The organism is Mesorhizobium sp. M1217 (assembly GCF_040318275.1).
GTDB lineage: Bacteria > Pseudomonadota > Alphaproteobacteria > Rhizobiales > Rhizobiaceae > Mesorhizobium.
The window spans coordinates 111,794-166,650 of the sequence record NZ_JAMYMA010000009.1 but is presented as its reverse complement, the minus strand read 5'-3'; the positions used below and the strand labels follow the sequence as shown (position 1 = coordinate 166,650).

Genomic DNA, 54,857 nt, shown 5'->3' with positions numbered 1-54,857 from the left:
CTCGAGGCCGGCGCGATCGGCGATGCAGGCGGAGTTGAGGTTGTCTTCCCAGCGGGCACGCCAGCGCTCGGGGACGGTGGTCATTGCCAGGCCGCCATCGGCGTTCATGGAAAAGACGCCGAGCTTGAACCTGTTCGGCCCTTTCAGCGGGTGCTGCTTCCTGATCATGATTTCCCCCGCCGTGACATGCTCTTGCCCTCGCCGTCGGAGTTTTGAAACGGTGGGCTCAGCTTCATGAAACGCTCCTCGGCGTTCTGAATGAAGTGGGTCATGCGGTCGTAAGCGGCGACGGCGTCGCGCTTGACGAATGCCTCGTAGATGGCGCGCATGCCGGCCACGATCACGGCCTGCGTCGGCTGGTGCGACAGCGTCCTTAAACGGACGACGAGTACATGGTCGGCGAAGCGGGCAATCGTTTGTGAAAGACGCTCGTTCGCGACCGCGCCAAGCCAACAATTCCTGAATGCCGAATTGGCCTGGAAAAAGCGGTCGGCATCGCCATCTGCGGCCGCAGCCTCTGCCTCCCGGAGCGCGGCTGCCAGGGTCTTGAGGCCAGCGGCGTCAAGTGTCCGTGCGGCGTGCGCGGCGGCCCGCGGCTCGAGCAACCGGCGGACCTCGAAGATGTCGGCGACATCCGTTGCGGTAAGCGTGGGCAGCGTGAAGCCGCGTGTGGTGCCGACGAGATAGCCCTCATGCACCAACTGCATCAAGGCGTCGCGGACAGGCATTCTGGAAATGCCGAGCCGGGCGGCAATATCGACATCGACCAGCTTCTGGCCAGGCGCCAATTCGCCATGCTGTATCGTCAGCCGGACTTGTTGATAGACCTGGGCACGCAGATTGCCATCGCCAACCCGTTTGAGCTCTATCGTTTCCGTCATCCACGCCTTCCCATGCGAAGATTTCGTATATCGTTTGAGGCTGTAATCTCGCAGTCGTGCCGTTGAAATGCAGCCATATATCGGCAGAAATCGACCTGTCAGCCCTGTTCCCGGCTCAAGTGGAGCACAGGCTGGATCACCTGGCAAGATATTTCAAGTCTATAATGTATACTGTTTGAGCTCGCTGTCCGGAGGGCAGAGGATCGCGCCGTCTGTGCTGCCGCGCCGCGCGACGGCGGGGACAGCTAACGATCCGCGCGGTTCGGTAAAAAACGTACAGACGTTTTTCCGTGACACATCGAAGTTGGCGGATTTAACTAAAATTACTTGCGATCTGCACGCGCCGGCACGCCCACCCCCGATCCCCTCGCCGGTGCGCATCACTGGATCGCCCGCCGTATCGAAAGGTGCGGCGGGCTTTTCGTTTCGTTTGGCGGGAAGGCGCTTATGCGAGACTTGCCCAGGAATATCGACGCCGACGTCGTGATCGAAATCAGCAAGTTGCTCGACGACCGGGCGAAGTCCGTGCCGGTGCCGGTGCACAAGCTGGCGGCGATGATCCGGCTGGGCGTCGAAACCCTTCTGACCGATCACTCCATCGAGGAGCTGATCGTGGAAATGGCCGCGACGCGGGGGCTTCCGATGCTGTTCGATTTGCCGGTGATCAATGTCGACAACGTCGTGCCGATTGCCTTGGCGCGCCGTCCCCGCTGACATTTCGCTCGAGCCCCATCGGTAGTCGCGTCGCCGCCCGACTTCACTTGTCCTGATGCGCCGGCCGAGTGTCGCCTTTCTTTTCGGGGTCATGGGTATGGTGGCTGTCGCGTTCGCCGCCGCCGCCGGAGACCTTGCTGTGGCTGCGCAGGTCTGAATCGGCCGGCGGCTTTTCGACGCTCAGCGGCTTCTTGGCGTTTTCGTGCGCGGCGCCGGGACCGCCCTGGCGGATGCTGGCAGGAGTTTTCTTCGACGTGGACATGCCCTAGCGATCCTGGACGTTGCCTTGATGAGTGGTGTTGACCTTCGTATTGCCTTGCTGACCCTGCTTGTCGGGATCGGGGACGGTGGATTGCGGTGCCTGGTCGGCTGCTACCGATTTTTTGTCACCGGCGCCCTTTGGGCTCAGATTCTTCGGCGGCACAGGGGGAGGTTTCGTGCTCATGGCGTTTCTCCTTCCGCCACCCAAACAAGCGGCTCGGGAGAAAGGTTCCCGAGGGTCCGATACGAACGGCGATTGCCGCAACGAGCCGGGTCCACAGGCCGTGGCTTGGGGCCGGCGGGGCGCCCGCACAATCCAGGATTATTTCTTGATGATGTTTCCGTTGTTCAGATCGAAGGCCTGGGCACCGAACGCCTGCCTGAAGAAGTCCTCCTGCAGATCGCCCCATTCGCCGAGATAGGCGCCGCAATTGCTGCAATAGATCGGCGTCGAATCCTTCGGGTTGTCGGGAATCTCCATCAGGATCGTCCCGCACGCCTTGCAATCGAGCTTGTCATCCAAACGGCGGCCCATTGACACATGATCGCGCGTTTTCAGCCGCGCGCCAATTGTTGTTTTCGTACGAAGCCCGAATGGCGCGTTTTCCAACCAGCAAGGGGATCGAAAGCTAGCGTTCCGCCGGATTTCCGAAGGCCGGATCTCGCCGCCTCGAATACATCCCCACCCGCGGCAGCTCGTCTGGAAAGTCGACCCAGGGTAACCTCATGTCCCAGTATGCGTGGGCCTGTGGCGGAAACCGTTCGGGGTGATCGAGAAAGCCGATCGCCAGATAGAGTTCGTCGGGCAGGCCCTGGTCGACATAGCCGATCGATGTTCCGCAATCCGCGCAGAAGGACCGGAGCACACCGGGGGTTTTCGAAAAGGTCTTCGGTATGCCGGTGAGCAAGGTGAATTCAGAAGGCCGATAACCGACCCACACCGTTAGCGGGCTTCCTATCGCCTTGCGACAGTCGTCGTCGTGATCGGAGCAAACCCAGAACGGCTCGCCGCGCATTTGCGCCGTTATGGCGCCGCAAAAACAGGAACCCGTTTCAGTTCGTGGCATTGGCTAACTTCATGGCTGGACTCGCCTTCACTGCTGGCCCGGCATTTCGGTATTTTCCTTGGGGTTCTTCTTGATGCCGGCGGCAGGCGAGGTATCGGCCGGAGCATTGCCACCCTGGTTCTGTTCAGCGGCTCTTTTGAGCGGCGAAGTCTGCCAGCCCATATCGCTGTACAAAAAGCCTATGAGGAAGCCGACGATGATGATGGCCGAAATCACCATCGCAATTAACGCGTTACGTCGCTCCATTTCGCACGGCTCCTTTCTTTGAGCCGAACAAACCATGGCGGAAATGGTTCCGGTTAGACGGACTGCGTGACGGGACGGAGCCGGCCGGGAACATTCAGCCTCACGGCGGGTTCGTATGAGTGCTCTTCTACAGGGAGTGGCTTGCATGAAACCCGCGGTAACCGATCGCATTGAAACCAAGAAATACGACCACCCGACAGGCGGCTGGGGATCGCTCAAATCCCTGGTCCGCAAGGCGCGTGGCGAAGGCCTGCTATTGTCCGGGATATGGAGCACGCTGCTCAAGCAGAACAAGGCCGACGGCTATATGTGCGTGTCTTGCTCATGGGCGAAGCCAGCCCAGCCGAGGCCTTTCGAATTCTGTGAAAACGGCGCCAAGGCGACGATGTGGGACCAGACCAAGCTGCGCTGCGAACCCGCTTTCTTCGCCGAGCATTCGGTGGCGGAATTGCTCGATTGGCCGGACGACGATCTGGAGAAACAGGGCAGGCTTACGGAGCCCATGCGCTACAATGCCGCCGTCGACCGTTACGAACCGGTTTCCTGGGACGATGCATTCCGCGACATAGCTGCCGAATTGCGACGGCTCGATCCCAAATCGGTGGTATTTTACACGTCCGGCCGCGCCTCGCTCGAGGCCTCGTTCATGTATCAGCTTTTTGCGCGGATCTACGGGTCTTCGAACCTGCCCGATTCGTCCAACATGTGTCATGAATCGACCTCGGTCGGCTTGCCGGAATCGATCGGCTCGCCGGTCGGGACCGTGCAGCTCGAAGACTTTGCGAAATGCGACATGATGTTCTTCTTCGGGCACAACACCGGGGTGACGGCGCCGCGCCTGTTGCATCCGCTGCAAGAGGCACGTCAACGCAACGTGCCCGTCTTCACTTTCAATCCCTTGCCCGAGCGGGGACTGAAGCGCTTCAAGAATCCGCAAAACCCCATCGACATGCTATCGCCCGGACCGGGCACCAAAATGTCCAGCGACTTCTTCCAGGTCCGTTCGGGCGGCGACATCGCCACGATAACGGGTATCGCCAAAGCGTTGCTGGCGCTCGACGATGCCGCCCGCGAAAGCGGCAGGACGCGTGCCCTCGATACGGCTTTCATCGCCGAGCACACGCATGGCTTCGCCGAGTTCGAAGCCTTCCTGCGCAACACCCAGTGGAGCGATATCGTCGCCCGATCGGGCATTGCGCAGGCCGATCTGGAGCATGTCGCCGAGGTCTACAGCCATGCCAACGCGGTGATCGGCAATTACGGCATGGGCCTGACCCAGCATCGGCACGGCACCGAGAACGTCCAGATGCTGTGCAACCTTTTGATGATGCGCGGCAATATCGGAAAACCCGGCGCCGGTATTTCGCCGCTGCGCGGCCATTCCAATGTCCAGGGACAGCGCACCGTCGGCATATCGGAAAAACCCGAGCTCGTCCCGCTCGACAAGTTCGCCGAATTCTACGCCTTTGAACCGAAGCGTGAGAAAGGTCTCGATACGGTCGAGACCTGCGAAGGCGTCATCGACGGATCGGTCAAGGGCTTCGTCGGGCTCGGCGGCAATTTCGTGCGGGCCGTGCCGGAAACCGGCCTGGTCGAGAAAGCCTGGCGTGGGCTCGACCTGCATGTCGAGATCGCGACCAAGCTCAACCGCAGCCACCTCATCGCCGGCCGGACAACCTATCTGCTGCCTTGCCTGTCACGGCTGGAAAGAGATCATCAGGCGAGTGGCGATCAAAGGGTGTCGATAGAGGATTCCACTGCCTGTATCCATGGTTCGTTCGGATCGCGACCTCCGGCTTCGCCGCATCTGCTTTCCGAGCCCAGGATCGTCGCCGAACTTGCCAAGGCGACGGTGCCGGGCAGGAGTTCGAGCCCTTGGGATGAATGGGTTGGCGACTATTCCCGCATCCGTGACGAGATCGAGCGCTGCTACCCCAGCATTTCCGCGACTTCAACAAGCGCTTCCTGACGCCCGGCGGCTTCCATCGCGACATCAAGGCGAGCAAGCGGGTGTGGGAGACGCCGAACAAGAAGGCCAATTTCAAGCTGCCAACTGGCCTTGAAACCGATCCTGACATCGATGTCGTCGGCCGCGATGTGCTGACACTGATCACGGTCCGCTCCAACGATCAGTTCAACACGACCGTCTACGGCTACAACGACCGGCTGCGCGGCATCAGCGGCACACGCATGGTGCTGTTGATGAACGAGAAGGATATCCAGCGCCTCGGCTTGAGCGCGGGACAGGAGGTCGATCTCGAAGCCAATGCGCAGGATGGCGTGGAGCGCCGCGTGCGCGGGCTGCGCATCACGCCTTTCTCAGTGCCGGAGGGAAATTGCGCCGGTTATTATCCCGAGCTCAACCCGCTGATTCCTCTCTGGCACAGAGCCGAGAAGGCTCATGTCCCGGCCGCCAAATCGGTACCGGTGCGGATTGTTGCCTAGGCGTTCGTTGTTCGCGGCAGGCACGCACTATGCGGATGTGGCTTGGTTCAAATCATGACCTCAGCCGGCTCGCGCGAGTTCGTCCACGGCATTCAGGATCGCACTCTGGCTCGCCGGCTTCTGCACGATCCTGCAAGCGCGGAACCCGGCCGGAATCTCGCGTTCGCCATACCCGGAGAGGAAAGCGAACGGCACGCCTCGCCCCCGCAATGCCTCCGCGACCGGATAACTGGTTTCATCGTTCAACTGGATATCCAATAGCGCCGCGTCGATCCCGCCTTCGCCAACGAGCCGGAGGGCCGCCGTCACCGACGAAACCGGCCCAACCACCTGATGGCCGGCCTTGCGCAGGTAAGCCGCCGCGTCGTCGGCGATCAGCCATTCATCCTCGACGATCAGCACACGCACCTTTCCGGTCACGACGAGCCCTCGCGGGTCAGAGGGAATGCAATTTCCACCTCCAAACCATTTGAGCGGAAACTTGTTTCAACTTTTCCGCCCAGCCTGTAACCGATTTCTCCACGCAGAAGGGTAAGGCCGAAGCCGCTGTCGGTTGGCTCCTTGATGCGGGGGCCGCCCTTCTCGCGCCAGACGAGCTTGAAGGTGCCATCCGCCACCGACCATTTGACAACTATCCGCCCGGCAGGTTTCGACAGTGCGCCATATTTGGCGGCATTCGTCGCCAGCTCATGAATTGCCATGCCGAAGGAGAGCCCTTGCACAGGCTTGAGGCTTACCCGCTTGCCATCGAGCTCGAACCGTTCGGCCCCAAAGGGATCGAGTTCATGGCGCAGCAGTTCCTCGACGGAGGCTTCCGTCCAGCTTTCTCGCGAGAGCAGACTGTAGGCTCGTGACATCGCCTGCAGCCGGCCGATCAAGGCTTCGGCGAACTCGTCTTTCGAGGCCGAGTTTTCACGCGTCCGGTTGGTGATGCTGGCGACGACCGCCAGCATGTTCTTGACACGATGGTTCAGCTCCGAGATGAGCACCTGCTGACGCTCTTCAGCCTGCGCCAGCGTCGTCACGTCGATCAGGGTCACGACCACGCCCTGGATGCTGCCGCCTTTGTCCCGGTAAGGGTTGATGCGAACCAAGTAGAACCGGCCCTTGTCGTCGCGCGCAAGGTGATGGTTCAGGGTCTCTCCCGTCTCGAACACCGCCTGGATGTGCCGCTTCAACTCGGGGTAGTCGAGCTGGCTCGAAAGATCGGTCAGCGGTCGGCCGACATCGGACGGACGCAAGTTGAAGAACGACGACGCGGCGGGAGTGAAGGTCCGCACCACAAGATTGCGGTCGAGGAAGATGGTGGCGATTTCCGTGCTTTCGAACAGGTTTCTGAGATCGCTGTTGGCGCGGTCGAGTTCCTCTATCTTGCCAGTCAGCTCTGCGTTGATGGTGTTGAGCTCTTCGTTGAGCGACTGCATCTCCTCCTTCGAGGCCTCAAGCTCCTCATTGGTCGACTGCGCCTCTTCATTGACGGAGACGAGTTCCTCGTTCGAAGACTTTACTTCCTCCAGCGCGGTCTCGTATTCCTCGATGGTCGACTGCAGCCGCTCGCGCGTGTCGCGCAACTCCCGTTCGAGATCGGTCGTATCTTCGGCGCCGCGGCTTTCGCGTGCCGGATCGGAGCGGATCTGGGCCTGTCCCACCGGATTGAACAGGACGAGGTAGAGGGGCTCGCCATTGCCGCGTTCCGTGTACGGCTCGACCATCAGTGTAATGAACTGAAGCTGTCCGTCGTCTTCTTCGACCGCTATGTTCTCCCGAACGACCGTGCGGCGCGTCGTGGCTGCCTCCCGCAACGCGGCGCGCAGCTCAAGTCTCAGCCCGCGGCGGGCCAGTGTCAGCAACTGCCGGCTCGGGGCGCCTTGCGGTGCTTCCAGATATTTGCCCGTCCTCGCCGAATAGTAGACGATGTCGCCATCGCCATTGACCAGAACGTGAGGCGGGGCGAACCGCTCCAGCACCTGAGCCTCGATCGCCTGGCGTAGTGAATGGCTGGCGGCATCCTTCGTCGAGCCGCCGCGTCCGACCGGAAGGGCACCCGTGGGGCCATTGCCGATCAGAACCAGCGGCCGCGGCGTGGAATGTTCCCGCGCCTGGAAAATCCGATGCTTCTTGTCGACCGTGGCAAAAAGGTCGCCGTGCTGACCGACGCTTTCCGAGGTGCCGAGGAACAGATAGCCGCCCGGCCTCAGCGCGTAATGGAAGATTGGAATCACCCGGTTCTGGATCTGCGGGCCGAAATAGATCAGCAGGTTGCGGCAGGAAATCATATCCATGCGCGAGAAGGGAGGATCGCGGATAATGCTGTGCGGCGAAAAGATGCACAGTTCGCGCACCTCGTTGCCAAGCACGTAGCTCGCGCCGTCGCTGTTGAAAAAGCGTTGCCTACGTTGTGGCGAAAGCCCGTGCAGCAGCGCTTCGGGATAACGCGCCGCACGCGCCACCGCGAGCGCCGGCTCGTCGATGTCGGTCGCGAATATCTGGACGCGCGGCGGCGCGGAAAGCTTCTCCATACGTTCGCGCATCAGCATGCCGATCGAGAACACTTCCTCGCCGGTGGCGCAGCCGGGTACCCAGACACGCACCGCATCGGAGGCGTTCTTGCCTTCGAAAATCTGCGGTAGGATCTTGTCCTCCAGCAATTTGAACGCTTCGGCGTCGCGGAAAAAGCTGGTGACGTTGATGAGCAGGTCGCGAAACAGCTTCGCCACCTCGTCGGGATCCCTCTTCAGCCGTTCTATGTAGGTGGTGATCGACTGCAGCTGCGTGATCTGCATGCGCCGCTTTACGCGACGCAGGAACGTCTTGGTCTTGTAGCCGGAAAAGTCGTGACCGGAATGGCTGCGCAAAATGGCGTAGATTTCATCGCGGGCCCGATCCATCCCGGCCTTGTGTTCGTCGTCCGCCTCGGTCAGTCCGTGCAGCACATCGAAGCCGCGGGCAAACGCCTGAAGCTTTGCACCGATCTGCTCGGCGGGCGCCGCTATGTCGATCAGGCCGCTCGAAATCGCGCTCTGCGGCATGTCCGGATTGCGTGGGGCGGAACCGTTGGACGCCTGGGCAATGGTCAGCCCGCCATGCTCCTTGATTGCCCTGGCGCCGAGCGTGCCGTCCGAATCACCACCCGACAAGATAATGCCGACGGCATACTCGCCCTGGTCCTCGGCCAATGCGCTGAAGAAGATGTCGATCGGCTTGCGCTCGCGGTTGAGCGTGTTCGGCCTGCGCAGCGAAAGCGCGCCCTTGCGGATGGTGAGGACGACGTTTTGCGGCATCACATAGACCTGGTCGGGTTGGACCGCTGCGCCCTCCTCGGCCACGACGACCGGCATTTCGGTATAACGTCGGATGACCTCGTGCAGCAGGCTTTCCCGCTCCGGGCTGAGATGGGTGACGACGACGAACGCCATGCCGGTGCCGCCGGTCAGTCCTTTGAACAGGCCCTCCATCGCGGGAATGCCGCCGGCCGATGCGCCGACACCGACAATGGGAAATCTTCCATTCTGGGATGCCACGCCACGCCCCTGACAACCGCCGCGAACACAAAGCCGCCAAATCGGGCCTTAGACTAAGACCGCGCCGAGCCTCCGGCCAGCGAATAGTCTACCAACGGAACAAAGCACCGTCGGTGGGCATTAACATTTGACTTTGGAGGCGGTTCCAATGGCAAAACGACCACCTGAAATAAAGCCGGCCAAGCGCATCCTGTTGCCCTCGCCGGACCTGACCAAGTTCCCGGTGTCTGAGAACATTCCGCCTCGCCTGCTCGCGCTCGCGGAACGGTTGCAAGAGGTTCTGGCCCGTCACTTTGAACAAGTCTGCGCCGACAGCCGTAAAACCCGCAGGAAGAAGGATCAATGAGGTGCGCGACCTGCAAGGCTTGCATATCCTGATCGTCGAGGACGAATGGATGCTGGCGGGCGATCTTGCACGTTATTTCAGCAAGATGGGCGCCGTCGTACTTGGCCCCGTGGCGACGGTCGAACAGGCGTCGAAACACACGGAGGAGGCGGAAGCTGCGATCCTGGACGTCAATCTCAACGGAAGACGGGTATTCCCGATAGCGGACGAACTGATGCGCCGTGGCGTGCCGTTCGTGTTTTTCAGCGGCGATGAAGACATCGTTATTCCTGAGCGCCTTCGATATGCCAGCAGTCTCAGAAAGTCCTCGGACGGCCAGGCTGTTTTCGACGCTCTTTTTCCGGCCGAGACGTCGGCATCGAAAGGAGGCCGAGCGTCCGAGCCCTCAGACGACGTATTTTCGCTTCTGCCTAAGCTCCGGCTCGCGGCACGTCTGCTGCTGGGAGACATGGATGCTTCCGACCGGCTGGTCGAGCGAACGCTCGAGCAGGCCATCGGCGAAATCGACAACAGACGATCTGGTTCCTCGACAGAGGATTGGCTCAACGGCATCATGCGAAACATCGTCAAGGCACGTGGAGCAAACCTGCTGCACTAACCACGGCCGCCGCCGGCAACTAGACGATGTTAGCTTTTCCGGCTGCGCTCGACGAATTTGTTGAAGCGGCTGGTCTTTCCGCCGCTGGTCTCATCCTGGTAGAGGAAGGCCAGTTCGTTCTCATCGAAGATCCTGAAGAACTCGTCCCATTCAACGGGCTCAAACGTCTCTTCAGGCTCGCCGAAGTCGATGCGCAATATGCCGCCCTCGCCCTTGGTGCGCACCACCGCCGGCCGCCCGTCGCGGTCCTCGGCCCAGCGGCGGATTTCGTCGTGATCGGTGGTCGTCTTCGATTCAGACATCGCAATCTCCCTTCGATTCCACCGCGAGATCCCCCGCGTTGCACAACCAGAAGATGCATCGCTGCCCGGCATGTGCGCGCGGTTGGTCGAACATGGCTCCTAACACCAAGCAGCCTTCGATGTTCCCACGCCTGGTTGAAACCTACCCCGGCGAGCCTCCTGAACTTTGTTGAAGCAAGGGAACAAACCTTTCGCCCGGAAGTTTGGGGCGGCAAAGCCATTCGTATGAGGAGCTGTCGTGAAACGTATACTGGTCACGGGAGGCTGCGGTTTCATCGGCCGCCACGTCGCCCAGGAACTCGTTGAACATGGCTATGGGGTTTCAATTCTCGATGCGCTGCTGGATCAGGTGCATGGCGGCGAGGCAATCAGCCTGCCGCCAGGTGCCAAGCTGATCAAAGGCGACGTTCGCGATCGCGACGCCATCGCCGAAGCCGTCGAAGATGTCGACTCGATCATTCACCTGGCGGCTGAAGTGGGCGTCGGCCAGTCCATGTACGAGATCGCCCGTTATGTCGGCGCCAACGACCTCGGCACTGCCACGTTGCTGGAGGCGCTGATCAAACGCCCGATCGAACGGATCGTCGTTGCGTCATCGATGAGTGTCTATGGCGAGGGTCTCTATGCCACGCCGGACGGCCGGCGCATCGACAATGCAAAACGGCAGCCGGACGACATCCGCAGCGGCCAATGGAATCCCCTGTCGCCGGAAGGTGAAGTCCTGTCGCCGTTGCCCACCGACGAGCAAAAACCGGTCGACCTCGCCTCGATCTACGCGCTGACAAAATATGCCCAGGAACGTGCCGTGCTGATCTTCGGCGAAGCCTATGGCGTCGACGCGGTGGCGCTGCGCCTGTTCAATGTCTTCGGCGCAGGACAAGCGCTCTCGAACCCATATACCGGCGTGTTGGCGAACTTCGCCTCCCGCATCGCCAATGGCCAGCGGCCGCTGATTTTCGAAGACGGCGAACAGCAGCGCGATTTCGTTCATGTACGCGATATTGCCCTCGCCTTCCGGCTGGCGCTGGAACAGCCCAAGGCGTGCGGCCACGTCATCAACATCGGCAGCGGGCGCGCCTACGCGGTCAGCGAGGTCGCCCGGCTGCTTGCCGAGGCGATGGGCGTGCCCGGCCGCCAGCCGGAAATCCTCGGCAAGGCACGCTCCGGTGATATCCGCAACTGCTTTGCCGATATCTCGAAGGCGCGCGAACTGCTCGGCTTCCAGCCGCAGTACCGGCTGGAGCATTCGCTCGGCGATTTCGTCGCATGGGTGCGTAACACGGTCGCCATCGATCGCAGCGCCGAGATGAAGCGGGAACTCGAAGTGCGAGGGCTGGTGTCATGAGACCGGATTCACGCAATTTTCGCGAAGCGCCCATCGCCATTATCGGCGGCAGCGGCTTTATCGGCTCGAACCTCGCCGACAGCCTGTTGTCGGACGGCGAGCCGGTGCTGGTCATCGACAATCTGAGCCGTCCCGGCGTCGAGCAGAACCTCGAATGGCTGACGCAAAAGCACGGCAACCGCCTCGCCGTCGAAATCGCCGATATCCGCGACGCAAAGGCGCTCACGCCGCTGGTCGCAGGTTCGAAGGCAGTTTTCCACCTTGCCGCGCAGACCGCCGTCACCACGAGCCTGGTTCGGCCGGACGAGGATTTCGACATCAACCTGCGCGGCACGTTCAACGTCCTGGAAGCCGCTCGCTGCAGCGGCAAGCGCATCCCCGTCGTTTTCGCCAGCACCAACAAGGTCTATGGCCGCCTCGCCGACCTCGCCATGCGCGAAGAGGACGGCAACTACGCGCCTTGCGATGCGGGCATCCGTGTGCACGGCGTCGACGAGACGCGCGGCCTCGATTTCTGCACGCCCTATGGCTGCTCCAAGGGCGCGGCGGACCAGTATGTCCTCGACTACGCCAAGTCATACGATCTGCCGACCGCGGTGCTGCGCATGAGCTGCATTTATGGACCGCGCCAATTCGGGACGGAGGATCAGGGCTGGGTCGCCCATTTCCTGCTTAGCGCGTTCTCCGACCGGCCGATCACCATCTATGGCGATGGCAAGCAGGTGCGCGACATCCTGCATGTTGCCGACGCGGTCGCGGCTTATCGCGCTGTGCTGGACCGGATCGAGGCGGTCAAGGGCCAGGCATTCAATCTCGGCGGCGGACCGGAAAACGCTGTCAGCCTGCGCATGCTGCTGAAGGAGATCCGCGACATAACGAAACGGGACGTTCCGATTCGTTATGACCGCGAACGCACCGGTGACCAACCGTTCTTCGTCGCCGACACGCGCGCGATCGAGGCGGCGCTGGGGTGGAAAGCGCATGTCTCGTGGCAAAACGGCATCCGCGACCTCGCCGACTGGCTGCAGCGTCATCGCCTCGACCCGCATCCCGAACCGGCGAGGTACGTGGCATGAAGGTCGCCCTGGTCAATCCGTCCTGGACCTACCAGGACAGCATCTATTTCGGCTGCCGCCAGCCGCATCTGCCGCTCGAACTCGGCTATTCGAAAGCGCTGCTCGAAGCTGCCGGCCACGAGGTGCTGATGCTGGACGGGCAGATCCAGAAGCTCGACAACGCCGCGCTCGCCGATCGCGCCGCCGCATTCGAGCCTGACATAACCGTCGTCAGCACCGCGCCGACCTACCTGTTCTGGCGCTGCGCACCGCCCGAGTTGCGCGTGCCGGCCGATTTCCTCAATCATCTTGCCGGGCGCGGCGGTCGCACCGTCGCCGTCGGGCCGCATGGCTCGGCGACGCCGACGCCGACTTTGCGCAAGCTTGGCGTCAACATTGTCGTGCGCGGCGAATGCGAGGAAGTGGTCGCGGAACTTGCCCGGCGCGACGACTGGACCGCGGTGCCGTCCACCGCCCATTTCGAGGATGGAGAACTGGTCTCGAACGGCGGCGTGCATGCGAGCTCGTTCATCGATCACCCGCCGCTCGAATGGCCATCGGACTGGATTGCCGCGCATTCGCACCACCATCACCGCTTCGACGACAACCAGGTCGGTTTTGGCGCGGAGGTCGAGGCGTCGCGCGGCTGCCCGTATAATTGCAGTTTCTGCGCCAAGATCGATTTCCGCGATGCCTATCGCCGCCGGAACCACGAAGCAGTGATCGCCGAGATCGACCGGCTGATCGCACAGGGTGTCGGCTACATCTACTTCATCGACGAGATCTTCCTGCCGCAAAAGGCATTGCTGGAGGCGCTGGTCGATCGCGATGTGAAGTTCGGCGTGCAGACCCGTATCGACCTCTGGAAGCCGGAATTGCTGAAGCTGCTCGGTGCCGCCGGCTGCGTCTCGATCGAGGCGGGCCTCGAAAGCCTGACTGTGGAAGGCCGCGCCATGCTGGCAAAACGCTGCCGGCTGGGCACCGAGGAGCTGGCCGCGCTGCTGGTCGACGCAAGGCGCCACGTGCCGTTCGTGCAGGCCAATCTGATCGGCGTGGTCGAGGACGATCCCGCGCTCGTCGATTATTGGCGAAAGCACCTGATCGACAACGGCGTTTGGGCCAACGAACCGGTGCCGCTCTATCCTTATCCGAGTTCGCCGAGCTACCGCGAACTTTGGGGCGAGCCCGACGACCTCGCCTGGGAGCGCGCGCATGAACATTACCTCGCATCCTTCCGAACGTTCAGCGACATCCAGGAGAAGCGGCCGCGTCCGCTGGCCGAATTGGAGGCCACATGTTGCGGACACTGAGCCCGCCGCGTCGCATACTGATGACCGTCGATGCCGTCGGTGGCGTCTGGCGCTATACGCTCGATCTGGCCGGGCAACTGGTCGCCGGCGGCGACAGCGTCGTGCTTGCCGGGCTTGGTCCGGAACCGTCCAGGCAGCAGGCCGAGGAGGCCCAGTCTTTCGCGGCGCTGACATGGCTCAACACGCCGCCGGACTGGATGACCCGCAGCGAGCACGTTCTCGACACATTGCAGCAGGAGCTGCGCCCACTCATACGTGACTACGCTGTCGACGTCGTCCATCTCAATGCGCCGACGCAGGCGGCGGCGCTCGACGTGCCCTGCCCCATCGTTGCGGTATCGCATTCCTGCGTCGTGACATGGTTCCACGCCGTCAAGGGACAGGCGGCGGACGGCGAGTGGGCCTGGCAAAAGGACCGTAACCGGCGCGGTTTCGACAAAGCAGGCATGGTCGTTGCACCGAGCCGCAGCCATGCCGACATGCTCGAAACCTGCTACGGGCCGATCGCGCGGCTGAGCGTCGTCGGCAACGGCGCACGGCCGGGCGCGAAGGGCGAAAGGCGGGAATCGGTGGTTTTCGCCGCCGCGCGCTGGTGGGATGAAGGAAAGAACGCGGCGGTGCTTGACCAGGCCGCCTCCCTAACGCAATGGCCGGTCTTCGTCGCCGGTTCGCTGCAAGGGCCGGACGGCCAGCATGTTGGCTTCAGCCACGCCGTTCCCGTCGGGCCGGTACCACACGAGGAAGTGCGCTCGCTGATGGCGCGGGCCGGCATTTTCGTATCGCCGTCGCTCTACGAACCGTTCGGCCTGGCCACGCTGGAAGCCGCAATGTCGGCGACGCCTTTGGTGCTTGCCGATATCTCGACCTACCGCGAATTGTGGGACGGGGCGGCCATGTTCTACGACGCGCGCGATCCGGGCGATCTCGCCAGATGCATCAATGGTCTTTGCAGCGACACGCAGCGCCGGCGAGAACTCGGTGAGGCAGCCGCCCGCCGAAGCCGCAGATTTTCATTGGCAAGACAGGCGACCGCCATGCGCGGCGTCTACGACAAGGCGGCCCTGGCCACCATGGCGGATAGTTGATTATGCGGTTTTTATTCTACACCCATTCGATCGTTTCCGACTGGAACCACGGCAACGCACATTTCCTGCGCGGCATCATGCGCGAGTTGGTCGCGCGTGGGCACCAGGCGATTGCGCTGGAGCCCGCCGACGGCTGGAGCCGGTCGAACCTGCTGGCCGAGAAAGGGTCCTTCGCGATCGAGCGATTCCGGAAAGATTTTCCGGAGTTGATGACGGTCACCTATGACGCCGCCTTCGACCACGAAGCCTGGATCTCCGATGCCGATGTGGTGATCGTGCACGAGTGGACCGCGCCGGACCTTGTCGCGCGGCTGGGCAGGGCGAAAGCAATTGGCGGCCGTTTCACGCTGCTGTTTCACGACACGCACCATCGCGCCATCTCGGCCACGCAAGCGATTTCCGCCTTGCAGCTTGAACATTACGATGGCGTGCTCGCCTTCGGCGAAGCGCTGCGGGAAAGCTATCTTCGCGCCGGATGGGGCAAGCGGGTCTTCACCTGGCACGAGGCAGCCGATGACCACCTGTTCCAGCCGCATCCTGAAATCGAGCGTAGCGCCGACCTGATCTGGATCGGCAATTGGGGCGACGACGAGCGCAGCACCGAAATCAGGGAGTTCCTGGTCGACCCGGTGCATGAACTTGGCCTGAGCGGCACTGTCCACGGCGTCCGCTATCCACGCGAGGCGCTCGCCGACCTCGCCACCGCCGGCCTGCGCTACGAAGGCTGGATCGCCAATGCCGACGTGCCGAAGGCATTCGCGGCGAACCGCATCACGGTTCACATCCCGCGGCGTCCATATCGCGAAAGCCTGCCCGGCATCCCGACCATCCGCATGTTCGAGGCGCTCGCCTGCGGCATCCCACTCGTTTCGGCGCCGTGGTCCGATGTCGAACGTCTGTTCAGGCCGGGCACCGATTTCCTGTTTGCAAACACCGGCTTCGAGATGCGGCATTATCTTCGCGCCGTGCTGCGTGACGCGGATCTCGCCGCTTCTCTGGCGACATCGGGCCTCGAGACTATTCGCTCACGGCACACGTGCCGGCATCGGGCGGATGAATTGTTCGGCGTGCTCGCCGAATGCGGGCACCGCCAAGCCGCCGATACGATCCTTGCAAAGGAGGCCGCCGAATGAAGATCGCATTTTACGGGTCGAGCCTGCTGTCGTCCTATTGGAATGGCGCGGCGACTTATTACCGCGGACTGCTCAAGGCTCTGGCCAGGCTCGGCTACGACATCATCTTCTATGAGCCGGACGTCTACGATCGCCAGAAGAACCGCGACATCGAGGCGCCGGACTGGTGTGCCGTCGTCGTCTACGAGGCCACCCCGAATGCGCTCATGCAGGTGGCGGCGCGGGCGGCCGACGCGGACATCGTCGTCAAGGCGAGTGGCGTCGGTTTCGCCGACGACGCGCTGCTGCGGGCGGTGCTCGATCACGCCCGTGCCGATGCGCTGACCGTGTTCTGGGATGTCGATGCGCCGGCGACACTTGGCCAGTTACGCGACGAGCCCGACCACCCGCTGCATCGCGCGCTGCAGGAAATCGACCTGGTGCTGACCTATGGCGGCGGCGATCCCGTGGTCTGGGCCTATCGGGCCATGGGGGCCGCCGAATGTGTGCCGATCTACAATGCGCTCGATCCGGAAACGCATCATCCTGTCGGCAAGGATATGCGCTTTGCCTGCGATCTCGCCTTTCTCGGTAACCGGCTGCCGGACCGCGAGGCGCGCGTCGAGGCCTTCTTCCTCGACCCGGCCAGCCGCCTGGCCGATCAGCGCTTCCTGCTCGGCGGATCGGGCTGGGGCGACAAGCAGATGCCCGCCAATGTCCGGTGGCTCGGCCATGTCGGCACGCGTGACCACAATGCACTGAACGTCACGGCCAAGGCGGTGCTGAACATCAGCCGCGACAGCATGGCGGCCAACGGTTTTTCGCCTGCGACGCGGGTTTTCGAGGCCGCGGGCGCCGGCGCATGCCTCATCACCGACGCCTGGCTCGGTGTGGACCTGTTCCTGAAACCTGGCGAGGAAATCCTGGTCGCGCGCGACGGCAGGGATGTCGCCGAGATGATGCAAAGCCTTACCGCCGAACGAGCCAAGGCGATCGGGGCATCTGCGCTTCGGCGGGTGCTTGGCGAACATACCTATACGACACGGGCCGTTTTGGCCGATGCCATTTTCAGGCGCCATTTCGAGCGCCCGACCGTGGAGGCCGCCGAATGACGAAGCCACTCGACATCGTCTTTCTTGGCCTGTCGCTCTCCTCATCGTGGGGAAACGGCCACGCCACGACTTTTCGGGGGCTGCTTAGAGGTCTCCACGAGCTCGGCCACCGCGTCACCTTTCTCGAACGCGACGTGCCGTGGTACGCAAGTCACCGGGATCTGCGCGATCCCGATTTCTGCGCCTTGCGCTACTATGAAACGACCGATGATCTTCGCCGCAATTTTGCGCGCTGCCTGCGCGAGGCCGATATCGTGGTCGTCGGCTCCTTCGTTCCGGAAGGCCCTGAAATCATCGACATCGTGGCGTCCCTGTGCACGGGTCAGTTCTGCTTCTATGATATCGACACGCCGGTTACGCTGGCGAAACTTTCAACCGATGATTGCGAGTACATTGCCAGGCGGCAGGTCCCGTATTTCGACGTCTATTTCTCGTTCACCGGCGGACCGACGCTTGCCCGTCTGACGGCGGAATTCGGCGCGAGGCGGGCCGAGCCGCTCTACTGTTCCGTCGACCCGGAACGGCATCACGGAACCGGTGATCCAATCCGCTGGGATCTCGGCTATCTCGGCACCTACAGCCCCGACCGCCAGGCGACGCTGGAGGCGCTGCTGTTCGAACCGGCGCGTCGCATGCCGGAGCGCCGCTTCGTCGTGGCCGGCTCGCAATATCCGCGCGAAATTGCCTGGCCGGACAATGTCGATCGCATCGAACACCTGCCACCGGCAGATCACGCAGTCTTCTATAGCCGCCAACGCTACACGTTGAACGTCACGCGCAGTTCCATGATCGCGGCCGGATGGTCGCCCAGCGTGCGCCTCTTCGAGGCAGCCGCCTGCGGCACCGCGATCATCAGCGACTGCTGGACCGGATTGGACAGCCTGTTTCCGGAGCGGACAATCCACACGGCGCGCAGGACCGAGGACGTGATCGGCATCCTGTCTGGGGAATCCGACGGTGCCCGGCTTGCCATGGCCAGGCACGCGCGCGCGCTCGTCCTGGCAGCCCACACAAGCACCGCGAGAGCCCGCGAATTCGTTTCGCTGCTGGCGCGGGCCAAATCGCCACGTTCTGCTCTCGATCTGGATGTCGAGAGTGCAGCATGACCCGCAGACGGGAGAAAATAGAGATGCAGCTATCAAGGAAGGCGGAACGGACCAGGACCGTGCTTGTCGCCGGCGGCGCAGGCTTCCTCGGTTCGCATCTTTGCGAGACATTGCTCCAGGCCGGCTGGCGCGTGATCTGCGTCGACAATTTCCTTACCGGCCGCATGGAGAACATTGCATCGATCGCCGATCGTCCGGATTTTCGGCTGATCAAGCAAGACATCTGCCGGCCCTTGGAGCTTGGCGAACCTGTGGACCGCATTTTCAACATGGCGTGCGCGGCCTCGCCACCACGCTATCAGGCCGACCCGGTCCACACGACGCGGACTTGCGTCATCGGGACGCTCAATCTGCTGGAGCTCGCCGCCCGCAACGGCGCCCGTTTCCTGCAGGCGTCCACCAGCGAAGTGTATGGCGATCCAGAACAGCATCCGCAAAAGGAGGACTATGTCGGCCACGTGAACTGCATCGGCCCCCGCGCCTGCTATGACGAAGGCAAGCGCACCGCCGAAACATTGTGCTTCGATTATTTGAGAATGGGAAAAGCCGATATCCGTGTCGCGCGCATCTTCAACACCTATGGTCCCAGGATGGACCCTGCGGACGGACGGATTGTTTCCAATTTGATCGTGCAGGCACTCGAGAGACGGCCGCTGACGATATTCGGCGACGGGCTGCAGACCAGGTCGTTCTGCTACGTTTCCGATCTGGTCGACGGCTTGATCCGGTTGATGGAGGTCAATCCCAGCCCGCGCCAGCCCGTCAATCTGGGCAATCCGGGGGAGTTCACCATCCTGCAATTGGCGGGCCTGGTGAGGCGCATGACCAGAACCGGATCGGCCTTGAAATTCCTGCCGCTGCCGCAAGACGATCCTCGTCGTCGGCAACCCGACATTTCCCGTGCAAAGAAGCTTCTCGGCTGGTCGCCAAAAGTGCCGCTCAGGCAAGGTTTGATGCATACAGTCAGCTATTTTACCGAGCTTGAGACGACGCAGACGGTCGACAGAACACGGCGAATTGCCACCAGCGTGCATTCTGCATCAGGCCGGCTGCAAAATCTGCCGGCCTGACGGCAGTATTTGCCACGTTCCCCTCGGAGATCACGGTCGTTTCGCGCCGATCGTCGGTCACTTTTTCTCGTCGCGGGAACAACCCGTCCAGCTTCCGGTTCGGCCAGGGTACCGGCACGGAGACGATTTGTGCATCCGAAGCGATCCGCCAAAGACATTGAGCAAATGGCCGCAAGAGAGACGGCTGCCTTCCTGCGGCGCGCCTCCATCACCTATCTGGAATGTTGCGTGAGCCTGATGCTGACGCATCTTCAGCGGGAAGAGGTAGCCGCCATCCTCGAAAAGGAAGCGGATATGCTTCGCCGGCTGGACTGATCCTGCTCGAAGGGCCGCAGGTGCCCTTGGGTATCCAGGAACCGAAGCAACATCGCCGTATAACGTCTTGCCGCGGCCGCCAGCCGGATCTGTTCCCGATCATCGCCAGATCGTAAAGCCATGCTCCACAAGCCAAGCTGGAAGGCGAGATAGCAGGGCTCGTAGTAGTGGACCAGATTGGCATCGACGGGACGGGAAGCTCTCGCTTCCACAGCCTTGCAAAGCGCCGCAGTCGCCGCGTCCGAGAGGCTATATTCGACGCGGGCGCCGGCAATGTCCCAGGCGATGTCCTGACAGCCGACCAGATCGTGCGACCGGCAATGGTCGAGGGCGTCCGTCTTGATCAGCGTTCCGCCGCGCGAAAGGATGAACTCCCACGGATGAAGCCGCCCGTCGATCTCGACCCGCTGCATATTCTTGGGTGGAGCCTGTGTCGAAAACCAGTTCTGCAGTTCCGCCGCGCGGCTTTCGCCCAGCGCCTCACTTGTATTCCGCACGGCCATGTCGGCAAGCGCCTCCAGCGAGGCGCCCGGCTCAGAGGCGGGCAGATTGGCTGCGCGCCAGGCCAGATAGCGCGCGAGATGAGCGACCACTCTTTCTTTCGAAAGCCTTGCCCGGCCCAGCGTTGTACCGTCGATCCAGCGTTCGACGAGAAAGCCATGGCACAGCCCGGCGACTTCCGGACCAAAGCCTGCATCGTGCAGCGTCCTGGCGGTCTCGGCCTTGTGCATTCCGATTTCGCCGAGGCCAACGAACTTGACCGACCATTTTTCCCGGCCCGCAGAAGCGAGGAACTTTCGCCGCTCGAAGCCGCGGTGAACGGGTGGCCAATGATCCTCCGTCCTGTCTCGAAAGCGACGCCACTCTCCGCCGGATATTTCGGTCAGGCTGACCGCTGTGCTGCCGATCGTCCGGGCTACCCAGTCCCGCAGCGTCGGGACAGCGGATCCAGCTGGGAAAGTGCGTTCGAAATCCACGGTTTGTTTTTGGCAAACCGTCCATGCCTCGCGACTGTCCGCCGAAGCCTCGGGACCCGGGCCACCCAAATGGCTTGGGAACAGATGGATGCGCCCGGCATCGATGCCTAGCCCTTGCAGCCATGCGACCACGGCGTGGAACGAACTGCCGGACAGGCCCGGGCCTTCGTCGACGATGGCAAAGCGGGCCGACGGTTTCGTCATCCAGCTACCGATCAGCTCCGGATCGGCGGCAAGCCGCCTGCGAAACGGGTGGCCGGTCGGACGGACGCTGACGGGTGCTGGTGCGCCGATGGCTGCAGCCACCATCGCTGCAAGCCCCAGGCCGATGCTGCGGATGCCGATTACGCATGTGTTCGCATCGAGACCCGACTGCCGCGCGGCGACGAAATAGCTCTCCGGATAAAGCGCGTAATGGGCGTAGCCCTCAGCCGAGCCGGTCAGGATGTCGCCATCGCATTCGAGTTCGGCCAACATTCGCGGCACGTCTGCCTCGACCGGGCCATCGATCGTGAACCCGGCCTCCCACGATCTACCCACGTGCCGGGCCAAGCCGACCAGGAGATTTGCGCCCGCGATCCGCTGTGGGGAATTCCGGTCCGTGCCGTTGGCCTCGAATTCAGCATCGGCAAGGCCCTGGACCAGTTCCGAGGCCCTGATGAACAGGCCGACCAGGGCTGCGTGGCGCTCGATCCCACTTGGCATGTCCGCAATGTGCTCGGCCGCTTTGCACGCTGAGCCGCGAACAAGTTGCGCGCTCTGCATTTGCTTGTGGTCGCCATAGACGATCATTGTCCCGTCCTGGTTGGCCTCACCCCTCGCTGCACAACTCGGCGGGCGCTACTTTGATCCACTATCGGTTGCACGATTTTTGCAGCCGGCAAGGAACAATCCGGGAGGAAGGCGGTTTGGCACGAAGAACTTACCTTCAACAGCATAGGCAGCGGTTTCGTGGGATCGAAGAAAGTTCGAATCGGTATAGTCGGCGTCGGCAACTGCGCTTCCTCCCTTGTTCAGGGCATTACCTATTACCGCGACGCAAGGAGCAATGAGCCCATACCCGGGCTGATGCACGCCGATCTTGGCGGCTACCATGTCAAGGACATTGAAGTGGTCTGCGCATTCGACGTCGCCAAGGGCAAGGTCGGACGCGATGTGGCAGACGCGATCTACAGCGCGCCGAACAATACTTTCCGCTTTGCCAATGTGGCGCCTACCGGCGCTCGCGTCGAACGCGGACCGACGCTGGACGGCATCGGCAAATATCTGCGCGACGAGATCGAGGAGGCCGACGAGCCGGTCGCCAATGTCGGCAAGATCCTCGCCGACAGCGGCGCCGAAATCCTGGTGTCCTATCTGCCAGTCGGCTCGGAGGAGGCAACGCGCTTTTATGCCGAGTGCGCGCTCGATGCGGGCTGCGCCTTCGTCAACTGCATACCAGTCTTCATCGCCTCGCGGCCGGAGTGGCGCCGCCGCTTCGAGCAACACGGCCTGCCGCTGATCGGCGACGACATCAAGAGCCAGGTCGGTGCGACGATCGTACATCGTCTGCTTGCCAACCTGTTTCGTGAGCGCGGCGTGCGTATCGATCGCACCTACCAGCTCAATTTCGGCGGCAACACCGATTTCCTCAACATGCTGGAGCGCGAGCGGCTGGAATCGAAGAAGATCTCAAAGACGCAATCCGTCACCAGCCAGATCGACGTTCCCTTGGCGCCCGGCAACATTCATGTCGGGCCGAGCGACCATGTGCCTTGGCTGACCGATCGCAAGTGGGCCTATATCCGGGTCGAAGGCACGACCTTCGGCGGTGTGCCGCTGAATGCCGAGCTCAAGCTGGAAGTGTGGGATTCGCCCAACTCGGCCGGGGTCGTGATCGATGCGGTGCGTTGCGCCAAGCTGGCGCTCGACCGCGGCATCGCAGGCGCGCTGACCGGTCCCTGCAGCTATTTCATGAAATCGCCGCCCGAGCAGTTCACCGACGCGGAAGCCCGCCAGCGCACGCTCTCTTTCATCGCCGGTAAGGACGAGCCGATGCTCGATGCCGCGGAATGACGACGACGTTCTTTCTGGTCCGCCACGCCGCGCATGACAATGTCGGCTGTTATCTTGCCGGACGGATGGCGGGCGTTTGCCTCGGCGAAGCCGGCAGGGCACAGGCCTCGCATCTGGCTGACCGTATGGCACGCGAGGCGATAGCGGCAATCTTTTGTAGCCCGCGCGAACGCACGCAGGAGACGGCCAATCCGATTGCACTCGCCTGCAATGCCGGTGAAATCGTGATCCGCGAGGAACTCGATGAGATCGACTTCGGCACCTGGTCGGGAAAGACCTTCGAGGAACTGAACCAGGATGCCGACTGGCGGGTGTGGAACGACCAGCGCCAGCAGGCGAGAACACCGAGCGGCGAGACCATGCTGGACGTGCAGCAACGTGTCGTCTCGCTGATCGAGCAGGTCCGCGGAACATACCAGAACCAGTGCGTTGCACTGGTCAGCCATGCCGACGTCATCAAGGCCGCCGTGTGCAAAGTGCTCGGCCTGTCGCTGGGGAACTGCTTTCGTTTCGATATCGACCCAGCATCGATCACCACAGTTGTTTGGGGAGACTGGGGGTCGAAGCTGGTCAGACTCAACGAAGCTGCCTGACGAGGAATTGCCGGATGCGCATGGTCATTTTCGGTCTTACCGTGACATCGTCTTGGGGCAACGGGCACGCCACGCTGTGGCGCGGATTGATCCGGGCGATGGCCGGGCTGGGCTGGTCCATCACCTTCTTTGAACGCAACACTCCCTATTATGCCGGGACGCGCGACCTCGACCAGTTGGATGGCGGCAGCATTGTCCTTTATCCGGACTGGCAGGACATCCAGAGCGTTGCCGAGCAGGCGATGAATGAGGCCGATGTCGTCATCGTCACCTCCTATTGCCCCGATGCGGTGAGCGCATCGCGCCTTGCCCACCAGGCCTGTCGGGGGCTGAAGGTCTTCTACGACCTGGACACGCCGGTGACGCTGGCGCGAATCGAACAAGGTGAGCCTCCGGCCTATTTCGGGCCGGAAGGGCTTCGGGATTTCGACCTCGTGCTGAGCTACACGGGAGGAACCGCGATCGATGCGCTGAAGACGATGCTGGGCGCGCGCCGCGTCATGCCACTCTACGGCCATGTCGATCCAGAGCGACACCGGCCGGCCCCGCCCAAGCCGGAGTTTGCCGGCGACCTTTCCTATCTCGGGACGTATGCGGCAGACCGCCAGACCGGGGTCGAAAGGCTGCTGGTCAGTCCGGCTGCGCGCCTGCCGGATCGCCGTTTCATCATTGGCGGCGCACAATATCCGCAAGAATTCCCGTGGAGCGACAATATTTTCTTCGTCCGTCACCTGCCGCCCGCCGAACACCCCGCCTTCTTTTCATCATCACGGCTGACCCTGAACGTGACCCGCGAGGCGATGGCCGAAAGGGGCTGGTGTCCTTCCGGCCGGCTATTCGAAGCCGCCGCGTGCGGTGCTGCGATGGTGAGCGACACGTGGCCGGGACTGGAGGCCTTCTTCCGGCCCGGCGAAGAGATCGTCGTGGCCAACAGCACCGACGACGTGGTCGCCGCGCTCGACCTGCCCGACGCCGAGCTTGACGCGATCCGCCGCCGGGCGCGCGAGCGGGTGCTGGACGAACACACCTCGGCGCGGCGGGCGAAGGAATTCGACCGCATCCTGTCCGATGCACTGCACGGCTCCACGCGTGGCGAGCCGTTGAAGGAGGCAGTTTGATGTTGGGCATTGTGCCCGCCGCCGGGCGGGGAAGCCGCATCCAGCCGCTCGGCTTTTCGAAGGAACTGCTGCCGGTCGGCAGCCGCATCGACGGCAACACCGAGCGGCCTTGCGCGGTGAGCGAATACCTGGTGCGCCGCATGGTGCGCGCGGGGGCCGACAAGATCTGCTTTGTCATCGGTTCGGGTAAGTCGGATATCCTCGAATATTATTCTGCCGGCTATGCCGATGCGGCGGCGCTGTTCGTGGTGCAGCCCTCTCCAGTCGGCCTTTGCGACGCCATCTTCCGCGCCGCACCGCTCGTCGGAGCCGACGAGACCGTTCTGGTCGGGCTTCCCGATACAATCTGGTTTCCCGAAGACGGCTTCCTGGCTCTCCCGGACGACGGCCTGTCCTTCCTGCTGTTTCCGGTGGACCAGCCGGAATTCTTCGATGCCGTCGTTGTCGACCAGGACGACCGGGTGAAGCAAATCCAGGTCAAGCAGCAGAATGCCGCGTCGAACTGGATCTGGGGTGCGTTTAAGATGCCCGGCCACACCCTTCACCGGCTTGCCGCGCTGTGGCGGGAGCGGGACCGGTGCGACGAATATATCGGCACGCTGGTCAATGCCTATCTGGCCGCCGGGGGTGAAGCGCATGGCATCAAGGCTGGCACCGCCTATGTCGACGTCGGTACGTTCAACGGCTATCGTACGGCACTTCGGCTGCTCGAAAGCGCCGCCGGTACCAAGGACGACCAAGCCGCCATGACGCTGCCCGGCCACCAGCACGTCCCTATCCTCGCAGGCGAAGGAGGCTAGCCATGCTGCATTCCGATGCCGAAATCCGCCGCCGCATCGATGCGCTCGGCCCATGGTTCCACAATATGGAGCTGGCCGGCGTGGAAACGGCTCCCGATCATTTCCTCGGCAATTACCCGCTGATCAAATGGCGCAAATTCGCCGACGCCATTCCCGCCGATCTTTCCGGCAAGGCGGTGCTCGACATAGGCTGCAATGCAGGTTTCTACTCTATCGAGATGAAACGCCGCGGCGCCGGTCGCGTGCTCGGCATCGACTTCGACGAGGCATACCTTGCGCAGGCGCGCTTTGCCGCTGAGGTTGCGGACTGCGACATCGAATTCCAGCAGCTCTCGGTCTACGACGTTGGCGCGCTGCGTGAGCGGTTCGACATCGTGCTGTTCATGGGAGTGCTCTACCATTTGCGCCATCCCTTGCTCGCTCTCGATCTGATCCGGGAGCACGTTGCCGACGACCTGATGATTTTCCAGTCGATGCAGCGCGGCAGCACCGACGTGCCGGCACTCGAGCAGAATTATCATTTCTGGACGCACGACCTGTTCGACCGGCCGGAGTTCCCAAAGCTGCATTTCATCGAGCATCGTTATGCCGACGACCCGACCAACTGGTGGATTCCCAATCGCGCCTGCACCGAAGCCATGCTGCGCAGCGCCGGCTTCGAGATCGTGCTGCAACCCGAGCAGGAGGTCTATTTCTGCCGCACCGCCGACGTACCGGCCGGCGGCGGCGCCATCTACCCGTCGAAAGGACAGATAAATGATTGAAGCCGCGATGATCTGGAACGAGCCAAACAACAAATCCCACTGGGATCCAGAGCTCGATCCCGACTGGAGCCGCTTCGCCAACATGGCAATCCTGGCCGCCGACGCGATAGCGTCGGAGAATCCGGCCTTGACCAAGGTCCTTGGCGGCATCTCGCCGATCGACGCCGCCTTCATAACACGGATGCAGGAATTCGGCGTGCTCGATCATGTCGACGCGGTCGCCGTGCACGGCTTTCCGCTCGACTGGAACCTCTGGCAGATCCACGAATGGCCGCAGAAGATTGGCGAAATTTCGGCTGTCACCGATCTTCCGGTATGGGTCAGCGAGGTCGGCGTGTCGACCTTCGGTGCCGAGGAGGTACAGGCCTGGGGCCTGCGCCGGACAGCGGAACTGCTGATCGGCAACGCACCGCGCATCCAATGGTATAGCCTCTACGACCTGCCGCGCGAATGGGAAGCGACGACGCGCCATCGCGAGGCGGAAGGCTCTTCCTACTACCGCCATTTCTACATGGGCCTGCTGCGCCAGGACGGCACGCCAAAGCCCGCGCTCGAGGAATTCCTGCACCACGCGCCGGCAATGGGACTGGTGCAGTGGTTCCATTTCGAAGATCACCGGCTGGATGACGCCGTCGCCTGGATGAAACGGCTCGGCGTCACCAATCTGCGCACCGGGCTTTCCTGGGCCGACAGTTTCAGGCCGAACGCACTTGACTGGTTCGACCGGCAAATGGAGGCGTTGGCCGACTTCGACGTGACGGTGACCTTCTGCTTCACGCCGGAACACCGCGGAATGATGCCGCACCACGCCAGCCCGCCGCTGGTGCCGGCGGAATTCGCCGAATTCTGCGCGGCAATGACGCGCCGCTATGCCGGCAGCATCGCTGCCCCTTCCGCCGGCAGGCAGCGCGCCTCCGCAGCGTGAGGAGCTTCGGCTCGCCAGCCATGACGCTCACCGTCCTCAACGTCGCCTATCCCCTCGCCCCGGTCGGGCCGGATGCGGTCGGCGGCGCCGAGCAGGTGCTGTCGATGCTCGATCAGGCGCTCGTACAGGCCGGACACCGTTCGATCGTGATCGGCTGCCAGGGCTCGCGCGCTGCGGGTGTCCTCATCGAGACGCCGGCCGAACCGGGCGTGCTCGATGAAGCGGCGAAGCGCCGGGCCCAGCGTGCTCATCGCGCAGCAATAGCTACCGCACGCGCACGCTGGCCAATCGACGCGGTTCATTTGCATGGCATCGATTTCGATGCCTATCTGCCGGGCGATGGGCCGACATTGGTGACCTTGCACCTGCCGCTCGACTGGTATCCGGCCGATGCTCTCAGTCCGGCGCGAGAGGATCTGTGGCTGCATGCGGTATCGGCGGCTCAGCAACGAACCGCGCCACCGGGCGCCAGGCTGATCGGGCCGATCCCCAACGGAGTGGACATCGACGCGCTGAGCGAGCCACAGGTCAAGCGTGAGTTTGCGCTCGTGCTCAGCCGAATCTGCCCGGAAAAGGGCATTCATCTGGCGCTTGACGCAGCCAAGAAGGCCAACGTACCGCTGGTCATCGGCGGCAAAGTCTATCCCTACGAAACCCACACAGCGTATTTTCGCGACGAGGTCGAGCCGCGGCTGGACAGTCGGCGCCGCTTCCTCGGTCCGCTCGGCTTTGTCGCCAAGCGGCGCCTGCTCAACACAGCCCGCTGCCTGGTCGTCCCGAGCCTTGCCGCGGAAACCAGTTCTCTCGTCGCCATGGAGGCACTCGCCTGCGGCACCCCCGTGGTGGCCTTCCCGAATGGCGCACTGCCGGATGTGGTCGAGCATGGCAAGACGGGGTATCTCGTCAGAGATGTCGACGAAATGGCGGAAGCCATCGTTGCCGCACCCGGCCTGGACCCTGAGACCTGCCGGGCCGAGGCGCGGCGCCGCTTTTCACTCGACCGCATGGTCTCCTCCTACATGGACGCCTATCGGGCGCTGGCACGGCTCGGCACAGACAGCGGACAGCTCGCGGCGGCGAAGTGAGCGGGACATGCTCCGCAGCGAGATCATCGACGATGCGGCGGGCCTCGAAGCCCTCGGGCCACACTGGTGGGAACTCTGGTCGCGCAGTCCCTCGGCGACGCCGTTCCAGTCTCCCGCATGGCTGGTGCCGTGGTGGCGGACATTCGCTCCCGGCGACCTTGCGACGGTCGCCGTCTGGCGAGGCGACGATCTGGTCGGCCTGGCGCCACTCTATCTGGAATGCCAGGAAGCCGGCGCGCGGTTGCTTCCGCTCGGGATTTCGTTGAGCGACTATCTGGACGTTCTTTGTCTTCCCGAGATCGCCGAACCGGTCGGCGCCGTCATCGCCGGCTCGGTTCGTTCCATCGGCTGGTCACAGTGGATCTTGCCGGATCTGCCGGCCGGCGGTGCCGGCCTCGCCATCAGGCATGCCGCGCTCGAAACGTGCCAGGCTGTCGGCCACGCTGCTTGCCCGGTGCTTTCCCTCACGGGCGATGAGACGCTTCTCAGCTGTGTTCCGGCGCGGCGACGGCGCCAATTGCGCCGCGCCCATAGAGCCGCTTCGAGACGTGGCCGGGTCGCCATCGAACCCGTTTTGTCCGATCCGCAGACATTCCTCGATCATTTGATCCGCCTCCACCGCGCGCGCTGGGCCGGAAACGGCGACGGCGTCCTGTGCGATACCCGCGTGGAAGAATTCCACCGTCAGGCGCTGCCGGAAATGGCCGCCCAAGCGCTTGCCCGATGCTGGCTGATCATGATCGGCGATGCGGTCGTGGGCGCTTATTACGGGTTCCATCATCGCGGCCGGGCCTACGCTTACCTCGGTGGCTTCGATCCGGCCTATGCGGACGAAAGTCCCGGCGCGCTGCTCATCGGCCAGGCGATAAGGCGGGCGATCTGCGAAGGCGCGGAAGAGTTCGATTTTCTGCGCGGACAAGAGGCCTACAAATACAGCTGGGGCGCCGTCGACCGGTGGACGCTGCGCAAGATCTGGACGCGGAGCAAAGGGCGATGAGCGCGACCCAACCGGGATCTCGGTGGTCGACATCAGCAAGGCGGGTGCTGGAGGAATGCATGGCAGATGGTGCCGGCGTCGAAGCCGTCATCGCCAGGCTGGCTCTCCGTTTCGAGACAGGTATCGAAGCCGCAGAACTGGCGAAGATTGCGCAAAACATGCACTCGGCCGAACCGCGAAAGACGGCAAAACTACAGCGGATTGCCGACCTACTTCAGCGCAGGCCCGAGATCTTCGCCACGCTGCGCAAAACGGGTGCTGCCGTTCGGCACGAACGCGGTGAGGGAGAGACCGGCGATGCGGTCGTCAAGCGGCTGGCAGCCGGGTTTGACGCGGCGGCGGCGATCTCCCCGGCGGCGAGCGTCCAGCTGTCGTCGCTGGGCAACGAGGAAAAGCTCTCGGCCGCTACGGCTGAGATCGTTGCATGGCTGGAGAGGCGAGGTTTTAGCGGCGCAAATAACGACATCCTGGATATTGGCTGTGGTATCGGTCGCTTCGAACAGGCGCTCTCCGCTCTGTCGCACCGGATCGTCGGCATCGACATATCCGCGGCGATGATCTCGATCGCTCGCCGGCGATGCGCCGGGCTCGGCAATGTGGAATTTCGCCCTACCCAAGGTTTCGATCTTGCCGATTTCGGCAATGCGAGCTTCGACCGCGTGCTGGCCGTCGACAGCTTTCCCTATCTGGTGCTGGCCGGCCTCGCCGAACGGCATTTCGTGGAATTCGCCCGCGTGCTGAAGAGGCCGGGCATGGCCGTGCTTTTGAATTATTCATATCGCGGATCGCCGGCGCTGGATCGCGCCGACGTTCATAACTTCGCCAATGCAAATGGCATGCAAATCCTCGTCGACGGCGAAAAGCCGTTCCGGCACTGGGACGGCGATGCCTTCGTGCTTACGATTTCCAGCGGAACATTGTGGCCCAACGCTGGTTCGGATGCCGAACAGGAAAAGCCGCTATTCGACAGTATGAAGGAGGATAAGATGGCGTCCGGCAGCAAGAAGCACATCGGTCGCGGCAGTCATGGCAAAGGCGCTGGCGCTGGCGCAATGACCGATCTTCCCAAGGACAAGATCGGAGAGAACGCTGTTCTGTCCAACAGAGACAAGAAGCAGCACAGCAAGGAGCGTGGGCTCGACGGCAATCGGGTCAAGTCCGAGCAGTACCAGGATCATTCAGCGGATCGACGGCCTGAAGACTGATCGTTGCGGCAGCATGTGGCTTGCAGCCGGTGAGCAATTGAAAACGCAGCGAGAGCCAACCGCTGGCGAAGCTGTGCAAGGACCGAAGCCGGTCGCATGGATAGCTTGCAAATTCTTGCAAACTCGCACTGTTGCCACCAGAGTGAGGTGAAGGGACTAACATTTGCCAAGAGAACGCGATGTCTCGCTCAAGGGAAGATTCCGTCAGCACGCGTGCCGATCTGAGGATAGACCGGGAAATCGCTTCCTTGCTTGCGGCCATCGAACAGGAAAGGGTTCCTGACCGGCTGACCAAACTTGCGATTGAATTGCAGAACGCGCTTGTGGAAAGACGATTGCGCGAAACCAGCAATTAGCGTGACATGTATTAGCGGCGCCTCTCGGCTTCGAAGTCCAATTGTCCTTCGGATAGATAGCTGCGCCTTTCCATCAGCGTTTGCGAGGAACTTTCGCCAAGGTATTCCAGCACGCCGGCGCGTGCGCGGTTGAGCCGGCTTTTCACGGTTCCCACCGCGCAACCGCATATTTCGGCAGTCTCCTCATAGCTGACGCCCAGCACGCCTATCAGCATCAGAACCTCGCGCTGGTGCTCGGGAAGGCTCTGGATGGCCTGGTGGACTTCCTTGCCCTGTACGGACCATTCCTGCGTCGCTTCCGAGATCGGCCGCAGCGAAGCGCAGTCGAGCAGGCCAGGCGCTTCCCTCACTGCGGCTCTGACACGCGTGTAGTAGGTGTTGCGCATGATGGTGAAGAGCCATGACTTCATGCGCGTTCCAGCCTCGAACTTGTCGATGTTGGCCAGTCCCTTGGTCAGCGTCTCCTGGACCAGGTCGTCTGCATCATCGGGGGTGCGGCAGAAAGTACGCGCGAAAGCCCTTAAGGCGGGTATGAGGTGGACGATGGAAACTTCTTCGGTTTCGCGGGTCGCGAAGGCGTAGGCTGTGGGTGGCAATGGTCCAGCTCCCGTCCAGAATGAGTTCGTGAGCGCAGACCAGTTAAATGCATTGGGCGAAAGATCGTTCCGGCTGGCGAAAATCACCCGGCTCCAGAAACCGGAGAGGCTTGGCTGGGCACTCCAGCCGGCGGCGATATTTTTGACGGAACAACCACCGGTATCGCGGAGTTCGAATCGAGGTCGTCCGAAAGTCCGGGGGACCGCCATTGGCGCGTCGAAACGCGATTCGCAGCGAGCCTTGGCCGCCACCTCAAGGACAGTCCGCCACCTCAAAACAGGAGGAATCCATGACAGGAAACAAGCACGCCAAAGGCAAAACGCCGGCCGATAGCGACCTTGCCAACGATCCCGGCATCGGCAGTTCCAAGGGCACGATCAAGGAGGGCGACCGGCTCGATCAGGGCGACAACACGTTCGAAGGCGATGTCGAGAACGACACCACGCCTCAAGGCGGTATCAATCCCCGGCAAAAGATGCGGACCAACAAGTGACGCCAGCATCGGCCGGCGCACGATCGAACAAATCCGCTGCAACCCGTGCACCAATCCCGCGTTAACGGGCATCGGCCTCGTGTCCGCATCGAGCGTTGATGCGACAGGCACTTTCGCGGAGACACAGATGACAAAAAGCTCGTTTGGCCGCCCCGTTCCAATTCTTGTCGGCCTTGGTTTCCCTCGCCATGTCGAAAATATGTGGCAGGCCTATGATGTCTTGAACGAATGGCCGAGCCGCGGCCCGGCGCACATGGCGGCGTTCAACGCCTGTCGCGCCGGGCTGGCTGACGAGGTCGATGCCGAGACGGTGCGCGCGGCGTTCGAAGCATTCGCCCAAAAAGCGGGCATTCTGGCGCACGATGTCGCCGCCGAAATACCAGCAGGCACCAATCCCACTGAGGTTCGCGATGTCGGCTAAAATGCCCAGCAGGCCATGTGACCCGCTGAGGCTAATTTATATCAAGGGTGGTTAAATCGGGAGGACCGCCATGCTGGAGATAAAGTTCGATGCTCCGGTTTGCATCTACTTCGGCAAGCCGGGCCGATCGCGAATGGTCAGCTCCGTTTTCGAGGCTTCTTACTGCCTCAAAAGCGAGAAATGGCCTGCCCGCAATGCCCCGTTGTCGCTGATGGCGGCAGATGCATTGGATGGCGCCCAGATCGGCCAGATTACGGCAGCGGAAGCCCGCGAAGCATTTATCGACGCGGCTTTGGAAGCGAAGATTCTTGTCGAAGGCGAGCCGCATGACACGCATGCCCCGACAGCCTTCATGCCGGACGGCGGGTGAGCTGGCAGGCTGCTTCCCCGCAGTGCCGTTTATCGCGAATGGCTGGCTTCCTCGGCCTTTTTCTTCCGCTGCTGCCTGAGGACCTCGTCGGTTCCGACCAGCTTCTTCGATCCGCCGGGGATCGCGGTGGAAACAACAGCCGGCGGGTCGCTTGCCGGGAAAGAATCCTCCAGACCCGCCTGCAGCTGGTCTTCTAGCGTCTGCGGCTCCTCCGAGCGGCCAGGGGTCCTTCGGGTGTCTACATTCTCCAGCGGCTGTGTCATGTCCGGTGAAGACCTGACTTCTCGAATCCAGCCATAGAGCTGTTCGATGGCAAATTCCTTCATTGTGTCGAAATCGGCCTTTTCGTCACGCGATGCCTCGATTTGGTCGACCATGGTCTTTTCGAACCGTTCGAGGCTCTCGCTTCCACACGCCCGGCAGAGACGCACCAGTGCCTCGCGCAATATGAGCGGCGCAAAGTGCGCTGTCGCCTCGAGCCTGAGCTGCTGCAAACGCTCCGGGGTGGCGGCTTGGACCTTCGACATGCTCGACCTCTTCGCCTTGTGGAGCATGTCAACGAAAATTGTCGGCGGATGTTCCATGACGCACCGCCGGTGCATCGCTCGATCCTCAGCGGTGTGCGCCACCACCGAGTGCCATGCGGATACCGAGACCGACGACGAAGCAGCCTGCCACGCGCTGCTGCCAGAGCCTTACCTTCGGTCGCCTCATGATCCAGGCCCCGAGCGTGCCGGATGCGAGCGCATATGTGCCCAGCACCAGCACACCGGTCATCTTCTGGGTGCCTCCGAGCAGCAGCAATTGCAGTGTAACCGATCCGCGAGCCGGATCGACGAACTGTGGAAGGAAAGCCACCATGAAGGTTATCGGCCAGGGATTTACCAGATTGGCGATCATCCCTTCGCGCGCAGCCGCGAGCGGCCCGACGGCCGCAGGCTTCTCGACTTCGACCCCGTCCGACGGCAACAATACCAAACGTGATCCAAGCCAAACGAGATAGGCCGCGCCCATCCAGCGAAGCATGGCAAAGGCAAGGGGCGACGCCTGGAGCAGCGACGATATGCCGAGGGCAAGGAGCGGCAACTGGACCATGCCGGCGCCGAGGGTCATGCCCAGAACGGTTAACAGGGCAACCTCCCGGCCCTGCCCGATGCCACGCGCCATCACCAGCAGACTGTCAGGCCCCGGCGGCATCTGCATCAAGATGACCGTCCCGAGAAAGGCCGCCCAAGAGGCGTGATCCATGCCGCTACTTCGCCCAGGTTTGGTAAGATGCCTTCGCGCTATCCTTCAACCGACCGGCATCTCGCATCATCTTGAGCGCTTCATCCCTGGTCAGGCCGCATTTGCGGGCAAAGAAATTGATCTCATAGACCTGCTCGGCCGACAGGCCATGTTTGATATGCACTCTTCGCTTGTGTTTGCGTTCGTTCATACAGGCTTGATCCCGTGAGACTTAGCCTCCCCAACTCACATCGGGCCGGCCGGTTCCCCACAGCTTCGTCACGGCGCAGGCTTTTCAGGCGCCGTCTGGCCGGCCGACCCTGTCCTTGAGTTCGTTCAGGAATGCGAGCAGCGCGTCCTCCGGATCGTCGGCCTCTTCGGTCAGCATATCGATGCCCCAGCGGCCGAGAACAGCCTCCTGGACGATGCTCGGCTGCGACATGAAGATGAAGGATTTCGGACGGCTCTTCTCGTAGCCCGACCGCTGCCAGGTCTGCCAAAGCCTATGCAGCAGCAGACGGATGTTCATGTCGGACATGCTGTAGCCGATGAACAGGATGGTGCGCCCCAGCGCGTCGGCCCGAAATTTCACATCGAGCGGCGAATCGAACGACAGCCGTTCAAAATAATCGGTCTCCGCCAGAACCAGCGATTTGTCGTCGTCGAAATCGCCGTGGAATTTGATGATCTGGGTGACCTCGCCTGTTGTCTTGGGCAAGTCCTTTGCATTGGCCACTTTCACAAAGGGCCGGCCATGGATCTCGAAGGCAACCTCGAGGTTGCGATCATAATTGGTGGTGTAGATGATCGGAAAATCGAGCGACACGATAAGCTTGTGGATCGCCGAGCCCCGCACTTTTTCCCGCGATACGCTCCATTCGCGATCCATCCAGCTGCGCAAAGGGCCGAGGCTCCCCTGCTTCAGCCGGTAATATTCGGCAAGGGCCTGATAGTTGGCCTCCGGTGCGCCGATCATGTCCTCGTCGAGGCCGAGCTCGTTTTGCATGTGCTCGATGAGCTTTTGCCAGGACGGTAAGCCGACGCTCATCGATACTCCGGCGCCAACGAACAAGACCGCTCGCCGCTCTTTCACCGATTGAGCCAGTTGCTCGACTGCAGACAGCATCCGACACAACTGCGAACAGCGCCCTCCGTTCCCGCCGAGCCCGGACCACCGCGGGAATAACTCCAATTTGCGGTTGAATGAGAACGCCAGGATCAACTATCCCGAGCGCCGGCCGCCGAGTTTGGCCGACGGAATCCGACATTTATTTCATTCCATTTGGCACTTCTGCGCCTCTCGCGCGTTGGGAGTGTTCAACAAAGACGGCGCAGCTAATGGATCGCCATCGGATTGTCTCAGTAGCATTATGTCTGTTCCTGCTTACAATCGGCGCCGTCCAGCAAAAGGCTTGGGCTCAAGCACCTTGCCCGGCCGACCATGACAAATTGCTGGCCGCCCTCAAGGCCAACGTCAAAGCCAGCGGCGGCCCCGGCAATGGCGGCTTCGATACCAATGAATGGGCGGCAATCGTGGCTCGCGACGGAACTGTCTGCGCCGTCGCCTTCAGCGGGCCTACCGCCGACGCCCAGTGGCCCGGCAGCCGACTGATCGCCGCCGAAAAAGCCAATACGGCCAACGGGCTCAGCCTCGCGCAGATGGCTTTGTCCACCGCGAACCTCTACGCGCCGGTGCAGCCCGGCGGTCCTCTATTCGGCCTCCTGGCCACCAATCCGGTCAATCAGGCGGCAGCCTATGCGGGCGATCCTTCTACGTATGGAAGCTCCAGCGATCCATTGCTGGGAAAGCCCATCGGCGGTGTCGTCGTGTTTGGCGGTGGCCTGGCTCTCTACGACGGCAAGGGGATCGTCGGGGCCCTCGGGATAAGCGGCGATTCCTCTTGTGCCGACCACAATGTCGCCTGGCGGGTGCGGGCCGCACTCGGGCTGGACAAGGTACCGGCCGGCGTCAACCCAAACCGCAAGGACGCTATCATTTTCGACCTCGATCCCGGCGGCAAGAGCGCTTCCGGCTGGGGCCATCCATTGTGTGCCGGAACCGAGGCGGACGTAGCCGCAGAGCTTGGCGCCGGTGTCGGCGGGTCGATACGCTAATGAGGCAAGTGCGACAGGTGGCAGCGAAAACCAGTGTGTCAGCCAAAAGGGGAGAAAGGCCAATGGCTGCGATGCTGGGATGGACGCTGCTGGCAGGCTTCGCGCTAGTTACCACGGCGGTTGCTCAGTCAACGTCAAGCTTTGCGATAAATCCGCCGTCCGCAGCTGCTCCGCCCGACGACGGCCAGTGGGCGATGCCGGCAAAGAACTACGCCTCGACCCGCTACAGCGAACTTGCGGAAATCACCGAGGACAACGTCAAGAACCTGCAGGTGGCCTTCACATTCTCCACTGGCGTCAACAAGGGCCAGGAGGCTGCGCCCCTGGTCGTCGGCAACACGATGTACATCGTGACGCCGTTTCCCAACATCCTCTACGCGCTTGACCTTACCAAGCCCGGCGCGCCGATGAAGTGGAAATTCGAGCCCAATCCCGAGCCTGCGGCGCAGGGCGTTGCCTGTTGCGACGTGGTCAACCGCGGTGCGGTCTTCTTCGACGGGCGCATCTATTTCAACACGCTCGACGGCCATACCATCGCCGTTGATGCAGCCACCGGCAAACCGGTCTGGAACACCCATATCGGCAACATCAATATCGGCGAGACCATCACCATGGCGCCGCTGGTGGTCAAGGGCAAGGTGCTGGTCGGCAATTCCGGCGGCGAAATGGGCGTGCGCGGCTGGATCAAGGCGCTCGACGCCGGCGACGGGCACGTCGTCTGGACGGCCTACAACACCGGCCCGGACGCCGAGGTGCTGATCGGCCCCGATTTCAAGCCGCATTACGACATGGACAAGGGCAAGGATCTCGGCGTGACGTCATGGCCGCCCGATGCGTGGAAGATCGGCGGCGGCAATGTGTGGGGCTGGATCTCCTATGATCCGGATCTGAACCTTATCTTCCACGGCACCGGAAATCCCGGCCCGTGGAATCCGGATCTGAGGCCCGGCGACAACAAATGGACCGCCGGCATCTTTGCCCGCGATCCCGACACCGGCGCAGCCAAATGGTTCTATCAATGGACCCCGCACGACCTCCATGATTACGACGGCATCAACGAGCAGGTGCTGCTCGACATGACTTGGCAGGGCAAGCTCCGCAAGGTCCTGGTCCGACCGGAACGCAACGGCTATGTCTATTTGCTGGACCGCACGACGGGGGAGGTATTGTCGGCGGTGCCGTTCGGGCCTGTCAATTCCAGCAAGGGCGTCGACCTCAAGACCGGCCGGCTGATTGTAAATCCCGACAAAAAAACCGGCACCGGTAAGGTCGTGCGCGACATCTGCCCCACCGCATCCGGGCTAAAGGACTGGCAGCCTTCGGCGTTCTCGCCAAAGACCGGCCTGCTCTACATTCCGCACAATAACATGTGCATGGACGAAGAAGGCGTCGAGGTGAATTACATCGCCGGGACGCCCTATGTCGGCATGAACGTGCGCATGATTCCGGGGCCGGGCGGCAATCGCGGCGCTTTCACCGCCTGGGATGTCGCCGCCGCCAAGCCGGCGTGGAGCCTGAAGGAGAACTTTCCGGTGTGGAGCGGCGCCGTCGCCACCGCCGGCAATGTCGTGTTCTATGGCACGATGGAAGGCTGGTTCAAGGCGGTCAGCGCCAGGACCGGCGCGCTGCTTTGGCAGTTCAAGACGTCGTCCGGCATCATCGGCCAGCCGATCACCTATCGCGGCCCAGACGGGCACCAATATGTCGCGGTCCTTTCGGGCGTTGGTGGCTGGGCTGGGGCGATCGTATCCGGCGATCTCGACCCGCGCGACGCCACCGCCGCGCTGGGCTTCGTCAACGTCATGAAGGATCTGAAGGATGTAACCACGCCGGGAGGTACGCTGTATGTGTTCCGGCTGCCTTGAGACGATCGGCCGAGTTGCGCGGCCACGGAGAACGCGACCGCGGCGGCTTGCCGCCGCGGTCGGTGCACTGGCGCTCTCGCTTGTTGCCCCCCTTGCCGATGCGCGCGAATTGAGAATCTGCGCCGATCCCAACAACATGCCGTTCTCCAATGCCGCCAGGGAGGGCTTTGAAAACAAGATTGCCGAACTCGTCGCCGAGGAGCTTGGTGCGACTGTTTCCTACACATGGTGGGCACAGCGGCGCGGCTTTGTGCGCAACACGCTGAAAGCCGGCCTGTGCGATCTGGTGCCCGGCACACCCGCCAATCTCGAAATGCTGCGCACCACCGCGCCCTACTACCGGTCTTCCTACGTCTTCGTGACACGAAAGGATGCGCCGGAAATCACGTCCTTCAACGATCCTCGCCTGCGCGATCTGCACATCGGCGTCCAGCTGATCGGCGACGACGGCGCCAACTCGCCACCCGTCCAGGCGCTCGGGCGCCGCGGCATCGTCGGCCATCTCATCGGCTTCCCGGTCTATGGCGACTATTCCGCGCCGAACCCGCCAGCGCGCATCATCGAGGCGGTGGCGAATGGCGACATCGATGTTGCCGTCGTCTGGGGACCGTTGGCCGGCTACTTCGCCGCCAGGCAAAAAGCTCCGTTACGAATTACGCCGGTTGCGCCGCGTATCGACGGTCCGCTGCTGCCGATGATCTACGACATCTCGATGGCCGTGCGCCGCGACGACGATGCACTGCGCGGTGAGGTAGACGCAGCTATTGCCAAACACCGCGCCGAGATCGATACGATCCTGGCGGAATATGGCGTGCCTCGCCTCGACGGCGCCGGGGCGGCAGTGCGATGAACCGCGGCCTTCCATGCTTGCTGTCGGCGATGCTCGTCCTTGCCGCTTGCCAGCGCGAGGAACGCGACACGCGTCCACAGTCGGTGCTCGGCTCGGGCGACCAACCGGCGGCCGTGACGGCCCTCGAGCCGGGCGGCCAACGGCCGGCCTCGTCCGACAACAAGGCCGGCGTGTTCGAGGCCAACGCCTTCCACCTCAGCGAGGGCAAGCGTCTGTTCAACTGGTTCAACTGTTCCGGCTGCCATGCCAATGGCGGCGGCGGCATGGGCCCGGCCCTCATGGACCAGAAGTGGCTCTATGGCAGCTCGATCGAAAGCATCCACGCCACGATCAGGGACGGCCGGCCGAACGGCATGCCGAGCTTCCGCGACAAGATCCCTGACGACCAGATCTGGGAGCTTGCCGCCTTCGTCCGCGCGCTGAGCGGCAACGCGCCAAAGTCCGCTGCGCCGAGCCGCGACGACGACATGATGCCCCATCCATCCGAAAATCGCCTGCCGGACGCCGCGACGCTGGGGAAGTCGCCGTGAACCGCCTTCTTTGCAGGGTGTGCTGCAGCACAGCCTGCATGCTGCTCCTTGCAGGATGCAGCGGCTGGCAATCCGCGCTCGACCCGAAAGGCCCGGCCGCGGGCGAGCTTGCATGGCTGATCTGGTTCTTCACCGCGCTGTGCACGGCGGTCTGGCTTCTGGTGATGGCCGTGCTGATTACGCCATTGGCCCGGCGCCCGGCGCCGCTCGGCGATCCGCTTGTCCTCGACGCTGCCGCCGAGCGCAGCAAGATGCGAATTGTCGTCGCCGCACTCGCCGCTACCGCCCTGATCCTGGTCGGCCTGACGCTGCTGAGCTACTTCGCTAACCGGACGCTCGCCGCCATCGGCTCGGATGCGGCGCTGACGATCCGGGTGACCGGGCATCAATGGTGGTGGGAGGTGCGCTACGAAAACGATCAGCCGAACCGCATCCTGACGACCGCCAATGAAATCCACATCCCGGCGGGGGAGCCGGTGCGGCTTGTCGTGACCTCGACCGACGTCATCCATTCCTTCTGGGTGCCGAACCTCTCGGGCAAGCTGGACCTCATTCCAGGCCACGAGAACGTTCTCGATCTGAAGGCGGACAAGCCCGGCGTCTATCGCGGCCAGTGCGCCGAGTTCTGCGGCGCGCAGCATGCCAATATGAGCACCTTCATCGTCGCCGAACCCCGGCCCGTCTTCGACGCGTGGCTGAACGATCAGCTGCGGCCGGCGGTCGCTCCTGCCTCTGGCGAGGCAAAAGCCGGCCATGACCTATTCCTCAAACGGCCTTGCGTGATGTGCCACAAGATCGGCGGCACCATCGCCGGCGGTACGGTCGCTCCCGACCTTACACATATCGCAAGCCGGCAGACGCTCGCTGCCGGAACGCTGGCGATGAGCCGCGGCAATCTCGCAGCCTGGATAGCCGATCCGCAAGGGATCAAGCCAGGTGCCCACATGCCCGTGGTGGGACTAAACGGGGACGAGCTGAATGCGATCGTAGCCTATCTCGAGGGCCTGAAATGAGCAGCGCCGACCTAGCCCATGAGCGTGACCTCGCCCAGCAACGCGCCGCAGCACAAAAGGGTGACCTAGCTCCCGAGCACGACGGTCCTCGCGATACCGGCCTCGACGACGCCAGCCTTGACCGCTGGCTGGCGCGGACATGGCAGACGGCACCGGGCATCATCGGTGCGCTTTCGAGCGTCGACCACAAAATTGTCGCGCGGCGCTACCTGATCACCGCCTTCTTCTTCCTGTGCCTCGGTGGCCTCAGCGCCGTTGCCATGCGCATCCAACTGTCGGGGCCGGAGCGCGGGCTGATCGGGCCCGACCGCTACAACCAGCTGTTCACCATGCATGGCGTAACCATGATGTTCTTGTTTGCAGTGCCGATCGTTCAGGCGACTGGCATCTACCTCGTGCCGCTGATGGTCGGCACCCGCAACATCGCCTTTCCGCGCCTCAATGCATTCAGCTTCTGGATTTATCTCTCCGGTGGCCTCTTCGCCTGGGTGTCGTTTGCACTCGACATGGCGCCCGACGTCGGCTGGTTCTCCTATGTGCCGCTGTCCGGCCCTGAATTCGGGCCAGGCAAGCGTTCCGACGTGTGGGCGCAGATGATCACCTATACCGAAGTGTCGTCGTTGGCGGTCGCGGTTGCCACCATCGTCACCGTGCTGAAGCAACGCGCGCCGGGCATGTCGCTGGACAAGATTCCGCTCTACGTCTGGGCGCTGCTGGTCACCTCCTTCGTGATCGTGTTCGCCATGCCGGCGGTCATGATCACGTCGACGTTCCTGATCCTCGACCGGCTGGTCGGCACCCATATCTTCAATCCCGCCGAGGGTGGCGACGTACTGCTCTTCCAGCACCTGTTCTGGTTCTTCGGCCACCCCGAAGTCTACATCATTTTCCTGCCGGCCACCGGCATGGTGTCCTCGATCATCGCCGCTTTCGCCCGGCGTCCGATATTCGGCTATCTGGGCATGGTTCTGTCGCTGATTTCGGTCGGCTTTCTGTCGTTCGGCCTGTGGGTCCACCACATGTTCGCAACCGGCTTGCCGAAGCTCGGCGCGAGCTTCTTCACCGCGTCGAGCATGCTGATCGCCATCCCGAATGGGCTGCAGATCTTCTGCTGGCTGGCGACATTGTGGGACGGAAAGCCGATAGTCAGGACGCCGCTGCTGTTCGTGTTCGGCTTCTTCTTCACCTTCGTCGCAGGCGGCCTGACCGGCGTGATGCTGGCCTCGGTCCCATTGGACCTGCAAGTGCACGACACCTATTTCGTGGTCGCGCATTTCCATTACGTGCTGATCGGCGGGTCGGTGTTCCCGCTGCTCGGCGCGACCTATTTCTGGTTCCCCAAGATCACCGGCCGGATGATGAACGAGCGTCTCGGACGCTGGCACTTCTGGCTTGCCTTCATAGGCTTCAATGCGGCGTTCTTTCCGATGCACATTGTCGGGCTGTGGGGCATGCCGCGCCGGGTCTACACCTATCCGGCGGAGCTCGGCTGGGGCAACATCAACCTGTGCATCACAGCCGGCGCGGTCGTCCTGTTCCTGAGCTTCGTGCTGTTTACCATAAACCTGGTTCACAGCGCCTTGAGGGGCGCGCCGGCCGGGGACAATCCCTGGAATGCGGGCACTCTGGAATGGGCGACAATGTCTCCGCCGCCTAACTACAATTTCGCCCATATTCCGGTGGTTACACATGCCGAGCCGCTGTGGGCCGAACGCGATACGCTGCCGGTGGCGACTGGGCTTCGTGTCGACGTGCGCGAACTTGTTATTTCGACCGTGGCAGAGGCGCATCCCGATGTGCGCGAGAAGTCGGCGACGCCATCGATCTGGCCGTTATTCGCCGCCCTCGCCGTGGGCGCCACCTTTCTCTATTCGATCTTCAGCCCGTGGGCGGTGGTCTGGGGAGCCGGGCCGATCGCCATCACCTTGATCGGCTGGTTCTGGCCGAAAGGCGATCCGGAGGACGAGGAATGAAACAGCGCCCGGCCGCGGATCTTTCCGAACTCCCGACCTTCGGGCTCGGACCGCGCAGCCCGACCTGGTGGGGCACCCTCGCCTTCATGGCGCTTGAGGGCACTGGTTTCGCGCTCGCCGCAGGCGCCTATCTCTACCTTGCCTACCTGTCCCCCGAATGGCCGCTCGGCGTGCCGCCGCCCAACCATTGGCCGGGCACCATCGTCATGCTGTTGCTGCTCGCCAGCGTGGTGCCCAACCACATACTGAACCGCTACGCCGAAGCCTGTGCCATGGTGCCGGTGCGCATCGGCCTGCTGGTGATGTCGCTGCTCGGCATCGCACCGCTTGTCGTGCGCTGGTTCGAATTTCCGGCCCTCAACATTTATTGGGATACCAATGCGTATGGCTCGATGCTGTGGGTGCTGCTCGGCCTCCACACCACACATCTGATCACCGATGTCGGCGACACGCTGGTGCTGACGGTTCTGATGTTCACGCGCCATGGCTATAGCGGCCGGCGTTTCGGGGATGTGGGCGACAACGTCTTCTACTGGGATTTCGTGGTCGCGACCTGGATCCCGATCTATCTGTTTATTTACTGGACGCCGAGGCTGGGTTGAGATGCGTGCGGTTCGGTACGGAACTTCCTGGGGTGGGCTGTTGTCGGGGCCATTGGCCTGGACGGTATCGACGCAACTGAACTACGCGGTTGTCGAGTGGCAGTGCGCTCACAGGATTGCGATCATCCCCGTCATTGCGTTGGTGTTGGCGGTGCTGGCCTTGCTCGGCGGCGCGCTTTCGTGGCGGGCGCGACAGCAAGGCGGCGCCGCCTTCAAACCGGAGCGTACGCGCGGCACCGAAGATTTCGTCGCCAATGTCAGCATTCTAAGCGCGGTGCTGTTTACGCTGGTAATCGTCATGCAGGGCGCTGCCTCGCTCATTCTTGACGGCTGCATACGATGAGCTTCGAGGCGCTCTTCTCGACCTCGATCTGCTACGGTGCCGGCGCCCCTCAGGCCGGTTGGACGCTGGCGCTGCCAATTACGCTGCCGTTGGCAGCGATCGCACTGCTTTACACCGCTGGAGCCGCTCGGTTGTGGCGGCGGAGTGCTCGCAGCCGCCCGTTGCGGCTGTGGCAAGCCCTGCTGTTCGCGGCCGGCTGGGTCATTCTGGCAGCAGCGCTGGTCAATCCGCTCCATGCATTGGGTGAGCGCGTTTTCACCGCCCATATGATCGAACATGAGCTGCTGATGGCGGTGGCGGCGCCCTTGCTGGTCGCCTCCTGTCCGGCCGCGGCGATGATGTGGGCATTGCCGATCAAGCTGCGGCAGGCGCTGGGCACAGCCGGGCACGCCAAGATGCTGCGAGCGGTTTGGGTCGCCATCAGCCGCCCTGCAGCCGCCACCGTCCTGCACGGCGTCGCGATATGGGCGTGGCACGTTCCGGCCCTGTTCGAGGCAGCGCTTGGACAGGGTGCCCTGCACTATGCGCAACATGCCAGCTTCCTCGGTAGCGGCCTGCTGTTCTGGTGGGTGCTGCTGCCGCGCCCCGGCCGCGAACAAGCCTATGGCAGCGCGGTCATGCACCTTTTCTTCACCTCGCTGCACACCGGCCTGCTCGGAGTGCTGCTGCTGGTCTCGCCAAGGCTGTGGTACCCGGAAAACGCCGCCGGCGCAGAATTGTGGAGCCTTAGTCCGCTCGAGGACCAGCAACTCGCCGGTTTGGTGATGTGGGTTCCGGCCGGCCTGATCTATGGCGGCGCGGCGTTGCTGCTGGCTGGCCTGTGGATCCGCTCGAGCAGCCGAAAGGAGGCGCCGCATGCGCTTCACGCTGTCTAAAGCCATAATCGGCGCTGCGGTAATTGTCGTGCTCGTTGCAGCCCTGGCCGGGATTGCGTTGTACTTCGAGCAAAGCCGTCGGGTCGAGCAGAAGGCCGACAATGCGACCGGCGGTGTCGGCGCCCGCGCCATACCGATCATGATGGCCAATGGCTGCGCCGGTTGCCACACCATCACCGGCGTTCCCGGAGCGCAAGGGCTGGTCGGCCCGCGCCTCGACGCCAGCTTGGCCAACCGGGTTTACGTCGGCGGCGTCTTGTACAACAAGCCGGAAAACTTGATCCGCTGGATCCGTGCGGCAAGGGAGATCAGCCCGCATACGGCAATGCCTTCGACCAGAATTTCCGAGCAGGAGGCGCGGGACGTGGCTGCCTACCTCTATTCGCTCAAATGAAAGTCATTGCTCGCCGCGTCGCGACCACAGACCACGACCGGGATCATAAGCGGCCGCCGCGGCGAGGAAGAACACGACGAGGCAGGCCAGAACTACTTGGCATGAGACCGGCTCGAAGCGCAGATAGAGCGCGAAGCGGATCAGCTCGACTGCATGGCTGAACGGATTCAGCGCTGCGACCGTCGCAAGCACCGGACCAGCCTCGGCAAGTCGCCACAGTGGATAGAGCGCGGTCGAGGCGAAGAACATCGGAAAGATGACGAAGTTCATCACCCCGGCGAAATTCTCCATCTGGGCCGATACTGACGAGACGAGCAGGCCGAAGGCGCCAAGCATCAGCCCGGACAGCACCAGCGCCGGCAGAACCGCGAGATAGCCGAGCATCGGTGGCCGCACGTCCCAGTAGCGCGCGATCAGCAAGAACAGGTACACGAGCGGCAGGCCGACGACCACACTGGCGAGCAGGCGAGCGCCGAGCAGATACCAGCGCGGCAGCGGCGCGGTCAGCAACAGACGCATGCTGCCCATTTCGCGGTCATAGACCATTGCCAGCGAACTGGCCATGGCGTGGAACAGCAGCATCATCGCGGCCAGCCCGGGCACCACATAGACTTCATACAGCACATAAGTCTGGTAAGGCGGCGTGATCGACAGGCCGAGCACGGAGCGGAAGCCGGCGGCGAAGATGGCCAGCCATACCAATGGCCGGGCAATCGCCGAGATCAGGCGGCCGCGCTGGCGCAGCGTGCGAAGCAGTTCTCGCTGCAAGATGCCGATGAGCGCCCGCAGCGCATGACGGGTTATCATGCCGACTCCGTCAAGCGAGCGAACGCGTCTGCCATGCTGCCGACGCCGAGTTCGGCGGTAATGCGATCGGCGCGGCCTGCCCATCGCACCCGGCCGCCGTGAAGCACGACAACATCATCTTCGGCAGTCACCTCCTCAAGGAAATGCGTCGCCCACAATACCGCAATGCCGCGTTCGCGGCATAAGCCGCGAACATGCTGCGCCAGTGCCCGGCGCCCGGGCACGTCCAGTCCGGTGGTCGGCTCGTCGAGCAGGAGAAGGCGCGGCTGGTGCATGAGCGCACGGGCGATCTCGACACGCCGCCGCTGGCCGCCCGACAATGAGCGGATGGGATCGCCGAGCCTGTCGAGGACTTCGAGGCGGCCGAGTTCCTCGCGTGTTCGGACCTTGGTAACGTCGGCGGCAAGACCATGCAGGGCGGCGTGATAGCGTAGGTTCTCGCCCGCCGTGAGATCGAGATCGAGCGTCTGCTGCTGGAAGACGACGCCCATCTGGGCGAGCGCGGTCGCAGGGTCGGTGCGCATGGCGTGTCCGAACACTTGCACCGAGCCAGAACGAGCGTGATAGAGACCGGTAATCAGCGAGAACAAGGTGGTCTTGCCGGCGCCGTTGCGACCAAGCAGGATGCACATCCTGCCCTGCTCGACCGAGAAGGAGATAGCGTCGAGCACCCGCCGGTCCTTGAAACTGTGCCCCAGATTGTCGAGCGACAGCGCTTTCATGGCCCAACCACGACGCCCCACGGACCGCGCCCGACCGGCAGCGATTTGACCACCTCTTCATTCTCAAGGTCGATGACCGAGATATCGCCGGAATTGCCGTTGGCGCTGAATAGGCGTCTCTGATCGTCTGCCAGCGCGACGTGCCATGGCCGCTGGCCGACAAGATAAAGGCGGCGCACCGCCAGCGTGGCCGTGTCAATCTCGGCGATCCGGTTTGCGGGACCCAGCGCGACATACGCAGTGCCGCCGTCACGCGACATCTCGATGCCGACGGCCTGGACGCCGTCGCGGCGAATACCCGGCACCTCAAACTGGACCTTGCCGGTTTCAGCCCGTGTTAAGGTGTCGAAGACCGTCACCGTGCCGCGGATCTCGGAAGAGACCCAAAGCCGCTTTGCGTCCGGGGAGAACGCCGCGGCGCGCGGTCGCGTGTCGACCAGCAAATTATCCACGAGATCGAGCGTGCCGGCGTCGATGAGATGCAGCATGCTCGTCGTCTCCGAGGTGCAGGCGACGTAACGGCCGTCCGCGCTGACCGCCATTCCCTCGGGCTCGACACCGACATCGACGTTGCCGATGACCTTGGCCGAGGCGATTTCCACTACCGAGACCAGATTGTCGTTCTCATTGGCGACAAACAGCCGCTTGCCGTCGGGATGCACGACGAAGAATTCCGGATCGGCTCCCGAAGGCAGTTGGCCGACCACTCGTCTCTTGGCAAGGTCGACGACATCGATGCGATTGTCGTCGCCGACAGCGACAAAGAGGGTCTTCTTGTCAATGGAAAGCGCCAGTCCGCGCGGCCGCCGTCCGACGTCGATCGTTGCCGAGAGGCTCATACTTGCCCCGTCGACGACGGCAACCGCATTGTCCTGTTCGTTCGACACGTAGACGGTTTCGGCAGCAACAGGACCGACCGAGATAAGCACGGACACCACCAGGAGGATTGCGGTCAAAAGCGGCATGCGCTCTCCTCGAGATCGATGCCAAGCGTGTCGAGCGGCGTCCGCTGATGCAGGAAGCCGGGCTGCGGCGAGGCGGAGACCAGCAGGCGAGGCCCAGCAATCAGGATCGGCTGCCGCAGTTGCCCGTCCCATGGACGAAAATTGAGCCCTTGGCCTTTGAAACCGGGGAGAAGAAAATCGTCGCCGCGCATGTAGCCGGCGATGGCTGACGGATCGACGCTGCGCAGCCGCGTCGCGGCCTCGCCGACGCTGCGCACGGCGAGCCAGGCGGCATAGTCGCTCGGCGTCATCCATCGCCCCGCCTGCTTCCGGAAGCGGTCCTGCAACTGCGTCGCTCCCCATTCCTCGGTGACGGCGCTCCAACCGGCCGCAACCAGCCCTTGCGTGCCGGCGACCGGTCGCGGCAGTGCCGTGCGGTCATCGAGATAGGCGCCGAATTCGTCAGCCTCGTCGGCGACGACCAATACATCATAATCGGCGACCTGCGTGGCGGCCGGTATTTCTGACTGCAGCGTGACATGGCCGGTATCAGCGCGTCCGTTCGCCGGACGGAACGTCCATGGCTGGTCGACGGTGATTTCGGCCCCGAAACGTTGCGCCGCGCGGCGAAAAGCGGCGGCCATCGCCTGGTCGGCAGAATGCGTGCCGACAAGCAGGAACCAGCGCTGCCAGCGCTTCCACACCAGGTACTGCGCCAGGCCGTCGGCGAGCATGGCGCGGCTTGGAATGGTGTGTAGCAGGTTCTTCCTGCAGTCCTGCTGGCGCAGCGCATCGTCGGTAGCGCGGCTGTTGAACAGCAGCATCTTCTCGGCGCCAGGCGCCGCAAGCGCCTGCGTGAGCGGCACAGCGTCAAGATCGGCGACGACAAACGCAAGGCCGGCGCCAGCGAACTGGCCTATCGCGTCCGATGCCGCCTCGGCGGGCTTCAGCACTCGCTCCTCCAGCCGGAAATGCTGGCCGAGAAAGCGCCCGGTCGTATTGTCGTCGGCGATGCCAAGACGTGCGCCTTGCAGCCCGTCATCTGTCGCGAACTGGTCCAGCGGACCCAACTGTAAGGGCGGCTTGCGCGACTGGCCGAGATAGCCGATTACCACCGTCTGAGGCTCGGCAAGACCGGGAGCAGCGACGAAAAGCAACAGGGCAAGAACAGCAAGCGCCAGCCTCATTCCGCTGCAGCTCCCTCTCCCGCAGTGACTGACCGAGGCGGAGTTGGATTAATTCCCCGCCATTGAAAAGGTTCCACTCTGGATATTCACGGCCTTGTGGTGACGGCTGGTCAGATCTGGATCGGCCTCACCTCGACTGTTCCTTCCAGCCGCCGAGTGAGAACGAGGGTGGCCCCGGACTCTTGATCGAGATCATGTGCGGCCGATACGGCGAAAGGCAAAGGGCGGGATGAGGTCTCCGCCGGTCCTCGCATCGGACGGCGGAAGCGTCTCCTCGAGCAGCATCGCCATCCGGGCATGGAGGGGCGACCTGACGCATACGGGATCGGCCGCCGCAGCATCGCCGGCCAGCGCCAGCGCCTGGCAACGGCAGCCGCCCCAGTCGACATCACGGCGCTCGCAGCTGCGGCAGGGTTCCAGCATCCAGTCCGTCCCACGGAAGGCGTTGAATGCCGGCGAGTCCCGCCAAATGTCGGCCAGCGGCCGAGAGCCGAAGCGCTCGAATCGCAGCGATGGAATGGTCATCGCAGCATGACAGGGCAGCACCAAGCCGTCCGGTGCGATGACGAAAGCATCGCGCCCCCAGCCGCCCATGCAGGGCTTGGGATAGGTCGCAAAATGATCCGCCACCACGAAATCGATCTCCAGCACGCCGACAAGACGTGCCCGTGCGGCCTCCACGGTCGCGACCTGATGCTCTATCGAGGCGCCGTCGGGCAGCAGATAGCGACGATTGAGCAACGCCCAGCCGGCATATTGCACGTTGGCAATCTCCAGCCGCTCGGCGCCGAGCGAGAGCGCCAGGTCGATGTAATCGGGAATTTCCGCGATGTTGTGCCGATGGATCGGCGCATTGATCGTCAGCGCCAGTCCGAGGGCCCGCGCATGTCTGGCGGCAGCGAGCTTTTGCGCGTGGGCGCCGGAATGGCGTCCGATCCGCGCGGTGGTTTCGGCATTGGCACCCTGGAAGCTCACCTGAACATGGTCTAGCCCCGCGCTGGCAAGTGCTTCCAGACGGATGCCGGCAAGGCCGACGCCGGCCGTGATGAGGTTGGTGTAGACACCGGTTTGCGACAGCGTTGACACGAATTGTTCGAGGTCCCGGCGCAGCGTCGGCTCGCCGCCCGAAAGATGCACTTGAAGAACGCCCATAGCCGCCACTTGCTCGAACACGTCGAGCCAGCGTTCCGTCTCCATTTCACGGTCGGCTTTCAGCAAATCAATGGGATTGGAGCAGTAAGGGCACTGCAGAGGGCAGCGATGCGTCAGCTCAGCCAGCATCGCGATCGGAGGGAACGGCGCCTGCGTCACAGCCGCACCAACAGCCGGTCTGCCCATTCCTGCAGGAAGGCGCCGACGTCGGCGTCGATTTCCTGGCCCTGACCGTCATATTCGCAAGCAAGCTCCCTCACGATGGCACTGATTGACGTCTTGCCGTCACAGCGCCGGAGGATGTCCAGTCCGATTGCATCGGGCCACAGAACGCGCTCGGGTGCCAGCACCGCCCAGGCATTCCGGACGGGATCGAAACGCAGGCGTACATAGGGCGCGAGGCGCGGGCGAGATTGCGCCGATACAATCCCTCTCCGGCGGTCCGCTGTCATCCGTTGGTCTCCGGCCGGAAGCAGCCAGGGGGTATGACGCCGTCATGCCCATATGCGTAGTCGAGCGCGTCGAGCATCGCCCAGAGCACATCGCACTTGAAGACCAAGGCGTCGACAACCTTCTGCTGACGTTCCGGCGTGTCGGCATAGCGAAGCACGTAGCCCAGCGCGAAATCGGAATCGCGTGCGGCCTGATCGGGCCGCCGATCGAAATAGGCGAGCGTGTCGGCCCTGACGAAGTCGTATCGCGCCAGCATCGCTGGCACGCGTTCTGCGATAATATCGGGCGAAAAGAGTTCGGTGAGGGAGGAAGCAACTGCTTCGAGCAGCGTATGGGACGCGCAGAAATTGACATACGCCTGCACCGCGAAGCGTGTTGCCGGCAGCGCCAGCCTTTGGCTTTTCACCTCTTCCGACTCAAGGCCGAGCGACGTCGCGAGATGCAGCCAGCGCGCAATTCCGCCACTCCGGCCGTCCTCGCCGTCATGGTCCTCGATGCGCTTGCGCCATGCGGCCCTGAATGCCGGATCCTCGGCGTGGGACAGGATGGTGGCGTCCTTGCGCGGAATGGCCGCCTGATAGCAGTAGCGGTTGAGCGCCCAGGCCTGCAGCTCGGTCTTCGACATCGCTCCCTCCACCATTCTGCGATGGTAGGGGTGTCGGTTGTGATAACGCTCGCGGCCGACCTGCAGAAGGACTGTGCGCAAATCTTGTTCATTGAGGCCGCGGCCGACCACGTCGGAAAAATCGTTCACAGCATGAGCTCCATCCGGTCTTGCGCAATCTCCCATCCAGCTGCGCGCACCGCCGCGTGTTCGGGCGATTCCTCGTCCAGAACCGGATTTGTGTTGTTGATATGGATGAAAATCCGGCGGTCGACCGGCAGGTGGTTCAGACATGCGATCGCACCGTTCGGTCCGGACATGGCGATGTGTCCCATGCGCGCGCCGGTCTTCACGCCCACGCCGGCCGTGATCAGCTCGTCGTCCGTGAACACTGTGCCGTCGAGGAGAACCATGTCGGCGCCGGCAATCCGTTGCCGCAGCGATTCATCGACGGCTGTACAAGCGGGAATGAAGAGCAGCGAGCGGCTCCCCTCCATCAGACGAACCCCGATCGTGCCGCCATCGGCGGAACGGAGCTCCGGATCCTGTCGGCCGCCATCTTCAAGAAAGAGCGCCACCTTGCCAGGAACGGAAAACACCTCGATGCGGATGCCGATTTCCGCGCCCTCGGCATCGCAAAGATCGATGAAGCCTTCAGGAGGAAGGCAGCGGCGCGAAACAATCTGAGCATCGAGGACATCGAAGATCGAATTGGAGGCGATAACCGCCAGAACCTGCTCCGTTGCATAAAGAGCGAAGGGTTGCCGCTCACGCAAGCTGAGGAGCCCCGAAATCTGGTCGATCTCGGCGCCGGTCAGGACGACGGCTGCCAGCGGTGTGGCGCGTGCCGACATCTCCGGATGCGGTTGGAGTTCAGGGTTTTCAGCAATCTGCTGGCGGATATCGGGAGAGGCATTGAAAAGCACCCAGCGTCGCCCGTCTGGAGATGCCGCAACACTCGTCTGAAGACGCGGGCGGACCCCAGGATTACCCGCCCGCGCGGCCCTGTTCAGCCGGTCGTTGGCGTTCCACTGAGGAAAACCGCCACCCGCGGCGGAGCCGATGATCCTAATCCACACGCCGTGACAAACTCCGCGTTTCTCTATTCCAGCAATGTCGCGAACCGGTCGAGCACAGCCGATGCCGTACCCGCCGGTTGCGTAATGTCATTTCTTTGTGGTGATTTCGGCAGGCAAATAGCGCGATATCTCCATTCCCGCCGCGACTTCGCACATGACGGGCTTCTTCCAAGTCTTCTTCTTCATGTCTTTCTCCGATCTGGCTGCCTTGGAAATACCGCAGCCAATCCCATAAGCACGCAGCCCAAGCTTTGTTCCCGACAGGGTATGCGAGGGATGCTCTTTCGGATTGGGCGTCGGACGCTCGCGTCAAAGAAAAGACAGATCAACCGAAAGCGGAACCGGGGTGGCGGATGTTCGCGCGAAGCTTACAGCATCGGCCGGCCACCTGTGACCAGAAGCAAGCCCCGGTGAAACAACCGGCTTCTGACGAAGCCAGGAGGATGTAAGCCGGCGCAACGCAACTCTTGAGGAAATCGCCCTGCTGGCGCTAAGCTCGTTCTCCTGCATCTTGTATCGGGCACAATGATGAACGGTGAGGCGAAAAGCAGCCTGTCCGGGCGCGCCATGCGCTGGGCCATCGCATTGACCGAGCAGAAGAGCGTCACCGGGACCGGCGGCGAAGCCTCGTTCGGCCCGTGGCTGGCAGACGAGTTACGCCGCGAAGCCGCGTTTCGCCACGCGGAACCTGGACCATAGAGGTCGAGCCGGAAGATGGCCGCCATTGCGTGGCGATGCTGGTCCGCGGTACTGGCCGCGCCACCATCGTGCTGACCGGTCACTACGACACCATCACGACGCGCGACTATGGCGATCTGGAGGATCTGGCCACCCAGCCGCAACAACTCACCCAAGCGCTAAGAAAAACTTTGGCCATGGCCGAGGCGCCTGCCGTGAGGCGGGCGCGGGACGACTTCGCCTCGGGGGAGTTTCTCGCCGGCCGCGGGCTGCTCGACATGAAGGCCGGTTTGGCCGCCGGGCTGGCGGTTTGCGCCGCATTCGCCGAAAGCACCAACGCGGCGGGAAACTTTCTGTTTATCGCGGTTCCCGACGAAGAGAACAATTCTGCCGGTGCGCGCAAAGCGGCACAGGTTCTCACCGAGATAGCCGGCGAGCACGAGTTGGACATTTTCGCGGCGATCAATCTCGATGCGATCGCCGACGACGGGGACGGCAGCAAGGGTCGCGTCATCGCGCTTGGAACGGTCGGCAAGCTGCTTCCGACGGCCCATGTCGTCGGCGTTCCCGCGCATAGCGGCTTTCCGTTGAGTGGCCTGAATGCGGCGACCATTGCCGCGGCCATAGCCGCCCGGGTGGAATGGGCATCGGAGCTGACCGACGACTCCCGGTCGCTTCCGGGTACACCGCCGAGTCTGCTCAGCATTCGCGACGGCAAGTCCGGCTATGACGCGACCACGCCGGCTGCGGCGTTCGCCACCTTCAACGTGCTGAGCTATCGCCGGACGCCGGATGAGGTGCTCGAACGCTTCGACCGGCTTTGCGCCGATGCTGCTTCGGCCTGCCTGGCGGAGTTGAAGCGGCGGCGGCACTTCCAGCACGGCAGCGCCGCGATCGATCTCCTCGAAACAATCCCCCTGCATCGTTACGAGGCAGTGCTGGACCGTCTCGACGCGGAGGCAAGATCGAGGCTTGGCGCCGTTGGGGCTTCGCTTGCCGCCCGCGATCTTCCACTGCCGGAGCAATGCCGGCTGGTCACCGACTAGGCATGGCGATTGAGCCGCTTGCCGGGACCGGCAATCGTCACCGGCTTCGGCTCGATACCTTACTTGCCGACGAACCTTTCGGACCGGCCGGCAGCGGCGCGGCTGCGGGCGATCGCTTCGGACGTCGCGGCCGACGCAAGCGCCCGCTATGGCTCGGCAATCGGCTGTGCGGATTATTTCGCCGGCATCTCGGATATGAGCTTCTTTGGCGAGGCGGCCGAGTCCGGTCTCAAGGTCGTCGCCCGCAACACGCCGATGTGGCGGGACGGCATTCGCTGGCCGAAGTCAGGTGGGCTAGCCAACATTCCCACCATCAATATCGGTCCGTGGGGACGAGACTACCACACGCCGCCTGAGCGGCTTCACATCGGCTATGCTTTCGACGTCCTGCCGCAGGTCGTGAGCGATGTTTGTGCAGCGCTGCTTAAAGAGCAAGGATAGGTACGAGTCCATCAAATCTCGCCAGGAACAAATCGGCGAAGCCGAGGTTTGGTTCTACAAATCAAATCGCGAGGAAATCTATGGACACTGACGTCAACTCCGAAACCCGTTCGATCTTCATTGTTGGGCTGCGCAACGCCCACGCCATGGAGAACCAGGCACTTTCGATCATGAAGCCTCAGGTCAAGCGGATCGAGAACTATCCGCAGGTCGCCGATCGCCTGCAGCAGCATATCACGGAGACCGAAGGGCAGATCGCCCGGCTGGAATCCATTCTGGATGGCCTCGGCGAGGACCATTCCACATTGAAAGACACGGCCATGTCGATGGTCGGCAGCATGGCGGCGATGGGACATTCCGTAGCCGGCGACGAAATCCTCAAGAACAGCTTCGCCAACTTTGCATTCGAAAATTACGAGATCGCCGCCTACAACTCATTGCTCGTACTCGCCGAAGCCGGAGGGTTTAGTCAGGCAACCAACTCTCTTCAGCAGAATCTCAGCGAAGAAGAAAAAATGGCCGACTGGTTGAAGCAGAACCTTCGCGCCGTCACCTTGCAATACGCCAGGCTGCGTGAGGCGGGAGAGACCGCCAAGAGTTAGGCCGCCCCGCTGGGGAAGAGGAATTCCTGACAACCACCCCAGCCGAATTGACGGGGTGGTTGTTTTTTCTGGGATCGGAAGTGCTGCTAAGGACCGCGCGCCACGCGTCGGCCAGACACGCTTCCTTGGAGCCCGAAGAACCGAACGGATTCAGAGCTAAGAATCCGAACGGATCGGAGCGCCCCGGTTCTGATGGCTTGAACGCCGCGATCCCATTTGTCTGCGGAAGGTTGCGGACTCCTGGCCGACTTCGATGTTCCCACCGCAAGGCGACCCGCGGTCGAAATCACCAGGAACGACCGGTGGCAGCGCTATGACGTCGATTTGGGAGACTCGTCGGTCTCCGGCAAACGATCGCGAATGGCTTCCTCGGTTTTGCTTGCCGTCTTTTTCACGACTTTCTCGACGCGGTCGACCAACGTCTCGGCGTCGCCGCTGGAACCCTGTCGGTCAGCCTCTTCCTTTACAGTCTCATATGCTTCGGCGGCAACCTGCTTGGCTTGCTCCACGCCTTCTTCAAAGACTTCTTCGGCACTGTCACGAAGCTTGTCGCGGTAAGGGCCGAGTTGCGCGTCTTCCGCGGCGGTGTGAGGCAGCATCACGCCGATGGCTGTGCCCACGGCAAGGCCCACCGCGGCCATTGCCAGAGGTTCGCGCTGGAACAGGTCCTGCGCCGACTGCCGCACCCGCCCCGTCATATCGGTGGCG

At 62.7% G+C, this 54,857-nt stretch carries 62 protein-coding genes and 2 pseudogenes (2 of these 64 running past the window's edge); 38 read left to right on the top strand and 26 right to left on the bottom strand.

The window, feature by feature from the left end:
- Positions 1-165, bottom strand: the start of a protein-coding gene (locus tag NKH37_RS17435) for an LLM class flavin-dependent oxidoreductase (protein WP_352455311.1). 930 nt of this gene lie to the left of the window's left edge; the window shows 165 of its 1,095 coding nt (coding positions 1-165); the start codon lies at positions 163-165; the stop codon falls past the left edge of the window.
- Positions 165-881 carry a GntR family transcriptional regulator gene (locus tag NKH37_RS17430; RefSeq protein WP_352895232.1) on the bottom strand — a complete coding sequence of 239 codons (717 nt, stop codon included), beginning with the start codon at positions 879-881 and terminating at the stop codon, positions 165-167. Before NKH37_RS17430 ends, NKH37_RS17435 begins: the two co-directional genes overlap by 1 nt.
- A gap of 483 nt (positions 882-1,364) precedes the next feature.
- On the opposite strand from NKH37_RS17430, the gene NKH37_RS17425 reads away from it, so the two are divergent.
- Entirely contained in the window at positions 1,365-1,595 is a 231-nt protein-coding gene (locus tag NKH37_RS17425) for a hypothetical protein (protein WP_352547441.1), read from the top strand.
- 43 nt (positions 1,596-1,638) lie between these two features.
- On the opposite strand, the gene NKH37_RS17420 is transcribed toward NKH37_RS17425, so the two are convergent.
- From NKH37_RS17420 to NKH37_RS17400, 5 genes are all read right to left on the bottom strand, one after another.
- Positions 1,639-1,857: a hypothetical protein gene (locus tag NKH37_RS17420; protein ID WP_352482793.1), complete on the bottom strand. Its 219-nt coding sequence runs from the start codon at positions 1,855-1,857 to the stop codon at positions 1,639-1,641.
- Positions 1,858-1,860: 3 nt separating this feature from the next.
- A complete protein-coding gene (locus tag NKH37_RS17415; protein WP_031193315.1) occupies positions 1,861-2,040 on the bottom strand; it encodes a hypothetical protein in 180 nt (59 codons plus the stop codon).
- 138 nt (positions 2,041-2,178) lie between these two features.
- Entirely contained in the window at positions 2,179-2,337 is a 159-nt protein-coding gene (locus NKH37_RS17410) for a hypothetical protein (RefSeq protein WP_023716639.1), read from the bottom strand.
- Between the two features lie 148 nt (positions 2,338-2,485).
- Positions 2,486-2,923, bottom strand: coding sequence for a GFA family protein (locus NKH37_RS17405; RefSeq protein ID WP_352482796.1), 438 nt, complete (start codon positions 2,921-2,923; stop codon positions 2,486-2,488).
- Between the two features lie 27 nt (positions 2,924-2,950).
- Positions 2,951-3,205, bottom strand: a complete 255-nt coding sequence (locus NKH37_RS17400) for a hypothetical protein (RefSeq protein WP_353005004.1) — start codon at positions 3,203-3,205, stop codon at positions 2,951-2,953.
- A 109-nt stretch (positions 3,206-3,314) separates the two neighbouring features.
- Between NKH37_RS17400 and NKH37_RS17395 the strand changes: the two are divergent.
- Positions 3,315-5,614 (top strand): annotated as a pseudogene (locus tag NKH37_RS17395) (FdhF/YdeP family oxidoreductase).
- Between the two features lie 60 nt (positions 5,615-5,674).
- On the opposite strand, the gene NKH37_RS17390 reads toward NKH37_RS17395, so the two are convergent.
- Together NKH37_RS17390 and NKH37_RS17385 are read right to left on the bottom strand one after the other, a co-directional pair.
- Positions 5,675-6,034, bottom strand: coding sequence for a response regulator (locus NKH37_RS17390; RefSeq protein ID WP_352493917.1), 360 nt, complete (start codon positions 6,032-6,034; stop codon positions 5,675-5,677).
- On the bottom strand, positions 6,031-9,135 hold the full coding sequence (locus NKH37_RS17385; RefSeq protein ID WP_352856154.1) for a CheR family methyltransferase: 3,105 nt from the start codon (positions 9,133-9,135) through the stop codon (positions 6,031-6,033). Before NKH37_RS17385 ends, NKH37_RS17390 begins: the two co-directional genes overlap by 4 nt.
- 148 nt (positions 9,136-9,283) lie before the next feature.
- Here NKH37_RS17385 and NKH37_RS17380 point away from each other — a divergent pair, with 148 nt between their 5' ends.
- Both NKH37_RS17380 and NKH37_RS17375 read left to right on the top strand, forming a co-directional pair.
- On the top strand, positions 9,284-9,481 hold the full coding sequence (locus NKH37_RS17380; RefSeq protein WP_352493915.1) for a hypothetical protein: 198 nt from the start codon (positions 9,284-9,286) through the stop codon (positions 9,479-9,481).
- 1 nt (position 9,482) lies between these two features.
- Positions 9,483-10,079 carry a response regulator gene (locus NKH37_RS17375; RefSeq protein ID WP_352493914.1) on the top strand — a complete coding sequence of 199 codons (597 nt, stop codon included), beginning with the start codon at positions 9,483-9,485 and terminating at the stop codon, positions 10,077-10,079.
- 29 nt (positions 10,080-10,108) lie between these two features.
- On the opposite strand, the gene NKH37_RS17370 is transcribed toward NKH37_RS17375, so the two are convergent.
- Positions 10,109-10,381, bottom strand: a complete 273-nt coding sequence (locus tag NKH37_RS17370) for a hypothetical protein (RefSeq protein ID WP_023716631.1) — start codon at positions 10,379-10,381, stop codon at positions 10,109-10,111.
- A 238-nt stretch (positions 10,382-10,619) separates the two neighbouring features.
- Between NKH37_RS17370 and NKH37_RS17365 the strand changes: the two genes are divergently transcribed.
- From NKH37_RS17365 to NKH37_RS17330, 8 genes are read left to right on the top strand one after another with little or no spacing between them, the layout of a single operon-like run.
- Positions 10,620-11,726 (top strand): NAD-dependent epimerase/dehydratase family protein, encoded by a 1,107-nt coding sequence (locus NKH37_RS17365; RefSeq protein WP_352493913.1) that lies wholly within the window; start codon positions 10,620-10,622, stop codon positions 11,724-11,726.
- On the top strand, positions 11,723-12,802 hold the full coding sequence (locus NKH37_RS17360) for an NAD-dependent epimerase/dehydratase family protein (RefSeq protein WP_352482802.1): 1,080 nt from the start codon (positions 11,723-11,725) through the stop codon (positions 12,800-12,802). Before NKH37_RS17365 ends, NKH37_RS17360 begins: the two co-directional genes overlap by 4 nt.
- On the top strand, positions 12,799-14,091 hold the full coding sequence (locus tag NKH37_RS17355) for a TIGR04295 family B12-binding domain-containing radical SAM protein (RefSeq protein ID WP_352482803.1): 1,293 nt from the start codon (positions 12,799-12,801) through the stop codon (positions 14,089-14,091). Before NKH37_RS17360 ends, NKH37_RS17355 begins: the two co-directional genes overlap by 4 nt.
- Positions 14,076-15,176, top strand: coding sequence for a glycosyltransferase family 4 protein (locus NKH37_RS17350; RefSeq protein ID WP_352482804.1), 1,101 nt, complete (start codon positions 14,076-14,078; stop codon positions 15,174-15,176). The genes NKH37_RS17355 and NKH37_RS17350 overlap by 16 nt, the downstream gene beginning before the upstream one ends.
- Before the next feature lie 2 nt (positions 15,177-15,178).
- Positions 15,179-16,309 (top strand): CgeB family protein, encoded by a 1,131-nt coding sequence (locus NKH37_RS17345; RefSeq protein WP_353005006.1) that lies wholly within the window; start codon positions 15,179-15,181, stop codon positions 16,307-16,309.
- Positions 16,306-17,400, top strand: a complete 1,095-nt coding sequence (locus tag NKH37_RS17340; protein ID WP_352482806.1) for a CgeB family protein — start codon at positions 16,306-16,308, stop codon at positions 17,398-17,400. The genes NKH37_RS17345 and NKH37_RS17340 overlap by 4 nt, the downstream gene beginning before the upstream one ends.
- Entirely contained in the window at positions 17,397-18,506 is a 1,110-nt protein-coding gene (locus NKH37_RS17335; RefSeq protein ID WP_352482807.1) for a CgeB family protein, read from the top strand. Before NKH37_RS17340 ends, NKH37_RS17335 begins: the two co-directional genes overlap by 4 nt.
- A gap of 23 nt (positions 18,507-18,529) precedes the next feature.
- Positions 18,530-19,576 (top strand): UDP-glucuronic acid decarboxylase family protein, encoded by a 1,047-nt coding sequence (locus tag NKH37_RS17330; RefSeq protein WP_352493912.1) that lies wholly within the window; start codon positions 18,530-18,532, stop codon positions 19,574-19,576.
- Positions 19,577-19,827: 251 nt separating this feature from the next.
- Here the strand turns inward: NKH37_RS17330 and NKH37_RS17325 are convergent, their stop codons facing one another.
- Positions 19,828-21,573: a hypothetical protein gene (locus NKH37_RS17325; protein ID WP_352482810.1), complete on the bottom strand. Its 1,746-nt coding sequence runs from the start codon at positions 21,571-21,573 to the stop codon at positions 19,828-19,830.
- A 246-nt stretch (positions 21,574-21,819) separates the two neighbouring features.
- Between NKH37_RS17325 and NKH37_RS17320 the strand changes: the two genes are divergently transcribed.
- The 10 genes and pseudogenes from NKH37_RS17320 (at position 21,820) to NKH37_RS17275 (ending at position 30,410) form a co-directional block, all read left to right on the top strand.
- Positions 21,820-22,923 (top strand): inositol-3-phosphate synthase, encoded by a 1,104-nt coding sequence (locus tag NKH37_RS17320; protein ID WP_352482811.1) that lies wholly within the window; start codon positions 21,820-21,822, stop codon positions 22,921-22,923.
- Entirely contained in the window at positions 22,920-23,516 is a 597-nt protein-coding gene (locus tag NKH37_RS17315; protein ID WP_352482812.1) for a histidine phosphatase family protein, read from the top strand. The genes NKH37_RS17320 and NKH37_RS17315 overlap by 4 nt, the downstream gene beginning before the upstream one ends.
- A 14-nt stretch (positions 23,517-23,530) precedes the next feature.
- Complete coding sequence (locus NKH37_RS17310) at positions 23,531-24,634, top strand: CgeB family protein (protein ID WP_352482813.1); 1,104 nt, start codon at positions 23,531-23,533, stop codon at positions 24,632-24,634.
- Positions 24,634-25,434: a nucleotidyltransferase family protein gene (locus tag NKH37_RS17305; RefSeq protein ID WP_352590375.1), complete on the top strand. Its 801-nt coding sequence runs from the start codon at positions 24,634-24,636 to the stop codon at positions 25,432-25,434. The genes NKH37_RS17310 and NKH37_RS17305 overlap by 1 nt, the downstream gene beginning before the upstream one ends.
- 2 nt (positions 25,435-25,436) lie before the next feature.
- Positions 25,437-26,198, top strand: a complete 762-nt coding sequence (locus NKH37_RS17300) for a TIGR04290 family methyltransferase (protein WP_023716617.1) — start codon at positions 25,437-25,439, stop codon at positions 26,196-26,198.
- Complete coding sequence (locus tag NKH37_RS17295) at positions 26,191-27,123, top strand: glycoside hydrolase 5 family protein (protein WP_023716616.1); 933 nt, start codon at positions 26,191-26,193, stop codon at positions 27,121-27,123. Before NKH37_RS17300 ends, NKH37_RS17295 begins: the two co-directional genes overlap by 8 nt.
- Before the next feature lie 20 nt (positions 27,124-27,143).
- Positions 27,144-28,208: a glycosyltransferase gene (locus NKH37_RS17290; RefSeq protein WP_352493909.1), complete on the top strand. Its 1,065-nt coding sequence runs from the start codon at positions 27,144-27,146 to the stop codon at positions 28,206-28,208.
- 7 nt (positions 28,209-28,215) lie between these two features.
- Positions 28,216-29,205: a GNAT family N-acetyltransferase gene (locus tag NKH37_RS17285; protein WP_353005010.1), complete on the top strand. Its 990-nt coding sequence runs from the start codon at positions 28,216-28,218 to the stop codon at positions 29,203-29,205.
- Positions 29,202-29,969: pseudogene (locus NKH37_RS17280) on the top strand (class I SAM-dependent methyltransferase); the annotation flags it as partial. The gene NKH37_RS17285 and the pseudogene NKH37_RS17280, both read left to right, overlap by 4 nt.
- A 222-nt stretch (positions 29,970-30,191) precedes the next feature.
- Positions 30,192-30,410, top strand: a complete 219-nt coding sequence (locus NKH37_RS17275; RefSeq protein WP_352494027.1) for a hypothetical protein — start codon at positions 30,192-30,194, stop codon at positions 30,408-30,410.
- Positions 30,411-30,777: 367 nt separating this feature from the next.
- Here NKH37_RS17275 and NKH37_RS17270 read toward each other — a convergent pair whose 3' ends face one another.
- On the bottom strand, positions 30,778-31,362 hold the full coding sequence (locus NKH37_RS17270; RefSeq protein ID WP_036244131.1) for a sigma-70 family RNA polymerase sigma factor: 585 nt from the start codon (positions 31,360-31,362) through the stop codon (positions 30,778-30,780).
- Positions 31,363-31,652: 290 nt separating this feature from the next.
- Here NKH37_RS17270 and NKH37_RS17265 point away from each other — a divergent pair, with 290 nt between their 5' ends.
- The 3 genes from NKH37_RS17265 to NKH37_RS17255 all read left to right on the top strand — a co-directional run bounded on the left by NKH37_RS17265 (position 31,653) and on the right by NKH37_RS17255 (position 32,647).
- Positions 31,653-31,856, top strand: coding sequence for a hypothetical protein (locus NKH37_RS17265; RefSeq protein ID WP_023676144.1), 204 nt, complete (start codon positions 31,653-31,655; stop codon positions 31,854-31,856).
- Positions 31,857-31,983: 127 nt separating this feature from the next.
- Entirely contained in the window at positions 31,984-32,277 is a 294-nt protein-coding gene (locus NKH37_RS17260; protein WP_352493907.1) for a DUF982 domain-containing protein, read from the top strand.
- 70 nt (positions 32,278-32,347) lie between these two features.
- Entirely contained in the window at positions 32,348-32,647 is a 300-nt protein-coding gene (locus NKH37_RS17255) for a DUF982 domain-containing protein (protein ID WP_352482820.1), read from the top strand.
- Positions 32,648-32,676: 29 nt separating this feature from the next.
- On the opposite strand, the gene NKH37_RS17250 is transcribed toward NKH37_RS17255, so the two are convergent.
- From NKH37_RS17250 to NKH37_RS17235, 4 genes are all read right to left on the bottom strand, one after another.
- Positions 32,677-33,174: a hypothetical protein gene (locus NKH37_RS17250; protein ID WP_352493906.1), complete on the bottom strand. Its 498-nt coding sequence runs from the start codon at positions 33,172-33,174 to the stop codon at positions 32,677-32,679.
- An 85-nt stretch (positions 33,175-33,259) separates the two neighbouring features.
- Positions 33,260-33,850 (bottom strand): LysE family translocator, encoded by a 591-nt coding sequence (locus NKH37_RS17245; RefSeq protein ID WP_352494026.1) that lies wholly within the window; start codon positions 33,848-33,850, stop codon positions 33,260-33,262.
- A gap of 49 nt (positions 33,851-33,899) precedes the next feature.
- Positions 33,900-34,085: a hypothetical protein gene (locus tag NKH37_RS17240; protein ID WP_352482822.1), complete on the bottom strand. Its 186-nt coding sequence runs from the start codon at positions 34,083-34,085 to the stop codon at positions 33,900-33,902.
- 84 nt (positions 34,086-34,169) lie between these two features.
- Positions 34,170-35,000, bottom strand: coding sequence for an SIR2 family NAD-dependent protein deacylase (locus tag NKH37_RS17235; protein WP_502895875.1), 831 nt, complete (start codon positions 34,998-35,000; stop codon positions 34,170-34,172).
- A gap of 212 nt (positions 35,001-35,212) precedes the next feature.
- Here NKH37_RS17235 and NKH37_RS17230 point away from each other — a divergent pair, with 212 nt between their 5' ends.
- From NKH37_RS17230 to NKH37_RS17185, 10 genes are all read left to right on the top strand, one after another.
- The gene (locus NKH37_RS17230; RefSeq protein WP_023716604.1) at positions 35,213-35,989 is read left to right on the top strand and encodes a heme-binding protein; all 777 of its coding nucleotides are present in this window, start codon (positions 35,213-35,215) and stop codon (positions 35,987-35,989) included.
- 71 nt (positions 35,990-36,060) lie between these two features.
- Positions 36,061-37,854, top strand: coding sequence for a methanol/ethanol family PQQ-dependent dehydrogenase (locus tag NKH37_RS17225; RefSeq protein ID WP_502905994.1), 1,794 nt, complete (start codon positions 36,061-36,063; stop codon positions 37,852-37,854).
- Positions 37,835-38,704, top strand: a complete 870-nt coding sequence (locus tag NKH37_RS17220; protein ID WP_352482827.1) for a substrate-binding domain-containing protein — start codon at positions 37,835-37,837, stop codon at positions 38,702-38,704. The genes NKH37_RS17225 and NKH37_RS17220 overlap by 20 nt, the downstream gene beginning before the upstream one ends.
- A complete protein-coding gene (locus NKH37_RS17215) occupies positions 38,701-39,234 on the top strand; it encodes a c-type cytochrome (protein WP_023716601.1) in 534 nt (177 codons plus the stop codon). The genes NKH37_RS17220 and NKH37_RS17215 overlap by 4 nt, the downstream gene beginning before the upstream one ends.
- A gap of 38 nt (positions 39,235-39,272) precedes the next feature.
- Positions 39,273-40,247 carry a cytochrome c oxidase subunit II gene (gene coxB, locus NKH37_RS17210; protein ID WP_352482828.1) on the top strand — a complete coding sequence of 325 codons (975 nt, stop codon included), beginning with the start codon at positions 39,273-39,275 and terminating at the stop codon, positions 40,245-40,247.
- The gene (ctaD, locus tag NKH37_RS17205; protein WP_353041244.1) at positions 40,244-42,220 is read left to right on the top strand and encodes a cytochrome c oxidase subunit I; all 1,977 of its coding nucleotides are present in this window, start codon (positions 40,244-40,246) and stop codon (positions 42,218-42,220) included. Before coxB ends, ctaD begins: the two co-directional genes overlap by 4 nt.
- Positions 42,217-42,822, top strand: coding sequence for a cytochrome c oxidase subunit 3 (locus tag NKH37_RS17200; protein ID WP_352482830.1), 606 nt, complete (start codon positions 42,217-42,219; stop codon positions 42,820-42,822). Before ctaD ends, NKH37_RS17200 begins: the two co-directional genes overlap by 4 nt.
- A 1-nt stretch (position 42,823) precedes the next feature.
- Entirely contained in the window at positions 42,824-43,165 is a 342-nt protein-coding gene (locus NKH37_RS17195) for a hypothetical protein (protein ID WP_353005014.1), read from the top strand.
- A complete protein-coding gene (locus NKH37_RS17190; RefSeq protein ID WP_352482832.1) occupies positions 43,162-44,040 on the top strand; it encodes a cytochrome c oxidase assembly protein in 879 nt (292 codons plus the stop codon). Before NKH37_RS17195 ends, NKH37_RS17190 begins: the two co-directional genes overlap by 4 nt.
- Entirely contained in the window at positions 44,021-44,434 is a 414-nt protein-coding gene (locus NKH37_RS17185; protein WP_023716595.1) for a c-type cytochrome, read from the top strand. The genes NKH37_RS17190 and NKH37_RS17185 overlap by 20 nt, the downstream gene beginning before the upstream one ends.
- Before the next feature lie 3 nt (positions 44,435-44,437).
- Here NKH37_RS17185 and NKH37_RS17180 read toward each other — a convergent pair whose 3' ends face one another.
- From NKH37_RS17180 to NKH37_RS17140, 9 genes are all read right to left on the bottom strand, one after another.
- Positions 44,438-45,241 (bottom strand): lanthanide ABC transporter permease protein PedC, encoded by an 804-nt coding sequence (locus tag NKH37_RS17180; RefSeq protein ID WP_023716594.1) that lies wholly within the window; start codon positions 45,239-45,241, stop codon positions 44,438-44,440.
- On the bottom strand, positions 45,238-45,963 hold the full coding sequence (locus NKH37_RS17175; RefSeq protein WP_023716593.1) for a lanthanide ABC transporter ATP-binding protein PedB/LutE: 726 nt from the start codon (positions 45,961-45,963) through the stop codon (positions 45,238-45,240). Before NKH37_RS17175 ends, NKH37_RS17180 begins: the two co-directional genes overlap by 4 nt.
- Positions 45,960-46,928 (bottom strand): PQQ-dependent catabolism-associated beta-propeller protein, encoded by a 969-nt coding sequence (locus NKH37_RS17170; protein WP_352638926.1) that lies wholly within the window; start codon positions 46,926-46,928, stop codon positions 45,960-45,962. The genes NKH37_RS17175 and NKH37_RS17170 overlap by 4 nt, the downstream gene beginning before the upstream one ends.
- Positions 46,916-48,094, bottom strand: coding sequence for a lanthanide ABC transporter ABC transporter substrate-binding protein PedA1 (locus NKH37_RS17165; protein WP_353005016.1), 1,179 nt, complete (start codon positions 48,092-48,094; stop codon positions 46,916-46,918). The genes NKH37_RS17170 and NKH37_RS17165 overlap by 13 nt, the downstream gene beginning before the upstream one ends.
- 192 nt (positions 48,095-48,286) lie before the next feature.
- Complete coding sequence (gene pqqE, locus NKH37_RS17160) at positions 48,287-49,432, bottom strand: pyrroloquinoline quinone biosynthesis protein PqqE (RefSeq protein ID WP_051409553.1); 1,146 nt, start codon at positions 49,430-49,432, stop codon at positions 48,287-48,289.
- Entirely contained in the window at positions 49,402-49,698 is a 297-nt protein-coding gene (gene pqqD, locus NKH37_RS17155) for a pyrroloquinoline quinone biosynthesis peptide chaperone PqqD (RefSeq protein ID WP_023716589.1), read from the bottom strand. Before pqqD ends, pqqE begins: the two co-directional genes overlap by 31 nt.
- On the bottom strand, positions 49,695-50,453 hold the full coding sequence (pqqC, locus tag NKH37_RS17150; RefSeq protein WP_352638925.1) for a pyrroloquinoline-quinone synthase PqqC: 759 nt from the start codon (positions 50,451-50,453) through the stop codon (positions 49,695-49,697). Before pqqC ends, pqqD begins: the two co-directional genes overlap by 4 nt.
- Positions 50,450-51,382, bottom strand: coding sequence for a pyrroloquinoline quinone biosynthesis protein PqqB (pqqB, locus tag NKH37_RS17145; protein ID WP_023716587.1), 933 nt, complete (start codon positions 51,380-51,382; stop codon positions 50,450-50,452). Before pqqB ends, pqqC begins: the two co-directional genes overlap by 4 nt.
- Positions 51,383-51,469: 87 nt before the next feature.
- Positions 51,470-51,568, bottom strand: a complete 99-nt coding sequence (locus NKH37_RS17140) for a pyrroloquinoline quinone precursor peptide PqqA (RefSeq protein ID WP_352482840.1) — start codon at positions 51,566-51,568, stop codon at positions 51,470-51,472.
- Positions 51,569-52,020: 452 nt separating this feature from the next.
- Between NKH37_RS17140 and NKH37_RS17135 the strand changes: the two genes are divergently transcribed.
- From NKH37_RS17135 to NKH37_RS17125, 3 genes are all read left to right on the top strand, one after another.
- On the top strand, positions 52,021-53,106 hold the full coding sequence (locus NKH37_RS17135; RefSeq protein WP_353005020.1) for a M20/M25/M40 family metallo-hydrolase: 1,086 nt from the start codon (positions 52,021-52,023) through the stop codon (positions 53,104-53,106).
- Between the two features lie 9 nt (positions 53,107-53,115).
- Positions 53,116-53,547 (top strand): zinc-binding metallopeptidase family protein, encoded by a 432-nt coding sequence (locus NKH37_RS17130; protein WP_352590399.1) that lies wholly within the window; start codon positions 53,116-53,118, stop codon positions 53,545-53,547.
- 80 nt (positions 53,548-53,627) lie between these two features.
- Entirely contained in the window at positions 53,628-54,149 is a 522-nt protein-coding gene (locus NKH37_RS17125; RefSeq protein ID WP_352482843.1) for a ferritin-like domain-containing protein, read from the top strand.
- Positions 54,150-54,460: 311 nt separating this feature from the next.
- Here the strand turns inward: NKH37_RS17125 and NKH37_RS17120 are convergent, their stop codons facing one another.
- Positions 54,461-54,857: the end of a hypothetical protein gene (locus NKH37_RS17120; RefSeq protein ID WP_352789699.1), read on the bottom strand. It continues 518 nt past the right edge of the window; the window shows 397 of its 915 coding nt (coding positions 519-915); its start codon lies off the right edge, out of view; the stop codon is at positions 54,461-54,463.

Excerpts from the sequence above, each read along its gene's own strand:
- NKH37_RS17430 (WP_352895232.1), bottom strand. The coding sequence starts at position 881 with ATGACGGAAACGATAGAGCTCAAACGGGTTGGCGATGGCAATCTGCGT.
- NKH37_RS17420 (WP_352482793.1), bottom strand. The coding sequence starts at position 1,857 with ATGTCCACGTCGAAGAAAACTCCTGCCAGCATCCGCCAGGGCGGTCCC.
- NKH37_RS17415 (WP_031193315.1), bottom strand. The coding sequence starts at position 2,040 with ATGAGCACGAAACCTCCCCCTGTGCCGCCGAAGAATCTGAGCCCAAAG.
- NKH37_RS17410 (WP_023716639.1), bottom strand. The coding sequence starts at position 2,337 with ATGGAGATTCCCGACAACCCGAAGGATTCGACGCCGATCTATTGCAGC.
- NKH37_RS17405 (WP_352482796.1), bottom strand. The coding sequence starts at position 2,923 with ATGCCACGAACTGAAACGGGTTCCTGTTTTTGCGGCGCCATAACGGCG.
- NKH37_RS17400 (WP_353005004.1), bottom strand. The coding sequence starts at position 3,205 with ATGGTTTGTTCGGCTCAAAGAAAGGAGCCGTGCGAAATGGAGCGACGT.
- NKH37_RS17380 (WP_352493915.1), top strand. The coding sequence starts at position 9,284 with ATGGCAAAACGACCACCTGAAATAAAGCCGGCCAAGCGCATCCTGTTG.
- NKH37_RS17370 (WP_023716631.1), bottom strand. The coding sequence starts at position 10,381 with ATGTCTGAATCGAAGACGACCACCGATCACGACGAAATCCGCCGCTGG.
- NKH37_RS17360 (WP_352482802.1), top strand. The coding sequence starts at position 11,723 with ATGAGACCGGATTCACGCAATTTTCGCGAAGCGCCCATCGCCATTATC.
- NKH37_RS17355 (WP_352482803.1), top strand. The coding sequence starts at position 12,799 with ATGAAGGTCGCCCTGGTCAATCCGTCCTGGACCTACCAGGACAGCATC.
- NKH37_RS17350 (WP_352482804.1), top strand. The coding sequence starts at position 14,076 with ATGTTGCGGACACTGAGCCCGCCGCGTCGCATACTGATGACCGTCGAT.
- NKH37_RS17345 (WP_353005006.1), top strand. The coding sequence starts at position 15,179 with ATGCGGTTTTTATTCTACACCCATTCGATCGTTTCCGACTGGAACCAC.
- NKH37_RS17340 (WP_352482806.1), top strand. The coding sequence starts at position 16,306 with ATGAAGATCGCATTTTACGGGTCGAGCCTGCTGTCGTCCTATTGGAAT.
- NKH37_RS17335 (WP_352482807.1), top strand. The coding sequence starts at position 17,397 with ATGACGAAGCCACTCGACATCGTCTTTCTTGGCCTGTCGCTCTCCTCA.
- NKH37_RS17330 (WP_352493912.1), top strand. The coding sequence starts at position 18,530 with ATGCAGCTATCAAGGAAGGCGGAACGGACCAGGACCGTGCTTGTCGCC.
- NKH37_RS17325 (WP_352482810.1), bottom strand. The coding sequence starts at position 21,573 with ATGCCAAGTGGGATCGAGCGCCACGCAGCCCTGGTCGGCCTGTTCATC.
- NKH37_RS17315 (WP_352482812.1), top strand. The coding sequence starts at position 22,920 with ATGACGACGACGTTCTTTCTGGTCCGCCACGCCGCGCATGACAATGTC.
- NKH37_RS17310 (WP_352482813.1), top strand. The coding sequence starts at position 23,531 with ATGCGCATGGTCATTTTCGGTCTTACCGTGACATCGTCTTGGGGCAAC.
- NKH37_RS17305 (WP_352590375.1), top strand. The coding sequence starts at position 24,634 with ATGTTGGGCATTGTGCCCGCCGCCGGGCGGGGAAGCCGCATCCAGCCG.
- NKH37_RS17300 (WP_023716617.1), top strand. The coding sequence starts at position 25,437 with ATGCTGCATTCCGATGCCGAAATCCGCCGCCGCATCGATGCGCTCGGC.
- NKH37_RS17295 (WP_023716616.1), top strand. The coding sequence starts at position 26,191 with ATGATTGAAGCCGCGATGATCTGGAACGAGCCAAACAACAAATCCCAC.
- NKH37_RS17290 (WP_352493909.1), top strand. The coding sequence starts at position 27,144 with ATGACGCTCACCGTCCTCAACGTCGCCTATCCCCTCGCCCCGGTCGGG.
- NKH37_RS17285 (WP_353005010.1), top strand. The coding sequence starts at position 28,216 with ATGCTCCGCAGCGAGATCATCGACGATGCGGCGGGCCTCGAAGCCCTC.
- NKH37_RS17275 (WP_352494027.1), top strand. The coding sequence starts at position 30,192 with ATGGCGTCCGGCAGCAAGAAGCACATCGGTCGCGGCAGTCATGGCAAA.
- NKH37_RS17265 (WP_023676144.1), top strand. The coding sequence starts at position 31,653 with ATGACAGGAAACAAGCACGCCAAAGGCAAAACGCCGGCCGATAGCGAC.
- NKH37_RS17260 (WP_352493907.1), top strand. The coding sequence starts at position 31,984 with ATGACAAAAAGCTCGTTTGGCCGCCCCGTTCCAATTCTTGTCGGCCTT.
- NKH37_RS17255 (WP_352482820.1), top strand. The coding sequence starts at position 32,348 with ATGCTGGAGATAAAGTTCGATGCTCCGGTTTGCATCTACTTCGGCAAG.
- NKH37_RS17250 (WP_352493906.1), bottom strand. The coding sequence starts at position 33,174 with ATGTCGAAGGTCCAAGCCGCCACCCCGGAGCGTTTGCAGCAGCTCAGG.
- NKH37_RS17245 (WP_352494026.1), bottom strand. The coding sequence starts at position 33,850 with ATGCAGATGCCGCCGGGGCCTGACAGTCTGCTGGTGATGGCGCGTGGC.
- NKH37_RS17240 (WP_352482822.1), bottom strand. The coding sequence starts at position 34,085 with ATGAACGAACGCAAACACAAGCGAAGAGTGCATATCAAACATGGCCTG.
- NKH37_RS17235 (WP_502895875.1), bottom strand. The coding sequence starts at position 35,000 with ATGCTGTCTGCAGTCGAGCAACTGGCTCAATCGGTGAAAGAGCGGCGA.
- NKH37_RS17230 (WP_023716604.1), top strand. The coding sequence starts at position 35,213 with ATGGATCGCCATCGGATTGTCTCAGTAGCATTATGTCTGTTCCTGCTT.
- NKH37_RS17225 (WP_502905994.1), top strand. The coding sequence starts at position 36,061 with ATGCTGGGATGGACGCTGCTGGCAGGCTTCGCGCTAGTTACCACGGCG.
- NKH37_RS17220 (WP_352482827.1), top strand. The coding sequence starts at position 37,835 with ATGTGTTCCGGCTGCCTTGAGACGATCGGCCGAGTTGCGCGGCCACGG.
- NKH37_RS17215 (WP_023716601.1), top strand. The coding sequence starts at position 38,701 with ATGAACCGCGGCCTTCCATGCTTGCTGTCGGCGATGCTCGTCCTTGCC.
- coxB (WP_352482828.1), top strand. The coding sequence starts at position 39,273 with ATGCTGCTCCTTGCAGGATGCAGCGGCTGGCAATCCGCGCTCGACCCG.
- ctaD (WP_353041244.1), top strand. The coding sequence starts at position 40,244 with ATGAGCAGCGCCGACCTAGCCCATGAGCGTGACCTCGCCCAGCAACGC.
- NKH37_RS17200 (WP_352482830.1), top strand. The coding sequence starts at position 42,217 with ATGAAACAGCGCCCGGCCGCGGATCTTTCCGAACTCCCGACCTTCGGG.
- NKH37_RS17195 (WP_353005014.1), top strand. The coding sequence starts at position 42,824 with ATGCGTGCGGTTCGGTACGGAACTTCCTGGGGTGGGCTGTTGTCGGGG.
- NKH37_RS17190 (WP_352482832.1), top strand. The coding sequence starts at position 43,162 with ATGAGCTTCGAGGCGCTCTTCTCGACCTCGATCTGCTACGGTGCCGGC.
- NKH37_RS17185 (WP_023716595.1), top strand. The coding sequence starts at position 44,021 with ATGCGCTTCACGCTGTCTAAAGCCATAATCGGCGCTGCGGTAATTGTC.
- NKH37_RS17180 (WP_023716594.1), bottom strand. The coding sequence starts at position 45,241 with ATGATAACCCGTCATGCGCTGCGGGCGCTCATCGGCATCTTGCAGCGA.
- NKH37_RS17175 (WP_023716593.1), bottom strand. The coding sequence starts at position 45,963 with ATGAAAGCGCTGTCGCTCGACAATCTGGGGCACAGTTTCAAGGACCGG.
- NKH37_RS17170 (WP_352638926.1), bottom strand. The coding sequence starts at position 46,928 with ATGCCGCTTTTGACCGCAATCCTCCTGGTGGTGTCCGTGCTTATCTCG.
- NKH37_RS17165 (WP_353005016.1), bottom strand. The coding sequence starts at position 48,094 with ATGAGGCTGGCGCTTGCTGTTCTTGCCCTGTTGCTTTTCGTCGCTGCT.
- pqqE (WP_051409553.1), bottom strand. The coding sequence starts at position 49,432 with ATGGGCAGACCGGCTGTTGGTGCGGCTGTGACGCAGGCGCCGTTCCCT.
- pqqD (WP_023716589.1), bottom strand. The coding sequence starts at position 49,698 with ATGACAGCGGACCGCCGGAGAGGGATTGTATCGGCGCAATCTCGCCCG.
- NKH37_RS17140 (WP_352482840.1), bottom strand. The coding sequence starts at position 51,568 with ATGAAGAAGAAGACTTGGAAGAAGCCCGTCATGTGCGAAGTCGCGGCG.
- NKH37_RS17125 (WP_352482843.1), top strand. The coding sequence starts at position 53,628 with ATGGACACTGACGTCAACTCCGAAACCCGTTCGATCTTCATTGTTGGG.